This is a genomic window from Caulobacter sp. GW821-FHT09H08, from assembly GCF_059415885.1.
Map to the genome: position 1 here is coordinate 1 of NZ_JBWKOC010000003.1, position 57,671 is coordinate 57,671.

Consider the following 57,671-nt stretch of genomic DNA (forward strand, 5'->3'; position numbering starts at 1 on the left):
CCCGCGCCGATCCCCACCCGACCCGCTACGCGGGCCACCCTCCCCACGAGGGGGAGGGAGTTGTTCGGGAACGTCCGTAACGGGTCGTAAGCCGACCTCCCACGTCTCCGCACGAGCGTAAGCGCGCTGAACTCCAGCAAGATCAGCATCTTGCCCCCGCCACCCACGAGCCCATCCGAAATCGACGCATCACCCCCAAAACCGCCCCCATACTTCTCCTCGCCCCGTCGCGGGGGAGGGCGTTCAGCTGGCGACCGAATGCGCGGCGGGGGTGATCGAGCGGGAAGCGCTGGTCTTGGCCTTGTGGCCGCCTTCGCGACGGATCCGGACGGGCTCCCTGAAACATCGGGACGAAATCCGGGCGGCGAAGGGGATCGGCGTGGCAGGCGCGGGCTGAAATCGCCCGCGCGGTCCGGAGGGAACGCATCTTCCTCCGCCCGCCTGGGGCCTCTTTCGGAAGCGGGTTAAGACCCCGCGCGCCGAGGGCTCTTGATCAACGGTCGCGCGGAGCGCTCCGGCCTCGGCCGAAACGGTGTTCCTCTACCCTCTTATCCGGGCCCTGCCCGGACGCTCCGCCGCCTCCCCAAGCCCGCCGGTTCCAAGCCGGCGGAAGGGCGCCGTCGTGCGCTCGGCCTTCCGCGAGCCTACGGTTTGTCCGCCACCCTCGGCGCCTTCATGTCGCGGCCGCCCTGGTGCAGGGTCAGGGCCGTGGCCGGCGCATCCCCCGTCTGTTCGAAGCTGAGCTTGGCGTCCGGACCGACGGCGTAGAATTCGCCCGGGGCCGTGGCGACGATGGGGATCGGGCCCTGGCCGGTGGCCTGGGTGATCAGCTTGTCGCCTTCGCGATAGACCTTGAGGATGAAGGTCGGCGCCAGGGCGTAGGAGCCGACATAGCGGTCCAGCGTCGAGGCCGACAGGGCGACCGCCTTGGGCGCCTGGTAGGTCCCGAAGCACAGGCCGGCCAGGTTGTTGACCAGCGGCGTGGTCGGCGAGGCCTGGAAGTTCGACAGGGCCATCACGACCAGGCCGTCGCTGGGATAGCGGGCCTTGGCCGTGCTGAAGCCGTTGATGCCGCCGTTGTGCCAGATGCGCGGGTGGCCGTCCTGGGCGTCGATCACCCAGCCGAAGCCGTAGTGGTTCAGGTTCTCGGTCCAGGCGGCCTTTCGCGAGGCCTCGGTCAGGATCCTGCCGTCGCTCAGGGCGCGTTCCCAGGTCAGCAGGTCGTCGACCGTCGAATAGAGCGAGCCGGCCGCGTAGGGCAGGGTCATGTCCAGATAGTCGGCGTTGCGCCAGCCGCCGCCCTTTTCAGGCTGATAGCCCGAGGCGCGCTTGGCCAGGACCTTGGCGCTGACGTCGTAGCCGGAGTCCTTCATGCCCAGGGGCTGGAAGATCTTCTGGGCGACGTAGTCGGCATAGGTCTGGCCCGACACCTTCTCGATGACATAGCCCAGCAGGATGTAGCCGGTGTTGTCGTAGGCGAACTTGCTGCCCGGCTCGAACTCCAGCGGCTTGTCCTGGGTGAGCTTGACGATCTCCTCGGGCTTCAGCGGAACCTTGGACCCGCCCTTCTCGAAGAAGCCGGGAATGGCGGTGTAGCTGGGGATGCCCGAGGTGTGGCTCAGCAGGTGCTTGATGGTGATCTTCGACCAGGCCGCCGGCGCGTCGGCGTAATACTTCGAGATCGGGTCGTCGATCGACAACTTACCGGCCTCGGCCAGTTGCAGGATCGAGACGGCGGTAAACTGCTTGGTGATCGAGCCGAGGCGGAACTTGGTCTCGGGGGCGTTGGGGATGTCCCACTCGCGGTTGGCCTGGCCGAAGCCCTCGCGCAGCAGCACGACGCCGTCCTTGGCGACCAGCACCGAGCCGGTGAAGCGGCCGGCCTTGACCTGGTCCTCGACGAGGGCGCGGGCCTGCTTGGCGTAGTCGGCCGGGCAGCTGGCGCCGGCGGCCATGGCCGGACCGGCCAGCAGCAGGCCCGCCAGCGACAGGATCGATAGCTTCATGGAAAGGGTCCCCTTGATCGGTAGGCGACGATGGCGTGCGACCGCGCCGGTCGCAACATAAGGATGTGTAACGTGGAGGCGGCGATCCGAAGACGAAGCCCTATGTCGGGTGTCCGCTTGACGCGATACCCGGAAAGGGTCCAGCACCGGAGGACGGCGGGGAGGCTGGGATTTGGACTTGCGGAGGAAGATCCGGGGCAGCTTCGCGGCCCGCTACGGCCTGGCGATCGCCCTGACCGTGGCGGCGGTGCTGCTGCGCTTCGCCCTGGGCGCGGTATTTCCGCCGGGCTTTCCCTATGTGACCTTCTTTCCGGCCATCGTGGTCGCCGTCTATCTGGGCGGCCTCGGACCGGGCGTGCTGTGCGCGGTCCTGAGCGGTGTCGCGGCCTGGTACTTCTTCATCCCGCCGTTCATGGGCTTCAGCTTCGATTTCTCGGTGCTGGTCGCCCTGGCCTTCTACGCCTTCGTGGTCGCAGTCGACATCTTCTTCATCGACGGTATGCGCAAGGCGCTGGACCAGCTGGAGGGGGAGCGCGGGCGCTATCGCGACCTCGCCGAGAGCCGCGACCTGCTGTACCGTGAACTGCATCACCGGGTGAGCAACAACCTGCAGGTCGCGGGGGCGCTGCTGCGGCTACAGGGGCAGGGGATCGTCGACGCCGACGCCCGCCACGCCCTGGTCCAGGCTGGCGACCGTATCGAGGTGATCGCCAAGATCCAGCGCGAGCTGCACAATCGCGCCGGCGAGCCCGTGCCCTTCCGCGTCTTCGCTGAAGCGATCCTGACCGACGCGGTGGCGGTGGCCGGCGCGCGGGTGGTCCTGACGCTGGAAGGCGGCGAGCTGCCCCTGCACGCTGACCAGGCCACGCCGGTGACCCTGGTGATGCTGGAGAGCTTCAACAACGCCCTCGAGCACGGCTTTGGCGAGGCGGGTTCGGGCAGCGTGCGGGTGCATCTGGAGCAGTCGGGCGAGACTCACGTCCTGACCGTCCGCGACGATGGCGCGGGGCCGCCGGCCGACTTCGATCCGGCCAAGTCCAAGAGCCTGGGCCTGCGCATCGTCCGCGCCATGGCCCAGCAGCTGAGTGGCCGGTTCGAGGTGGCGCGGGAGGACGGCTGGACGGTGTGCCGGCTGAGCTACGCGCCGAAGGTGGATTGATCTGAAATCTGCTCCCCCTCTTGGGGGAGCTGTCACGGAGTGACTGAGGGGGCTAATGCGGCTTAGGCCGAGCTGCCCCCTCCGGCCCTCTGGGCCACCTCCCCCAAAGGGGGAGGAGACGATTTCGCCAGCCCAAGCCGATAGAACCGCGTATCCACCGCCATGCGCGGGAACGCCTCCGGCAAGTCGCCCGCCTCGACGACCTCGAACCCGTTCCTCTCGTAGAACCGGTGCGCGGCCCGGAACCGGTCCGTCGTGCCCAGCCAGACCGCCTGCACGCCGCGCTCACGGGCGTGGACCAGGGCGGTGTCCAGCAAGGCCTGGGCCGCGCCCACCACACCGCGCGCCACCGGCTTCACGAACATCTTGCGCAGGGCCACGGCCCCGTCGCCGATATCCTTCAGCGCGATCGTGCCGACGGTCTCGCCGTCCAGCTCGGCCAGCCAGAACTGGCCGGCGCCTGCTTGGTACCAGTTTGGGATGTCCGCCAGGTCCGGCTGGTCCTCGGCGGTGATCGAGAAGCCGAACTCCTCGCGCTGGATCGGCAGGATCACCCCGACGACGAGATCCTCGTCACCGGGGCGAAACGGCCGAATCCGGATCGTCACAGACGGTCCACGGGAACCGCGCGGCCGCCTTCCGACGCCTCGCGCGGGGTGGTCATGCGGGCCAGCTTCGGGGCCAGCCAGCGCTCGAAGTCGTCGACGATCTCATAGACCACCGGCACCAGCACCAGCGACAGCACGGTCGAGGTGATCAGGCCGCCGATCACGGCCACGGCCATGGGCTGACGGAACTCCGAACCGGTGCCGATGCCCAGGGCCGTCGGCAGCATGCCCGCCATCATGGCCAGGGTGGTCATGACGATGGGACGCGCCCGCTCGTGACAGGCGTCGACGATCGCGTCCCGCTGGCTCATTCCGGCGCGCTCCTGCTCGATGGCATACTCGACCAGCAGGATCGAGTTCTTGGCCGCCAGGCCCATCAGCATCAGGAAGCCGATCAGAGACGGCATCGACAGCGACTGGCCGGTGACCAGCAGGGCGAGGAACGCGCCGCCGATGGCCAGGGGCAGGGCCGACAGGATGGTGACCGGCTTGAAGAAGCTGCGGAACAGCAGGATCAGCACGCCGAACACCAGGCCCACCGCCGACAGCAGGGCGATGGCGAAGCCGGTGAAGAGCTCGACGAAGGCCTCCTGGTCGCCGGCCGAGGCCGGACCGACGCCCTCGGGCAGCTTCTTCATGGTCGGCAGGTTGCCGACGTCCGTCATGGCTTGGCCGAGTTGCGCGCCGTTGTTGAGGTCGGCCTCGATCGTCACCTGCCGCTTACGGGCGAAGCGGTCGATCTTGGCCGGGCCGGCCTGGAACGACAGGTCCGCCACGGTGTCGAGCCGGGTCGAGCCGCCGTTGGCGGTCGGAACGCGCAGAGCGCCCAGGGTCTCGAGGTCGCGACGGCTGTCGGCCGGCAGGCGCACGCGGATCGGGATCCGGCGCTCGCCCTGGGTCATCTTGGCGACGTTGGCGTCGATGTCGCCGACCGTGGCCACGCGGGCGATGGCGGCGATGTCGGCCGAGTTGACGCCGAGACGGGCGGCCTCGTCGGCCTTGGGCCGGATCAGGATTTCCGGACCGCTGGGCGGCGAGGACGGACGCGGGTCGGCCACGGTGGAGAGCTTCTGCATCTCCTTCTCGATCTGGGCCGCCGTGCGTTCCAGCAGTGGGCCGTCCTCGGCGATCAGGATGGTCTGGACCTCGGACGTGCCCCAGTCGCCCAGCAGGTTCACGCGGGCGTCGGGGATGCCGTGCAGGCTGTCGCGGACGTCCTGCTTGATCTCCGTGACGGTCTGATCGCGCTCGCCGTTCAGGACGATGGTGATGGTGGCGTCGCGGATGTCGGTCCCGCTCTGGCCGCCCCAGCCGCTGCCGATGTTGGAGCCGACCTGGGCGAAGACGTGGGCCACTTCCGAGCGCTTGCGGAACAGGGTGGTCACCGACTGAACGGTGCGCTCCATGTCGGCCACGGTCGCGCCGGGCGGGCCCTGGACCTTCAGATAGTAGTAGTTGTTGTTGGCCGCCGGCTGGAACGCCGTGGGCAGGAAGCCGGCCAGCATGATCGAGCCGACGAAGATCAGGCCGCCGATGATGCAGGCCAGGATCCGGTGGTCCAGCGACCAGTCCAGGACACGGCGATAGAAGCCTCGGAACTCCCGGCGCGGATGCGGATCCTTGGCGGGCTTGAGGAAATAGGCGGCCAGCAGCGGGGTCAGCAGGCGGGCGACCACCAGCGAGAACAGCACGGCCACCGCGACGGTCAGGCCGAATTCCTTGAAGAACTGGCCGGGCGTGCCGGGCATGTAGGACACCGGCACGAACACCGCGACGATGGTGAAGGTGGTGGCCACGACCGCGAGACCGATGGCGTCGGCGCCCTCGATGGCGGCCTGGTAGGGCCTCTGGCCTCGGGCGACGCGCTTCTCGATGTTCTCGATCTCGACCACGGCGTCGTCGACCAGGATGCCGATGACCAGGGTCAGGGCCAGCAGGGTCACGACGTTTAGCGAGAAGCCCATCATCGCCATGAAGGCGAAGGTCGGCACCAGCGACACCGGCATGGCGATGGCGGTGATCAGGGTGGCCCGCCACTCGCGCAGGAACAGGAACACCACCAGCGAGGCCAGCAGCATGCCTTCCAGCAGGGTGTGCTCGGTGGCAGCGAAGCTGGCGCGGGTCTCGTCGACAGTCGAGAAGATCTTCACGAACGACACGCCGGCCTGCTTGGCGGCGAGGTTGTCGATGGCCTTCTTGACGTTGTCCTCGACGGCGACGTCGCTGCTGTCGCGGGTCTTCATCACCTGGAAGGCGACGACCGGCTTGCCGTCGAGACGGGCGAAGCCACGCTGCTCCTCGGCGCCCTGGCCGACCTGAGCGACGTCGGTCAGCTTCACATAGCGGCCGCCGGCGATCGGGATGGTCAGCTCGCGCAGCTGTTCGACCGTGGTGGCCGCGCCCAGCACGCGCAGGGTCTGCTCGCGGCCTCCGATATTGGCGCGGCCGCCAGGGGCGTCGACGCTGAAGCCGGCCAGGGCCTGGTTCAGCTGCGGGGCCGTCACGCCGAACGAGGCCAGGCGGTCGGGGTCGATGATGACGTTGATCTCGCGATCCACCCCGCCGACGCGCGCCACCTGGGCTACGCCCTTCTCGCCCTGCAGGGCGCGGGTGACGGTGTCGTCGATGAACCACGACAGCTCGGTCGCGCTCATGTTCGGGGCCGAGACGGCGTAGGTGATGATCGGCGCGCTGGTGATCTCCAGCCGCTGGACGATCGGCTCGTCCACCTCCTTGGGCAGGACGGCGCGGGTCTGGTCGATCTTGGAGCGGACCTCGTCGGTGACCTTCTGCAGGTCCTCGCCGAGATTGAACTCGATCGTCGTGGTCGAGGCGCCCTGGACCACCGAAGACCGGATGGTCTTGACGTTGGAGATGCTGGCCACCGCGTCCTCGACGGGGCGGGTGACCTGGGTCTCCATCTCGCCGGGCGCGGCCCCGCTCTGGGTGACCGTCACGGTCACGGCGGGGAACTCGACGTTCGGGAACTGCTTGATCGGCAGGCCGAGATAGCAGCCGATGCCGGCGATCATCAGGGCGATGAACAGCACCGCCACCGGGATGGGGTTGCGGATCGCCCAGGCGGAGATCTTCAGCTCGCCGGACTTCTCGGCCTCGTGTTCGCCGGGTTTCTGTTCGCTAGCCATCAGCGGGCGGCCTGTTGGGCCGGCGCCGGGCGCACCACGTCGCCGTCGGTGACGAAGGACGCGCCGCCCAGGACGATGCGCGTGCCGGCGGGCGGGCCCTGAACCAGCTGAGCCCAGCCGCCGCCCTTCTGGCCGATCTTCACGGCGGTCTGGTGGGCGCGGTTGTTGCTGTCGACGGTCATGATGAACAGGCCGTCGGCCTCATAGCGGATGGCCGATTCCGGAATGGCGGTGACCGCCGCGCCCGAGGCGCCGAAATTGGCGCGGCCGAAGCCGCCGGGACGCAAATCCGGACGCACGGGCAGGCGGATACGCACCTTGCCCAGGCGGCTCGAGCTATCGACGCGCGGGCTGACCAGGCGCACGACGCCCGAGAGGGATTGGCCGGCGGGCAGGGAGACGTTCACCGACTGGCCGGCGCGGATGCCGCCCAGGTCGGCTTCGTTGACCTCGGCGTCCAGCTCGACCAGGCCGTCACGGGCGATGGTGAACCAGGGAGTCGTGCCGCCACCGGCGATCTGGCCGGGCTGTACGCCGCGCTGAAGCACGCGGCCGCCGACCGGGGCGGTGATGGTCATGCGCGAGGCGCGGGTGCGCAGTTCCTTCAACGCCGCTTCTTGAGCTTTCGCCTGGTAGCGGCGGGTCTCGATCTGCTCCTGGCTGAGCACGCCCTGGCCGTCGAGGCCGGAGACGCGCGCGGCCTCGGCCTGCGACTGGGCGGTGACGGCCGCCTGCTGCTCGATCTGGGCGCGCAGCAGGGTGTCGTCCAACTGGACCAGCGGCTGGCCGGCGCGGACCCAGTCGCCTTCGTCGGCATAGAGGCGCGCGACGCGGTAGCCGGTCAGCTCCGAGCCGACGGCGGCTTCTTCGCGGGAGACCAGCAGGCCGGAGGCCTCGACCCCGCCGCCGAGCGGACGGGTCTCGATGCTGCCGACGCTGACCGTGCGGGCCTGGGCGGCGGCGCTGGCGGCGGGCTTCTTGTCTTCGGTCTTCTTGCTTCCGCAGGCGGTCAGCCCAACGGCGCTGCAGACCAGGGCGGTGGCGATCAGGGAACGGGTCGTCATCGGAGCGGGTCTCATTGCGCGGAGGCTTTGGAGGGAACGGCCTGCGGCGACCAGCCGCCGCCGAGGGCCTTGTAGGTCTGGACGGCGCGTTGCAGCGCCTGGGTCTGGGCCCCGGTCAGGGCCGTGCGGGCCCCGCGCCAGGACTGCTCGGCCTGCAGGGCCGTGGTCAGGTCGGTGAGGCCGGCGGCATAGCCCTTGCGACTGGCCTCGTAGGCCACCGCGGCGCGGCGTTCGCCGGCGGCCAGCAGGGTGACGCGGCGCTCGTCGGCGTCTTGCTGCACGAGGGCGCTCTCGGTCTCGCCGAAGGCCTTCTGGACGGTCTGCTCGTAGGTGATGGCGGCCTGCTCGACGCGGGCGCCCTCGGCCTTGATGTCCGACATCAGCTTGGGAATGTTCAGCACCGGGACCGACAGGTTCGCGCCCAAGGTCCAGGCCGAGCTGGTGGTCGAGGCCGTCGAGCCGGCCGCCAGGAAGCTGGGGGAGATCGACTTCGAGATGCCCACGCCCGGCGTGATGGTCAGGGTCGGGAACAGGGCCAGCTCGCTGATGTTCAGATTGCCCGAGGCCGAGGCCAGGCGGGCGGCGGCTTCGCGCACGTCGGGGCGGCGAGCTAGGAGGTCAGCGGGCGCGGCGGCGGGAACGGCCGGCGCGCGGGCCAGGACCGGCTCGACCGGCAGGCTGGCCAGCGGATCGACGCCCTTGCCGACCAGGATCAGCAGGCTGCGGCGCGAGGCCTGCAGCTCGGCTTCCAGGGCGGCGACCTGGGCTTGGGCCTGGGCGAGGTCGGCGGCGGTGCGGTCGCCCTCGGAGGTGGCGGTCAGGCCGCGACGGCCCTTCTCGGCGGCGACCTCGTAGAGCGACTTGCCGATGCGGGCGTTCTCGCGGGCGTCGTCCAGCTGCACGGCCAGGCCACGCGCTTCGAAGTAGGACTGGGCGACGTTGGCCGCCAAGGCCGCGCGGGCGCCCTCATAGGCGAAGCGGGCGGCGGCCAGGTCGTTGTCGACCACCCGGCGGGCGGCCCCGCGACGGCCGATCAGGTCCAGCTCCCACGAGACGTCGAAATTGGCGGAGTAGGTCTTGCTGACACCGCCCTGGGTGAAGCCGCCCGTGCCGCTCTGGTCGATGATGTGGGTGTCGGTGCGCTTGGCCGAGCCGACCAGCGGGGTCTGCGGAATGTAGATCTGGCGGACCAGGCCCTGGCGCACGGCGCGGGCCTCTTCCAGGCGGGCGGCGGCCAGGCGGGCATCGGGGCTCTGGGCCAGGGCGGTCTCGACCAGATTGTTCAAGACCGGGTCGTTGAAGCTGGTCCACCACTGGTCCAGCGCCTGCGAGGGCAGGGCGCGGCCCGCCGGCGCCTCATAGGCGTTCGGCAGCTTCACATCGACCTGGCGCGCGGGCGTGGTGCACGCCGACAGTCCCGCGCTGGCGAGCACGACGGCGCCGAGCAACGCATAAGACGAGCCAGAAGGCCGGCCTGGACGCCAGGAGGCGCCGGTCTTGGCGAGACGCATGAAATTCAAACCCGGTTATTCCGCCCTGTGGGCGTTGTTAGTTATTCCGCCTAAAGGGCGTGGTTCTGGCGACCATTGTTTTCCCACTTAGGCATCCCGACGCCGATGGGAAGCCCCCAAACAACGGTTTAGCGAAGCTTATGTTGCGACGCACGCGACGTTGAGCCCTTACGGTCCCATACCTGTCAGCAGTGCGGCGCGATGACGCACGTCACAGCGCCAGATTCTTGCGGCGGTTGACGGCGCTGCAAAACATACCGCATCATCGAAACAGATGTTCGACTTCAATGATCGGCATCAGCCTCGGTTACGAAGCCGAGGGAGTATGCGTGGTTTTTCAAGCGTCCGGCTCTGGGGGAACCAAGCTTGTCGGCTCTCGAAGGCGCATCACCAAGTTTCGAAAACGAACGCTCCGTGCGGCCGGGCGGTACCCGCGTCCGCATGTCGGCGCGCGCCTGCCCGGAGAGACCGCCACCCCACTGAACGCCCAATGGCCCCGCGGAAAGACGAACGGCCAGTCAAAGAACAATCGAGGGAGGGAATAACCATGAAACGAACAAGCTTCCTGCGCGGAGGATCAAGCCTCGCGCTGGCCGTCGCCCTTTCGGGCGGCGTCGTGGGCGTCGCCCACGCCCAGGCCCAGGCGCAGCAGAGGAACGACGCTCCGGTCGAGGTCGAGGAGGTCGTCGTCACCGGCTCCTTCATCAAGGGCACGCCCGAGGACGCGGCCCTGCCGGTCGAGGTGATCGGGGCCGAGGAACTGCAGAAGCGCGGCTCGCCGTCGACGGTGGAGCTGCTGAAGGCCCTGTCCGTCTCGAACGGCGTGCTAGGCGACACCAACCAGTTCGACAGCCGCGCCCAGGGCTCGGAAGGCTCGGGCTCGGTTAACCTGCGCGGCCTCGGCTCGCAGCGCACCCTGGTGCTGCTGAACGGCCGCCGCCTGGCGATCAACCCGTTCGGCGCGGCCGGGGCGGGCATCGTCGACACCAACATCATCCCCGCCGCCGCCATCGGCCGCCTGGAAGTGCTGAAGGACGGCGCCGCGGCGACATATGGCTCGGACGCCATCGCCGGCGTCGTCAACTTCATCACCAAGCGGAACTTCGAGGGGCTGGAAGCGGCCGCCGACTACCGGATCATCGACGGGTCGGACGGCGACTACGGGTTCAGCGTCACGGGCGGCAAGGTCTGGGAGAACGGCAACGTCCTGGCCAGCATCGGCTTGCAGCACCGCTCCAAGCTCTCGGTCGCCGAGCGCGCGTGGGCCAACCGTCCCTATCTGGACAACCCCGAAGGCGGCTGGTCGGCCGCCGGCAATCCCTCGACCTTCATTCCCCTGGCCAGCACGACCAACGGCCTGCGCGACCCCGGTTGCACGGGACTGGGCGGCTATGCCGGCTTCAGCGGCCTGACACCGACCTGCCAGTGGCACTACACGCCGTTCGACAACCTCGTCGAGCGATCCAACGCCGTGCAGGCCTATGTCGAGGCCAATGCCGATCTGTCGGCCAAGACCAAGTTCCACGCCGAACTGCTGTACGCCCACACCGACGTGCCCGACTGGAACACTTCGCCGTCCTACGCCGCCCTGGCGGTGCCGACGGCCGAAGCCTCGGCGGTGGCGGGGCGCTACATCGTGCCGGCCACGAATCCCGGCCTGATCGCCTTCATGGCGGCCAATCCGACGGTGCAGCTGACCAACCTGGCCACCGGCGCGGTCACCACTTCGCCCAGCTCGATCCTCGGCTTCGGGCTCATCAACGCGGCTAACCGGCCGTTCGGCATCGGCGGCAATCCGAAGACGGGTTACGGCCCCGCCACCGGCGCGCGCGCCTTCGACGCCTTCCGCGTTTCGGCCGACCTGTCGGGCGAGTTCGAGAACGGCATCGGCTGGGACCTGGCCCTGACCTACTCGCAGGAAGTGGGCATCCGCACCGGCTACGACACTTTGGTCAATCGGTTCGCGCTGGCCCTGCAAGGGCTGGGCGGTCCGCTCTGCGACAGCAGCCCGAGCACCCCGGGCATCCAGGGCACGGCCGGCGTCGGCCAGTGCATGTATTACAACCCCTTCGCCAGCGCGATCCCGAGCAACGTGATCACCGGCGTGGCCAACCCGGCCTACAACTCGGCCCTGGCGAACAACAACAAGGATCTGATCGACTGGTTCTACAAGAAGCTGTCGACCAAGCAGTCCTCGCGCCTGTTCGTCGGCGAGGCGGTGCTGAACGGCAAGACCAACATCACGCTGTCGGGTGGCGACATCGCCTGGGCCGCCGGCGTCCAGTATCGCCGCAGCTACTTCAAGGCCGACTACAACGACATCAGCAACGCCGCGATCAATCCGTGCGTGAACACGCCCGACTTCGGGGTGACCAACTGCACGGGCTCGGCGCGCAACGGCCCCTTCATGTTCCTGGGCGTCGGCAACGAGGCCGATAACCAGAGCGACGTGATGGCCGCCTTCGGCGAACTGTCGGTGCCGATCACCGACGACTTCCAGGCCCAGCTGGCGGCCCGCTACGAGAAGTACGGCGGCGCGGTCGGCTCGACCTTCAATCCCAAGGCCTCGCTGCGCTGGCAGGCCACCGAGTGGGTCGCGTTCCGGGCCTCGGCCGGCTCGACCTTCCGCGGGCCGCCGGATCCGCAGACCACCACGACCTCGATCACCTCGCTGCAGGGCATCCTGGGCGTGTTCCGGGCCGTCGACATCTTCGGCAATCCGAACCTGAAGCCGGAAAAAGCCAAGACCTACAACTTCGGCACGCTGTTCAGCGCCGGCGAGTTCAAGGCCAGCATCGACTACTTCTACTTCGACTTCAAAAACCCGATCGTTGCCGAGCCGGTGGCGGGCATGGTCGCCGCGCTCTATCCGAACGGCGCGGCGGGCGCGAACAACTGCGCGGACCCTGCCTATGCGGGCCTCGTCGCGCGCTTCACCTTCAACGGCGCCTGCTCGACCCCGACCACCAGCATCGCGCGCCTGAAAACCAACTACGTCAACGGCGCCCCGGTGAAGAACGCCGGCTTCGACTTCTCGGCCGACTACCGCTTCAAGGACGTGGCCGGCGGCGACATCAGGATCGGCGGCAGCGCGACCTACATCCAGAAGTACAAGGTCGGCTCCACGGTGGTGGAGGGCATCACGGTCGAGAAGGCCTTCGACGCCGTGGGCCTGCTCAACTACCAGACCACCGTCGTGCCGATCCCCAAGTGGAAGGGTGATGTCTACGGCGAGTGGAACATGGGCCCGCATAACCTGCGCGTCTCGGTCCACTACATCCACGGCTACACCGATCAGCGCACCGCGCCTTTCGCCACGGGCACCTATCGCGACAGCGCCGGCGTGGCCCAGACGCTCAGCGGCGGCAAGAAGATCGAGAAGCAGATCCTGACGGACCTGGCCTATCGCGTCTTCCTGCCCTGGGACACGACGGCGACCCTGGCGATCACCAACCTGTTCGACAAGGATCCGTCGTTCGCCCGTCTCGACCTGAACTACGACCCGTTCACGGGTGACCCGCTGGGCCGGACCTACAAGTTCGGTCTCCGCAAGAAGTTCTAGTTCCTCGCAGCGTAAGAACTCACGGCGCGTCCTCCCCCAAGGGCGCGCCGCTTTCTTTTGCGGGTCTTAGCGCGGGTTGAAGTCGAGGCCGTCCAGGGCGTCGCCGACCAGGGCCAGGTTCATGATCGCCGCCAAGCCCCACTGCGCCGCGCCGTTGGTCGAGACGCCGCGCGCTTCCTGCACGGGGTTGAGCACGGCGGGGCCGACGATGGTCTTGGTGGCCGTCGACAGGTCGAGGTCCTCGATGATCCCCTTGCCGAAGAACTCCTTCCAGGCGCGGGCGGCCAACGCCTTGTCGCCCGTGCGGACGGCGGCATAGGCGGTCAGGCGCGAGTGGGCCTGGGTCAGGTTCGCGCCACGCAGCGGCTTACCGAACCGCGCGCTCTGATCGGCCGGCGAATTGTAGAGGCGGCAGTATTCCAGCCAGACCTTCTCGTAGGCCGGCGACTTGATCGCCGACAGCAGCTCGACATGGATCTCGGGCGCGCCGAACACGGCGTTGAGGTGCGAGATCGACGGCGCGTCGCCCTTGCCCGAGAAGCGGCCGCTCTTGAGGTCGTAGGTGGCGCCGTTGGCGAACCAGCCGGTGGCCAGGGTGGCGATAGTCGACATGCCGCCGGCGATCCGGTCGCGCCATTTGGTGTCGCCCGTCCGCTCCCACTCGGTGAACCAGGCGCCGGCCAGGGTGCTCCACACCGTGCCGAACGAGGCCCGGATTTCACCCGGCTTGGCGGCCTGGTCCTCGCCCAGCTTGCGGCCGATATCGACGGTCTGCAGCCCCTCGTCGCTGGTCACCAGGTCGCGCATCAGGTCGCCCACGCGCTCGTCGGCGGTCAGGTAGTAGTAGATGCGGCGATAGATGGCGTTGCTGACCCGCGGCTGCTTGGAGCTGTCGCCCCAGTGCTGCACGCCGTGGCGGGTGCCCAGGCCCTTGAACCGGCCCAGGTGATAGGTGTCGACCTCGCTGGTGTGGCGGGTCATGGCCTCGGCCATGCGGAACACGTCGGCCCGACCGCCGCGCACATAGCTCATCCAGAGCCACAGGTCGGTGGAGAGCTCGGAATTGTCCCAGGCGAAGCCGCCGATGTCGTAGCGCCACTCGTGCCGGTCGTCGTCATAGGTGTGCATGACGTCGCCGTAGTTCCAGAAACCGTACCAGCTGTGCTGGTCGATCTGGCCGGCGTAGTAGCTGAGCAACTGGTCGTTCTTGTCCTCGATCCGCGCCTTCAGCGGCGTGCTGCGGTCGGGCAGGGCCCAGGCCCCGAACACGCCGGCTGCGTGCAGGCGGTCGGGCGGGGTCATCAGGCGCGGGGCGGCGTCGACCAGCCGAGCCATCGGCGCGTAGCGGTCGCGAGCGGGCGTGGCGGCAAGAGCCCAGATGCGCAGCTCGGTCGTGCGGCCGATGCCCTGCGGCGTGCCCCAGCCGGACTCGAAGTCCTCGTAGGTGACGTCCAGCCCCTTGATCTCCTCGGGGTGCGTCTTCATGCCCAGGCCATCGTGGTAGAACCGCATGTCCATCGGCTGGGCCTCGGGCGACCACAGCCAGGCGGTCAGGCGCGCGGTGTCGGTGGCGGCGTCGCGGATCTCCAGCGCGGTCGGCGGAGCCTTCCAGAAATTCCCGAGACCGATGGCCGCGCCGCCGGTGGGGCCGCCGACATAGGCCAGGCCCGAGGCGCGCTTGCCCGTGGCGGCGTCGATCCAGCCGTGGCCGGCCTTGGTGCGCTTGCGGATCGTGAAGCCGTTGGCGTTCGGCTGCGACAGGGTCACGTCGCCCCACTCGGGGATGTACTGCAGCGAGTCCCGCACGGCGGGGGCCATGGTCGCGCGGTCGGGCGTGGCGCGGCCGGCGATCTGGGCCTCGCGAAAGGCCTTGCCCGGATCGCGGCGCAGGCCCGTCAGCGGCCGCACCGCCTCGGCCCACAGGCCCTCGCCCTCGCCGGAGAAGCGCAGGTGGCGGTCGTAGCTCTCGCCCGACATCGGCACGTCAGCGGTGACGCCCAGGCCGCAGATGAAGTCCTTAGCCTCATCGCCGTCGAACACGAAGGTGTGGGTCATCCGCAGGCTGTCGGCGCCGGCATGGGCGTAGAAGCGGACGGTGAACGGCGCCCAGGCGCGAGCGGTGTCACGGTGGCGGCCCTCGATGCGGATGACCGCGCGGAGGGGACCCTCCTGCTCGACGGTGACGCGCTCGACGGCGCTTTCGAAGGTCGTGCGCTTGGCCGCGCCGGCCTCGGCGTCGGGCTGGTCCTGGGTCTGCAGGACGAGGCGCAGGTTGCGCAGCACGACCTTGTCGCCGCGCGTGGCGGAGGAGACCAGGACGGCGCCGGTGCGCGGGAAACGCCAGGTCGCTTCGCCGGTCGAGACCTCGATCTCGGTGGGGTTTTGGCGGACGGTCACGGCCTTGGTGGGGGCCGGACCCGCGCCAGCCTCGATGCTCACGCCTTCGCCGGCCGCGCCGGCGGCCAGGGCGTGGGCGGTCCACTTCAGCGAGCCGTCCGGCCAATAGGCTAGGGGCCAGGTCTGCAGCGGCACCGGATTGCCGTCGGCGCCGATCGCGCGGAAGGCCTGCTTGGGCTTGTGGAGGCCCTGGGACCAGGGCGTTCCCCAGGTCTGGCCGGCGTCCAGGGCGGGCGCCTTGCCGTCCAGCCAGGCGGCCTTGGTCTTGAGGGGCGCCTTGTCGCGTCCCTGGGCGGCGGCCATCGACGGCAGGGCCGCCACGGCGCTGGCGGCCAGCAGAAAGGCCCGACGCGAAGGCGCGCCCATGACGGTCGAAGCGCGGTTAGAGGGTCCCATGGTCGTCCATCCCCACAAGCTCTGGCGGCTTGGGGCGGACCTTATGATTGGCCTGACCTCCTTGGCAACCGGAAACCCATATATGGGGATATCGTCTCAATATATGGAGATTGTTGCAATCCTCACGCAATCAGGGTCGGGGTCCTTGACCCGCTCGCGCGGAGCGATAGATGCAGCATCAAGCTTTGCCGGAGTACGGGCGCGATGATCAACTTTCCCGAGGACATCTTCAGCGAACCGGAAGACGTCGATCCCAACACCCTGGACAATCTGGGTCCGCTGCGCCGTCTGGCCGGCGTGTGGGAAGGCCGCAAGGGCGTCGACGTCAACCCGAAGGCCGAAGGGCCGGAGCGGCGCGAGTTCCTCGAGCGCATCGAGATCCACCCCATCGACCCGCAGGCCAACGGCCCGCAGCTGCTGTACGGCCTGCGCTATCACGTCCACATCGTCGCCTCGGACGAGGACACCACCTTCCACGATCAGGTCGGCTACTGGCTATGGGAGCCGGCGACGGGCCTGATCATGCAGACCCTGGCCATTCCGCGCGCCCAGGTGGCCCTGGCCAAGGGCCAGGCGAACGCGGACGGCTCGGGTTTGATCGTCCGGGCCGAGCGCGGGACGCCCGGCTACGGCATCTGCTCGACCGACTTCCTGGAGTGGGCGTTCCGGACGGACTCCTACGAGCTGGACGTGCGCTTCGAGGCCGACGGCGGTTGGTCCTACACCTCGACCACCATGCTGCAGGTCCGGGGCCGCGAGGAGCCGTTCCGCCATGTCGACCGCAACACCCTGACCAAGGTCGGCGAGCCGCGCCCCAATCCCTCGGCGCGGATCGAGGCCGGCGAGGCGACCCTGAAAGAGGCGCACGGCTTCCTGACCATCGGCGACTGAGGCCCCAAACAGGCCTCTTCGCCGCGCGACCTTCCGGCGCGTGGGACAACGCGCCGCAACCTGGGCGGTAATGGCGGTTAACCCCTCGCGCCTAGCCTTGGGGTCATGACATCGCTCATCGATTCAAAGGCGAGCGGCGCGGAGCGGCGAAGCCATCCGCGCTATCGCGACAACAGCCCAGTCTATGTCGGCGACGGCGCGGTGGCGCGGAAGTGCGCGCTGGTCGACGTGTCCGACGGCGGCGCGCGCATCTTCGTCGGCAAGGGCGTGGACCTGCCGGCCCAGGTCGTGCTGGTCGATCCCCGCACCGGCCTCAGCCGTCGCGCCCGCGTAGCCTGGCGGTCGGAGACCGAGGTCGGGGTCCGCTTCCTGGAGCAGGGTGTCCGCTATCGCGTCATGACCCGCGCGGACCTGGGCTGGGACGCTAACGCGCGTCGCCTGGCCTCGTAGGAGCTAGATGAAGTCCAGCAGGCTGGCCGGACCGGCCACCGAGCCGTCGGCGTTGAACATCTGGGCCAGCTTGTCGCGCGAGGCCTGCAGCTCGACCATCTTGGCGTAGACGTCCGACGTCCAGCCGGCCGCCTCGCGTTCCTCGGTGGTCATGCCGGCGTAGCGGGTGATCATCGCCTTGCCGAAGCCGCCCTCGTCCTCGCTGGTCGACTGATAGCTGGCCTTGATGGCGGCGCTGTCACGGGTGCGGATCTCGGCCTTGGCCTGGTTGATCTCATGAGCCGAGAACTGCTCGTCCTTGTTCAGGGCGATGGCCGACAGCGAGCGGTCGTCGAAACGGCGGAAGTCGATCTCGCCGCTCTCTGAATCCTTGGCCGCCTCGGGCGCGAAGGCCAGTTCGTACTGCTTGTCCAGCGCGGCGCGGACATCGGTCGCGACCTTGCCGAAGTCGCGGGTCTTGGCGCCCGCCACGGCGCTGCCGGTTTCCTTCATATAGGCCGCGACGCTGTCGTTTTGGATGCCCGCGGGCGCCAGGCCCGGGCGGGCGATGGCCTGCTTGCGGCCTTCGACCAAGGCGTCGCGCTCCTGGGTCCAGGCGCCGGCGGCCTTCTCCTCGGGACCGGCGGCGTCCAGTTGGTCGAGCGCGGACTGGTAGAGGCCGGCATAGTCGCCGGTCAGCCGCGCCTGGGCGGCGGGACCGGCCAGGGCCTGGTCGTGCTGGCTCTTCAGGGCCAGGGCCGCGACCACCTGCTGGTCCATCGGGAAGCCGCCACCCCGGTTGCTGGCCACGGCGAACAGAGTCCGACGGTCCAGGCTGGTCAGGTCGATGGCGGCATTGCCGTCCTTCAGCGCACTGGCGGTCCCGGCGGCTTTCAGGCGGGCGGTGATCTGGGTCTTGGCCTCGGCGACGACGGCCTCGATCGTGCGGGCGTCGGTCTGGGCCTTGAGCGCGGCCTGGGCGGCGGGCGACAGGGTGACGTTCACCGCCGGGGTGTTGATCGTCGGGCTCTGGTCGCGGGGCTGGCCGTAGCCGGTCGCCTGGTTGGCGCGCTGCGTCGCCGTCTGCCCAGCGGTCAGCCCGGGGGCGTAGGTCGGCGAGTACGGATTGATCGTCGTCATGACGCGGGACTTCAAGCGAATCAGTAGCTTGAAGGTAGCAGCCGCCCGCGGGCTTGGGCGCCCTATGGTTAATAGGTCGCAACCATTGGTCGGATCCTAGTTGAGCACGCCCGTCAGCAGCGGCTTGGCGAACAGGTCGGCGGCCTCGTCGCGCTCCAGGCCCGGGACCCAGGCTTCCAGGGACGCGGCGGCGTTCAGCATCGAGTTGATCATGTGGGCGGCGATGCTGGGGTCGATGGCGCGGACCGAGCCGTCGGCGATGCCGTCCGAGATGATCGAGGCGAAGCGCTGCCAGCCGCGCATGTAGCCGTCGGCCATGTCGCTGCGCAGAGGCTCGGGCAGGGCGCCCAGCGACGAGGCGCGCAGCAGCGGGCCGTGCTCCGACAGCTGGTAGCTGGTGAGGCCGGCCGCCGTGGAGACCAACTGGGTCCAGCTGTCGGTCGGCAAGGCGCGGGCGTCCAGCTGCGAGCGCCGGGTGACCGTGAAGGTGCGCTCGAAGCACTCGGACACCAGGGCGTCCTTGTCCTCGTGGTGGTGGTAGAACGAGCCCTTGGTCACGTTCAGCGCCGCCGAGATGTCCTCGACCGAGGCGCCGCGATAGCCGCGCTGGTTGATCAGGCGGGTGGCGGCCACGAGAAAGGTCTCGCGCCACTCCAGGCCTTCCGGCGCCGCGCCTTCGTAGGACTGGGGCGTGGGATCGGGCAGGGGCTGCGGCGCCCAGGTCCGGCCGCCGGCGGGCAGGCCGTTCAGCAGGATGTCGCCCATTCGGTCGCGCACCCGGCCATAGTCCTCGATGTCGTATCGGCGCAGCCAGCGGCCCGACCAGAACACCTGCTCCATCAGCAAGTGGGCGCGGGCGTTACGCTGGCGCTTGTCCAGGTGAGCCATGGACGGGTCGTCGAAGAAGCTGCGCACCCGACGGAAGAGGTCGTTGAACGCGGCGACGACCGAACCGCGCAGGGGCTCCTTCAGCGCCTTGATCTCGGCGAAGCTGGTCAGGGGCGTGGCCTCGCCCAGACGGACGCGGCGGTTCAGGTCGAGATAGAGATCGAGGAACTTCAGGATGCGGGCGGCCGGGGTCGCCTCGGCGGCGGCCTCCTCGACCATGGCCTCGAAGCGCTCCAGGCCGCGCATGAAGCAGGCGGCGGCCAGGTCGTCCTTCTTGCGATAGTAGTAGGTGACGCTGGTGGTGTTCAGCCCGACCTTGGCGGCGACGTCGGCCAGGGTCATGCCGCGCACGCCCTGGCGGTTCAGGATCGCCGTGGCGGCCGCCAGGATCGTCTCCTTCTTGCGGGCGTAGCGTGCTGTCGCCGCCCCCGCGATCCGACCGTCATCCATCGAAGCAAACCCCAGATACGCCCGTCGCGGCGGCCTGCGCCGCTCACTGGACTATCGGGTCCAATTTAGGCGCCCGGAGGGCCGCCTTAAAGGGCAGGGCCTTCCGCAACGGAACAATTAGCGCCCCCTAGCGCCAGCATTTGTCAGGATTGTTTCAGCGCGGCCCGTTTTCGGGGCGGGATGCTGTCGGAAAACGGTGTTTCGACCTTCGCGCGAACCATGCGTACATAGCCGGGTCGGGGCGGGCGCTATCCTAACAGAGTGGGAGCGGTCGCGGATGTCGGTAGTGGATGATGGATCGGCGGGGGCCGGTCTGGTGGCGCGGGTGAAGGGCATTCTGCTCTCGCCCTCGACCGAATGGGAAAAGATCGAGCGGGAGCCCGCCACGATCGGCGGGCTGTTCACGGGCTATGTCTGCATCCTGGCGGCCATCCCCGCGGTGGCGGGGCTGATCGGCGGACAGCTGTTCGGCCACGGGGCCCTGGGGATCTCCTACAAGCCCAGCCTTGTGACCGGCCTGACCGTGGCGGTGCTGGGCTATGTCGGCTCGCTGATCATGACCTTCGTGCTGGGCACGGTGATCGACGCCCTGGCGCCCAGCTTCGGGGCCGAGAAGAACCGCGTGCAGGCGTTCAAGGTCGCCGCCTATTCCGGCACCGCCGGCTGGGTCGCGGGCGCGTTCCAGATCCTGCCGATGCTGGGCATTCTTGCGATCTTGGGCGGTCTTTACGGCTGCTGGCTGCTGTTCCTGGGCTTGCCTAGGGTGATGAAGGCCCCGGCCGACAAGGCGCCGGGCTACGCCATCGTCACCATCGTCGTGGCCATCCTGGTCTCCATCGTCATCGGCATGGTCACGGCCGCGATCAGCGCCACGACCGGCATGGGCGCCTTCGGGCGGCACGCCGACAAGGTCGGCGGCACGGTCGAGATCAACGGCCAGAAGGTCGATGTCGGCCGCCTGGAAGCCGCCAGCAAGCGCGCCGAGGAGCTGTCGAAGAACCCCGGCAAGGCCGCTTCGCCCGAAGCCCTGAAGGCGCTGCTGCCCGAGTCCGTGGCCGGCTACACCCGCGCCAGCGTCGAGACCAACGCCAGCGGCTCGGAGGGTGTCTCGATCGTCGTGGCCACCGGCGAGTACCAGAAGGACGGGTCCTCGTTCCAACTGGCCGTGACCGACCTGGGTCCCGTCGGCGCCATGGCGGCCCTGGCCTCGAGCATGGGCGCGCACCAGAGCAAGGAGACCGCCGACGGCTACGAGAAGGTCTCCACCCAAGGCGGGCGACTGATCTCCGAGGAATGGAACCGGGAGTCGAAGTCGGGGAAGTATTCGATCGTCGTGGCCGATCGCTTCTCGATCTCGGCCGACGGCACGGCCGGCAGCGTCGACGACCTCAAGCAGGCGGTGCAGTCGATCGACGCGGGCCGCCTGGAGGCGATGGCCAAGTAGGCCCCCGCTCCCCCTAAGACGCCTTCCGCTCGCCGGTGGGCTCGGCGACCAGGGCCTGGGCGATGGCCTGGGTCAGGGCAGCCGGCGACAAGGGTTTGGCGATGGCTCCGTCCATGCCGGCGGCGATGTAGCCGGCCTGCTGGTGGGCGAGGGCGTTGGCGGTCATGGCCAGGATCGGCACCTGGCCGGTCGGACCCTTGAAGGCGCGGATGCGGTGGGTGGCCTCGACGCCGTCCATGCCGGGCATCTGGATGTCCATCAGGATCAGGTCGAAGACCTCGCGGGCCGCCGCCACGCCCTGGATGCCGTCGTCGGCGGTGGTGACGCGGGCGCCCAGCGCCTCGAGCATGCGCGTGGCGATCAGGCGGTTGGTGGCGTTGTCCTCGACCAGCAGCACGCGCAGGCCGGCGAACAGCGGGCCCTCGGCCTCGTGGTCCAGGTGGACCGGCTCGGCGCAGGCCTCGGCCTCGACCTCCAGCCAGAAGGTCGAGCCCTTGCCCAGCTCGCTCTCGAAGCCGACCTCGCCGCCCATCATGTCGGCGAGACGCCGGCAGATGGCCAGGCCCAGGCCCGAGCCGCCGAACCGGCGGGTGGTCGAGCCGTCGCCCTGGCGGAAGCGCTCGAACAGCTGCGCGCCGGCCTCCTCGCCGATGCCGACGCCGGTGTCGTCGATCTCGAAGCGCAGGCGCACCTTGTCATCCGTCCGCTTGCCCGAGAGCCGCGCGACGACGCCGCCCTCCAGGGTGAACTTCACGGCGTTGCCCAGCAGGTTGAACAGGGCCTGGCGCAGGCGCAGCGGATCGGTGGCCGCCCAGCCCAGATCGCCCTCGCCCTTGGCCGGCGCCTCGACGCGCAGGTAGAGACCCTTGGCCTCGGCCTGCGGGCGCAGCATGTCGACCACGCCGCGCATCAGTTCGGCCGGATCGACGGGCTCGGCCGACAGCTCCAGCTTGCCGGCCTCGATCTTCGAGAAGTCGATGATGTCGTTCAGCAGCTCCGACAGCATCTCGCCGCAGCCCAGGGCCTCGGTCAGCAGGCGGCGGCCGTCGTCGGACAGCTTCTCGTTCTTCAGAAGGTGCAGCACGCCCAGCACGCCGTTCATCGGGGTGCGGATCTCGTGGCTCATATTGGCCAGGAACTGGCTCTTGGCCTCGGCGGCGCTGAGCGCCGCGTCGCGGGCCTCGACCAGTTCGGTGACGTTCTGGCTGATGCCGATCACGTCATAGGCCTCGGGGCTGGTCCCGCGCACGCCGCGCCAGGCGCAGTGCATGTGGGCCCACTCGTCATTGGCCGGGTCGAGATAGCGGTAGTCGATCTCGACGTGCTCGCCGGTGCGCAGGGTGTGTGAGAACGCCTCCCAGACCCGTCCGCGATCCTCGGCGTGGATCGACATGGTCATTTCCGAAATCGTCATCACCCGCACCCCGCCCATCGGCGAGCTTGGGGTGGGGATGTCCTGGTCGAAGACGTATACGCCCTTGCGGGGATTGAAGCGCCAGACATAGACGCCGGCGGCGCTGCGCAGCAGTTCGTTGGAGCGCTCGGCCTGCTGGCGGGCGATGTCGCGGGCGCGCTCCTCGCTGTGATCCTGGAAGACGATCAGCAAGCCGCCGTCGCCCAGCACCTTCGACTGCGAGCGCACCCACAGCCAGCCGCCGCCCTTGCGGGCCAGGCGGTGCTCGGAGCGGGCGTGACCGACGGCGCGCAGCGTGTCAGCGATCGCGTAGATCACCTCGGTGTCGTGCAGGTGGAAGAAGTCGCGGACCGGACGGCCCAGGGTGTCCTCCGGCTGCCAGCCGGTCAGGCTGGTCCAGGCGGGATTGACGCGAATGATCGCGTCGTTCTGCACGACGACGAACATGTCGAGGCTGCTCTGGAAGAACCAGTCGGCCGCCGCGGCTTCAATTCTGGAGGCAGCCTCGGTGTCCAAGTGCTTGCCCATCCCGTTTTCCTCGTTTTCAATCGATATGCGCAGGATCGGGTAAAGTTTACGTTGCGGCATAACGTCTCGGACGCGTGTCCTGATCCCCGCCAACGAAAGTCGTGAACAAGGGGAGTGCAGCACGTTGAGTACGCCGGAAGCCGTGGGACTGTCGTCTGATCGACTGAAACGCATCGAGACCTTCATCAAGGGCAAGTATATCGACAGCGGGAAGCTGCCCTGCGCTTTGACTCAGGTCTGGCGGCGCGGGCAGCTCGCCTACACCTCTGTGCTGGGCAGCGCCGACGTTGAGCGGAACAAGCCGCTGAAGGCCGATAGTCTGTTCCGCATCTATTCGATGACCAAGCCGGTCACGAGCGTCGCCTTCATGATGCTGGTCGAGGACGGGCTGGTGGCGCTGGACGATCCGGTGCACCGCTTCATCCCGGCCTGGCGCGACCTGGGCGTCTTCGCGGCCGGTGTTGCGGGGGCCTTCCAGTCGACGCGCACCAGCGAGCCGATGCGGATGATCGATCTTCTCCGCCACACCTCGGGTCTTACGTACGGCTTCCAGCAGCGGACCAATGTCGATGCGGCCTATCGCAAGCTGAAGCTGGACGGCGTCGACAGCGAGGGCGGGCTGCAGGGCTATGTCGATGCGCTGGGCACGGTGCCGCTGGAGTTCTCGCCGGGCGAGGCCTGGAACTATTCGGTCTCGACCGACGTGCTGGGCTATCTGATCGAGAAGATCTCGGGCATGCCGTTCGACGCCTTCCTGAAGAGCAAGATCTTCGATCCGCTTAAGATGGTCGACACCGGCTTCTTCGTGCCGGAAGGCCAGCGCGATCGCTTTACCGCCTGCTACGCCCTGACGCCGTCGGGCAAGGTGGTGCTGCAGGACGATCCCGAGAAGAGCCGCTTCCTTACCGACCCGTCGGTGAAGTCGGGCGGCGGCGGCCTGGTCTCGACCGCCGACGACTACATGCGCTTCTGCCGGATGCTGCTGAACGGCGGCGAGCTGGACGGCGTGCGGCTGCTCAGCCCCAAGACCATCAAGCTGATGACCATCAACCACCTGCCCGGCGGCCAGGAACTGGTCCAGGCCTCGCGCTCGCTGTTCAGCGAGGCGGTGTTCGAGGGCCTGGGCTTCGGCCTCGGCTTCGCCATGACGATCGATCAGGCCCGGACCAAGAACCTGGGCTCGCACGGTGAATACTTCTGGGGCGGCATGGCCTCGACGGCGTTCTGGATCGATCCGGTCGAGGAACTGGCGGTGGTGTTCATGACCCAGCTGATGCCGTCGACGTCGTATCCGATCCGGCGGGAGTTGCGGACGCTGGTGTATTCGAGCTTCACCGAGGCGGCGGGGTGATCTGAGTCCCTTCCCCCCTTGCGGGAGAAGGTGTCAGCGAAGCTGACGGATGAGGGGTTGAAAGGCCTGTCCGGATAACGGAGCGCGACCCCTCACCCGACCCACTTCGTGGCCCACCCTCTCCCGCAAGGGGAGAGGGCTCGGAACAAAAGAAAACGGCGCGGGAGTCGCTCCCGCGCCGAGTTGCGCTTTACCAAAGTCCGACGCATTGCGAGCAATACGTCACGCTCGCGAAACCCATCGACTTCGAAACGTCAGGACGCATGCAAGTTGCGTCCAAAGCCCATGACTTGTCGCGAACGCCCTCCCAGGCTCGGACCATTCTCTCTGGATTTCAGGCGGATGTGGCGCCGGTCAGCCCCCCGACGCCGCACCCGCCCCCACGGATGATCTCAGCCGAACTACTGTTTTCGAATTTGTAGTATGCATCCGAGGTCGTCAACGGGCCTTGCCGCCTTATTGGGCGCCGTCACGGAGGTCTGGACATCCGCGCCGGGCCATGCAGGCTATCTTCAAACAATTGTTCAAACGCCAGATTGGCAAACGAAGAATAGGGGTGGAAGCGACATGGCCGCGATCAATGCCGTCACCGATCTTTCCGTCGAAGGCGACATCGGCGTCGTCACGCTGAACTCGCCGCCGGTCAACGCGCTGTCGGCCGCTGTCCGCGAGGGCCTCTCGGGCGCGTTCGACGCCGCCATCGCCGATCCGGCCGTGAAGGCCATCGTGCTGATCTGCGAGGGCAAGACCTTCATCGCCGGCGCCGACATCACCGAGTTCGGCAAGGCCATGACCGGCCCCAGCTTGCAGGACGTCCAGAACACCATCGAGAACTCGCCCAAGCCGGTGGTCGCGGCGATCCACGGCACGGTGCTGGGCGGCGGTCTGGAGGTGGCGCTGGTCGCGCACTACCGCGTCGCCGTGCCCTCGGCCAAGGGCGGTCTGCCCGAAGTGAACATCGGCCTGCTGCCCGGCGCCGGCGGCACCCAGCGCCTGCCGCGCATCGTCGGCGTCGAGAAGGCGCTGGAGATGGTCACCAGCGGCCAGCACGTGCCGGCGAAAGCCGCTCTTGCGATGGGCCTGTTCGACGAGCTGGTCGAGGAGGGCAATCTGCGCGCCGGGGCCATCGACTTCGCCAAGAAGGTGCTGGCCGAGAACCGCCCGCTGAACAAGGTCCGCGAGCTCAATGACAAGGTCGAGGCCGCGCGCGGCAAGCCCGAGATCTTCGAGGCCTTCCGCGCCGCCAACGCCAAGAAGTTCCGCGGCTTCATGGCCCCGGAGAACAACATCAAGTGCATCGAGGCGGCGGTGAACCTGCCCTTCGACGAGGGCCTGAAGGCCGAGCGCAAGCTGTTCATGGAGCTGATGACCGGCACCCAGTCGGCCGCCCAGCGCTACGTGTTCTTCGCCGAACGCCAGGCCGCCAAGATCCCGGACGTGCCGGACGACACCCCGACCATCCCCGTCAAGAAGGTCGGCGTCATCGGCGCGGGCACCATGGGCGGCGGCATCTCGATGAACTTCCTCAACGCCGGCATCCCGGTGACGATCATCGAGGCCAAGCAGGAGAACCTGGAGCGCGGCGTCGGCGTCATCCGCAAGAACTACGAGAACACCGCCAAGAAGGGTCGCCTGACCCAGGACGATGTCGAAAAGCGCATGGGCCTGCTGACGCCCTCGATGAACCTCGAGGACCTGGCCGACTGCGACCTGATCATCGAGGCCGTGTTCGAGCTGATGGAGATCAAGAAGGAGGTGTTCGGCAAGCTGGACGCCATCGCCAAGCCCGGCGCGATCCTGGCGTCCAACACTTCGTATCTCGACATCGATGTGATCGCCGCCAGCACCAGCCGGCCGGAAAGCGTGATCGGCCTGCACTTCTTCTCGCCGGCCAATGTCATGCGCCTGCTCGAGATCGTGCGTGGGGCCAAGACCGACAAGTCGGTGATCGCCACCTCGATGCAGATCGGCAAGAAGATCGGCAAGGTCGCGGTGCTGGTCGGCAACTGCCACGGCTTCGTCGGCAATCGCATGCTGGCCCAGCGCCAGCGCGAGGCCCAGAAGCTGATCCTGGAAGGCGCCATGCCCTGGGACGTCGACCGGGTGCTCTATGACTTCGGCCTGCCGATGGGCCCGTTCGCGATGAGCGATCTGGCTGGTCTCGACATCGGCTGGGACCCGGCCAAGACCTCGTCCTCGACCGTGCGCGAAGTGCTCTGCGAGATGGACCGTCGCGGCCAGAAGAACGGCAAGGGCTTCTACGACTACGACGAGAACCGCAACGCCAACCCCTCGCCGATCGTCGAGGAGGTGATCCGCGACTTCGCCGAGAAGCGCCAGATCCAGCGCCGCGAGATCACCGACCAGGAGATCCTGGAGCGCTGCCTGTATCCGATGGTCAACGAGGGCGCGAAGATCCTGGAAGAGGGCAAGGCCATCCGGGCGTCGGACATCGATATCGTCTGGATCAACGGCTACGGCTGGCCGGTCTATCGCGGCGGCCCGATGTTCTGGGGCGAGCTCGTCGGCTTGGACAAGATCCTGGCCAAGATGAAGGAGTTCCAGGCGGCCTACGGCGACGACTTCAAGCCGTCGGCGCTGCTGGAGCGGCTGGTGGCCGAGGGCAAGGGGTTCAAGGACGCTTAGGCGCCTAGCGCCCCGCTGCCCCCTCCGGCTCTCCGGGCCACCTCCCCCAGAGGGGGAGGAGAGATAACGCCTCTGCTCCCCTTCTGGGGGAGCTGTCGCGGAGCGACTGAGGGGGCACCGCCGACTGTTCAGTAGGAGTCTCCCATGACCATCGCCGCCATGATGTCCGCCGACTACGGCGTGATGGGCGACATCCTTCGCGAGCGGGCGAAGGAACGCCCCGCCCACCTGGCCGTGGTCATGGAGACCGGCGAGAGCCTCACCTACGAAGCCTTCGACGCCCTGGTCGACCGCGTCGCCGCCGCCCTGCAGCGGGACGGCGTCCAGCCCGGCGAGGCCGTCGCCGTCTGCGCCCTGTCGTCGATCCCCTATGCGGCGGTGTTCTTAGGGGGGCTGCGCGCCGGCGTCGCCGTGGCCCCGATCGCGCCGTCCTCCACGCCCGAGGCGATCGCCGGCATGGTGGCCGACTGCAACGCGCGGCTGTTCTTCCTCGACGCCGGCGTGGCCGAGCCCCAGAAGCCCGCGCCGATCCCGGTCCGCCAGATCGCGCTCGACGGTTCTTCGGCTGGCGAAGCCTTCGACGCCTGGCTCGCTCCGGTGGGCGCCAAACCGACGCCCGTGGCGATCGGCCCGGAGCATCCGTTCAACATCATCTATTCCAGTGGCACGACCGGCACGCCCAAGGGCATCGTCCAGTCGCACGGCATGCGCTGGAAGCACGTCTTCCGGGGCGACGCGGTCGGCTACGGACCGGACGCGGTCACCGTGCTGTCGACCCCGCTCTATTCCAACACCACCCTGGTCTGCTTCTTCCCGACCCTGGCGGGCGGCGGCACCGTGGTGCTGATGAAGAAGTTCGACGCCGGCCGGTACCTGGACCTGGCCGAGCAGCACCGCATGACCCACACCATGCTGGTGCCGGTGCAATACCGCCGCCTGATGGAGCGGCCCGACTTCGACCGTTATGACCTGTCGACCACCCACCTGAAGTTCTGCACCAGCGCCCCGTTCTCGGCCGAGCTGAAGGCCCAGGTGCTGAAGCGCTGGCCCGGCGGCCTGGTCGAGTATTTCGGCATGACCGAGGGCGGCGGCACCTGCATTCTGATGGCCCACCTGCATCCGGACAAGCTGCACACGGTCGGCCAGCCGGCGCCCGGCCACGACATCCGCCTGATCGACGAGGACGGCGTCCAGGTCGGTCCCGGCGTGGTCGGCGAGATCGTCGGCCGCTCGGGCGGCATGATGAACGGCTATCACGGCCGCCCGGACAAGACCGCCGAGGCGACCTGGACCTCGCCCGAGGGCTGGAGCTTCATTCGAACGGGGGATGTCGGCCGCTTCGACGAGGAGGGCTTCCTCACCCTGATGGATCGCAAGAAGGACATGATCATCAGCGGCGGGTTCAACATCTATCCGTCCGACCTGGAGGCGGTGCTGGCCGCGCATCCGGCGGTGCTGGAAGCGGCGGTGGTGGGCGTGCCCTCCGACGCCTGGGGCGAGACGCCGGTGGCCTTCATCGCCCTGAAGCCCGGGACCGACGCCGATCCGCAGGCGATCCGCGCGTTCGTCAACGGCCAGGTCGGCAAGACCCAGCGCCTGGCGGACGTTCGTGTCGTCGACAGCCTGCCGCGCAGCCACATCGGCAAGGTGCTGAAACGCGAGCTGCGGGACGCCTGGCAAGGTTCGCCTGCTGCCTAGGGCGGGCTGGCTGGGAGTTTTTTGCCGCGACGGCGCGCCACATTAGGCCAGACGGAATCGCTGAATACGGTTGCTTAACCATGTGGTGCGGCCTGCGAGTCGCCCCGGTTACCGTGGATAGCGTTTTAGAAGCATGCGCCCGAAGCCAGTTGCCGCTCCGATTATCGTCCCCGCCAAGCCGGAGGTCCGCCTCCGTTCCAAAGCCAGCGACGTCCCGATCGACTTCGACGCCGTCGCCAAGGCCTTGGGCGTCGCCGGCCGCGCGTCCGACCTGGAACAGCGCCTGGCCGCCCGCTTCGCCCGTCCCGTCACCGCCCGCGCCTTCGCCGATCGCGTCGAGGCCACGGCCGCCGCCCTGATCGCCCTGGGTGTCCGCGAAGGCGGCGTCTGCGTCGTCTCGGCCCTTGCCGATCCCGAGACCCTGGCCGGCGTCGCCGCCGCGGGCCTGAAGGCCTGGCTGGTCGATGTCGACCCGTTCAGCGCCATGTTCGACACCGACCACCTGCGCGCGCGCCTGCCCGAGGCTCCCGGTCCGCTCGAAGCCATCGTCCCGGCCGCCGCCCACGGCCGCGCGCCCGACATGCGCGCCTGGGCCGCCTTCCGCGCCGAGACTGGCCTGCCGATCCTGGTCGACGCCGCGGGCGCCTTCGACGTGGTGATCGAGGCGCCTGTTCCTGTTTTGGTGGGTCTGCCCGCTGGGCAGGGCGTCTTCGTCGCCTGCGAGGACGCAGCGACGGTCAACGCCATCGATGCCGCGCCGTTCGCGGGCGAGGACGGCCTGGCCGCCTGGCCCGGCCTGCGCCAGCGCTTGTGCGGCACCGCCCAGCAACTGCGCGTCCTGCTGCTGGACAGCGGCGTCGGCTTCCAGCCCGGCTGGGGCATGAGCTGGATCTCCTCGACCTGCGCCCTCAGCCTGCCGACCGACGACGCCGGCGCGGTGACCTGGAAGCTCCAGGCCGCCGGCGTGCAGGCCAGCTGCGCGGTCCGCGACCACAGCCTGACCGCTGACGAGACCCCGGTCGCAGACCGCCTGGCGGCCTCGACCGTGGTGCTGGTCCTGGATCCCAGCTTGGATATCGAGGCCCTGGATCGCCTGTGCGACGCCCTGCGCGACGCGGTGGCCTAGTCCAGCCACTTGGCCTAATCATCGGCGCGTCTACTCACGCCCGAAGGTTTCGATGGCCGACCAAGAATCACTGTCCCGGGACTGGGGCTTCAGCCTGCCCGACGAGGTCTGGGCGATCCCCGAGGAAGAGCGCGACGGCCAGGTTGGCTACGACGACGACCTCTGCGAATGGGGCGACCGCTTCTTCATCCGCTGCATCCTGCCTATCCCGCTAAAGGGGATGGACGACTATTTCGGCTGGGGCGCCTGGGCAGAGGTCGATGCGGAAGTCTTCGCGCGTTATCTCGAACTCTATGAAGAGGACGGCCGCGACGAGCCTCCGCATCCGGCGAAGCTGGCCAACCGGTTGCCGCCCTATCCGGGGACCACGCTGGGTAGCCGCATGCAGATCCAGTTCCAGGAGCCCGACGAGCGGCCGATTCTGACCCTGCTGGAAGGCGACAAGAGCCGATTGGCCCAGGAGCAGCGCGATGGCATCGACGCCGCGCGGCATCACGAGATCATCGAGGTTTCCGAGGCCTAGAGCCAGCCAACCCTCTTGAACCGCCGATACAGCATCCCGCAGATCACCGCGATTCCCGCCAGCACGCCGTAGTAGCCGTAGGCCCACTTCAGCTCCGGCATGTGCTCGAAGTTCATGCCGTAGATGCCGGCAACCGCCGTCGGCACGGCCAGGATGGCGGCCCAGGCGGCCAGCTGTCGGGTGATGACGCCCTGGCGTTGCTGCTCCAGCAGGCTGCTGATCTCGAAGACCGAGGTCAGCACTTCGCGCAGGCCGTCGACCAGGATCTCGGTCCGCTGGATGTGGTCGCGCACGTCGCGGAAATAGGCCCGCACCTCGGTGTCGATGCAGGGGAGGTCGTGGTGCTCCAGCGCGCTGGCGACCTGGGTCATGGGCCCGAGCAGCTTCTTGAACTTCATCAGGCTGCGGCGGAGGTTGAAGATGCGAGCGATCTCGGCGCGTGACAGGAAGGCGTCCAGGGTCCGGCGCTCGAAGGCCTGAAGCTCGTCCTCGATGGTGTCGACGATGGGCATGTAGCCGTCGACGATGAAGTCCAGCACCGCGTGCAGCACATAGTCGACGCCGTGGGCCAGCAGGCCCGGCGCGGCTTCCAGCTGGGCGCGCAGCTCGGTGTGGGCGCGGGCCGAACCGTGGCGCACCGTGATCAGGTGTTTTCGGCCGACGAAGAAGTCGGTCTCGCCGTAGCCGATATGGTCGCCGTCCAGGTGGGCGGTCTTGGCGACGACGAACAGCTGCTCGCCATAGACGTCGACCTTGGGCGTCTGGCGGGCGTTCAGCGCGTCCTCGATCGCCAGCGGGTGCAGGTGGAAGGCCTCCTGCAGCACTCGCAGTTCGGCCTCGTCGGGGTCGGCGAGGCCGATCCAGACGAACTCGCCGTCGCGCGGCGTCAGGCTCGCCGGATCGTCCAGGCTGAGCGCGCGGACGGCCTCGCCGTCCACATAGGCGCTGGCGGCGATGACGGTCATGCGATCAGTGGGCGGCCGCGTAGGCTTCGACCTGGGCCACCCGCTCGGCTTTCTCGGCCTCGCCCAGGAACGAGCCGGTGAAGCTGTTCTTGGCCAGGGTCACGATGTCCTCGCGCGTCAGGCCGATGGCGTCGGCGGTGGCCAGGTAGTTCTCCAGCAGGTAGCCGCCGAAATAGGCCGGGTCGTCGGAGTTCACGGTCGCCTTCAGACCCAAGTTCAGCATTTTCTTCAGCGGGTGGACATCCAGGCTGGGCACGCCACACAGCTTCAGGTTCGACAGCGGGCAGACCGTCAGGGTCGTGCCGTCGGCGATCAGCCTCGCGGTGAGGGCCTCGTCCTCAAGGGCGCGGTTGCCGTGATCGATGCGGTCGACCTTCACCAGGTCGATGGCCTCCCAGACATAGGCCGGCGGGCCTTCCTCGCCGGCGTGGGCCACGACCTTGAGGCCGAGGTCGCGCGAAGCCTGCAGCACGCGGGCGAACTTGGCCGGCGGATGGCCGACCTCGGAGCTGTCCAGGCCCACGCCCGCCAGCTTGTTCAGCCACGGCTTGGCCAGTTCCAGGGTCTCGAACGCGGCCTCTTCCGACAGGTGGCGCAGGAAGCAGAGAATCAGCTTGGAGGTGACGCCCAGCGTCTTTTCGGCCTCGTCCATGCCGGCCAGCAGGCCTTCCATGACCACGCCGAAGGCGATCCCGCGATCGGTATGGGTCTGCGGATCGAAGAAGATCTCGGCGTGCGTGCCGCCGTCGGCCGCCAGGCGCTTGAAATAGGCCAGGGCCAGGTCCTTGAAGTCCTCGGCCGTCTGGAGGACGCCCGCGCCCTGGTAATAAATGTCCAGGAAGTCCTGCAGGTTCGAGAAGGCGTAGGCCGCGCGGATCTCCTCGACCGAGGCGAAGGGCAGGGTGACGCCATTGCGCTGGGCCAGCTCGAACATCAGTTCGGGCTCGAGGCTGCCCTCGATGTGCATGTGCAGCTCGGCCTTGGGCAGGCCGCGGACGAATTGGGCGAAAGCGGTGTCGTTCATGGAGGAGTGATCGGACCGGCCAGCACGCAGGTCAAGGGTTCTCCGCCCGGAACCGCCTATCGGGCGTCGACCATGCTCGCCGTCTTGGCGAACGGGCTGAGGCCCAGCCAGACCTGCATGTCCGAGGCCAGTTGGCGGTCGCCGGTCAGCAGCATGCGCTGCTCGCCCAGGGCCTGGCGCACGGTGTCGTGGCCCATCCAGATGGCGGTCATGGTCCGCAGGTCGGTCGAGACATAGAGGTCGACGTCGAAGCCAGGGTCGACCGAGCAAAGATCGACCTTGTCCACCGGCTCGACCACCAGCCACCAGGACCGATCGACGGGCGATTGTTCGGGATAGCTGAAGTGGATCACGCTCTTGGCTTGCGGCATCGGGCGCGGGTCCAGGCCGCGGCGCATGTCCCACATCAGCAGGGAGGCGTCCAACTGCTGCAGCGACAGGTCCGTACTGACCCAGCGCTGGCCCCACTGGCCGAAAGCATCGACCAGGCTTTCCAGGTCGCGCCCAGCCTTGGTCAGGCGATATTCGAAGACGTTCGGATCGCCGGGCAGGGCGTCGCGCCGCACGATGCCGGACGCTTCCAGGTCCTTCAGGCGCTGGGACAACAGGGCTGGCGACATGCGCGGCACGCCCCGCCGCAGGTCGTTGAACCGGGTCGAGCCGGCGACCAGCTCACGCAGCAGCACCACCGTCCATCGCGTGCACAGAACCTCGGCCGCCATCGCGACCGGACAGAACTGCCTGTAGCTGCCTTGCGCCACGTCCCCTCCTTGCCGACACTGGTGGCCCTGTAGGCCAAGGTTCGACCGTCCGGCTAGTTCAGTTCCTGTACCGGGTCGGTTCAGTTGTTGAACTAGTCAGGCAGAGCGTGTTCGCGAGAGGGTTCCGATAACGCGGATCTCTCGATTGTCCGCCCCGGAAGGACCCTACGACATGTTGCTCACAGCGGAAAATACCACGACCTCGGCACGCATCGATTGGTTGGCCCGCGCCGACCGCATCGCCGCCGAGATCGCCCAGCACGCGGCTGAACACGACGCCGAGGACAGCTTCGTCGTCGAGGCCTACGCCCTGCTGAAGGCCGAGGGCCTGTTCAAGGCGCTGGTCCCCGTCGAGTTCGGCGGTGGCGGGGCATCGGTCACCGACATCTGCCAGGTGATCCGCCGGCTGGGCGCCTCGTGCGGTTCCACGGCCCTGGCCTTCGCCATGCACAGCCACCTGGTCGCCGTCGCCGCCTGGCGCCTGCGCCACCAGGGCGCGCCGACCGAGGGCCTGCTGAAGCGCGTCGCGGGCGAGGATCTCGTCCTGGTCTCCAGCGGCGGCTCGGACTGGCTGGCCAGCGGCGGGACGGCGGTCAAGGTCGAGGGCGGCTTCAAGATCACCGCTCGCAAGGCGTTCTCCAGCGGCAGCCCGGTCGGCGACCTGCTGATGACCAGCGCCGTCTATGACGATCCGGAGGCGGGCCCGACCGTGCTGCACTTCGGCGTGTCGCTAAAGGCGCCGGGCGTGGCGATCCGCGACACCTGGCGTGTGCTGGGCATGCGCGGGACCGGCTCGAACGACATCGAACTGACCGAGGTCTTCGTGCCCGACGCGGCGATCTCCGGCCGCCGACCGGCGGGGCCGTGGCACATGCTGTTCCATATCATCAGCATGATCGCCTTCGCCCTGATCTACTCGGCCTATGCCGGGGTGGCCGACGGCGCGCGGGCGCGGACCCTGGCCATGGTCCGGCGCAAGGCTCCCGACGTCCTGACCGCCAGCCTGGTCGGCGAGATGGAGAACAGCCACGCCGCCGCCGACATGGCCATGGCGCGGATGATCGCCCTGGCCGAGACTGGAACGCCGGGACCCGAGAGCACTAGCCAGGCCATGACCTGCCGCACCCTGTTCGGCCGCGCGGCCATCGAGACGGTCGAGCGGGCCATGGAAGCGGCGGGCGGCCAGGCCTTCTATCGCGCCGCTGGCCTGGAGCGGGCTTTCCGCGACATCCAGGGCGCGCGTTATCACCCGCTGCAGGAAAAGCCGCAGACCGTGCTCACCGGGCGCGTGGCGCTGGGCTGGGATATCGACGGCTGAAGGAAAACCTCGCCCTTCGACAAGCTCAGGGTGAGGTTTTCCGGCGAACGGCCCCTGGCAATAGTCCTCACCCTGAGCTTGTCGAAGGGCGAGGACGGGTCCGCTAGGTGTTAGTGCGCGGCGTCCTTGGCCTTCTCGCCGGCCTTCTCGGCCTTGTCGCCAGCCTTTTCGGCGGCTTCGCCAGCAGCGGCGGCCGCATCGCCGGCGGCCTTCTGGGCGTCGGCGGTCGGCGCCGTGGCCGCATCGGCCGAGGCGTTGGCGGCGTCGGTTGCGGCTGCCGAGGCGGCGGCGGCTTGGTTGGCGGCCTCGGCGCTTTGAGTGGTCGCTTCCTGGGCCTTCTCGGCCTTGTTCTCGCAGGCCATCAGCGTCAGGCCCAGGGCGGCCACGGCCGCGATCGTCACGATACGCATGAGTCTTCTCCCTCACCCGGCCTTGGCGCCGGTGTGAGGAGATAATCCCAAGGCGGAGTTTCGGTTGCCTCGCTTACGACATCGGCGGGGCCGGCGGCGGCGGGCCTTCCGGCAGGGGGATGAACTCGTCATGGTCGAGGTCGGGCAGCTTCATGCGGCCGGCCTTCCAGTCGGCCTTGGCCTGTTCGATACGGTCCTTGGACGAGGAGACGAAGTTCCACTCGATGAAGCGCGGGCCGATCGGCTCGCCGCCCATCAGCATGACGGTCGAGCGCTCCAGGGCCTTGAAGACGATGGTTTCGCCGGGCGCGAAGACGGCCATCTGCGCCTCGGCCAGTTCGCGGCCCCCGACCTCGACGCGACCGGCGGCGATATAGGCGGCGCGCTCGGGATATTCGGCGGGCAGGGCGGCGGTGGTCCCTGGCTCGAGCTCCCAGTGCACATAGAAGAGCGGCGAATAGACGGGCACGTTCGACTTGGCCCCGAACGCCTCGCCGGCGATCAGTCGCGCCTTCAGCCCGCCGTGCTCGTAATTGGGCAGGTCGGCCGGGCCCTCGTGGTGCGTGAAGCTGGGGTCGATCTCCTCATACTCTTTCGGCAGGGCTACCCAGGCCTGCATGCCGTCCATGCGGCCGCCATGCTCGCGCAGGCCCTCGAAGCGTTCGGAGTGGGTGATGCCGCTGCCGGCCGTCATCCAGTTGACCTCATGCGGCTTGATCACCGCCAGCGAACCGACGCTGTCGCGGTGGGTGATCTCGCCCTCGAACAGATAGGTCAGGGTCGACAGGCCGATGTGCGGGTGCGGGCGCACGTCGGCGCTCTTGGCGAAGCCGGGCTGGAAGGTGTTCGGCCCCATGTGGTCGAGGAAAGTGAACGGCCCGACCATCCGATGGGCGTGGAACGGCAGCACGCGGCCGACTTCGAAATTGCCGAGATCCTTGCGGCGGGCGTCGAAGACGAGGTCGATCATGGAAGGCTCCGGCAGGCGTCGGGGTCGAGCTTAGCCGGGAGTTGAATCGCGCGCTTGTCGAAATCGCGCGCGCGGCGTTTGCTGGCCTGGCTTTGCTGGGGATAGCGCCATGAGCACGCCGGAAGCGCAGTTGGCCGAGATGGCCGCCCGCTACGATCCCGTCATCGCCGCGCGGGGCATGGACGCCATCGACCGCCTGCGGGCGCGGATGCCTGGCGCGCACCGGCTGGTCTATGACAACTACAATGCCCTGGCGGTCGGCTTCGGCAATGGCGACCGAGCCAAGGACGCGTTCGTCTCGATCGCCTTCTATCCGCGCTGGGTCACGCTCTTCTTCCTGTACGGCAAGGGGCTGGACGATCCGGACGGCCTGCTGAAGGGCGAGGGCGCGCGGGTCCGGCACGTGGTGCTGGACGACGTCGAGGACCTGGAGCGGCCGGAGGTCGTCGCCCTGCTGGACCAGGTGCTGGACCACCACGGGCTCGTGGTGGGTCAGGACGGGCCGCTGATCATCAAGTCGATCTCGGATAGGCAGCGGGCGAGGCGGCCCACGCTCAAGGCCTGATCGGCAGGGCCACGATCCGGGCGGGGGCGAGGCCGTCGCGCGGTTTGCCGTCGTCGCCGAAGTCGCTCCACTGGCTGCGGGCGATGAAAACGAGGTCGCGCCCGCGCATGACGCCGCCGCTCGGTTCGTCGAGCTCGGGCAGGTTAGCGGCCAGGGTCTCGGCGCGCTCGATCTGGCGGCCGTCCGCCGAGGGCCACAGGCGCAGCACGCGTTGAGGCGAGACGCCGTTCTGGATGACGATCAGCGATTTGCCGTCGGCCAGGACGCTGTCGGTTCCGATCAGGGAGAGGTCGGCCGAAGTCTCGACGGCCGTGACGTCGCGGGTGGCGAGGTCGATGCGGTGCAGGCCGCTGGGATAGTCGGCGACCAGCAGGGCCTTGCCGTCGGGCGACAAGGCGAGGCCTTGGGCCGAGCCCATTTCCTCGGAGCGGACGAGCAGGTCGAGCGCCGTCGCGCCGGGCTTCAGCCGCCAGACCTCGCCGCCCAGGCTGTTTGAGGCATAGACCGTTCCGTCCGGCCCGACGGTCAGGTCGCCCAGCTGCCGCTTGCCGCCATCGGCGGGCGGGGCGTGGCGGGCGAGGACCTTGCCGGTGTCGAGGTCGATCTTCAGCAGGGCGGTGGGACCCTTGGCTTCCGGCGCGAGACCCTTGGCCTGGTCGGTCGCCGAGCTCAGCGCCCACAGCGTCCGGCGCGGAACGTCGGCGGCGATGCCGAACACCGACCACAGGTCGTCGGCGGGCGGGGTGAAATCCGAGACCGTCCCGTCGGCGGCGATGGCGACGATCTTGCGGTCATGGACCTCGCTGACCAGCAGCCGCTTGCGCTTGGGATCATAGGCCACGCCCTCGGCCAGCGGCGCGCCGGGCAGGGTGGCGACGGGCTGCAGCGCCCCGACCGGCTTGCGGTTGGCGGCTAGGCGCTCGGCGACGGACGCGAAGTCGGGGCGGGCGACCAGTGGGCCCAGCACCTTGTCGGCGGCGATGTCGTGGAAGAAGCCGAAGCGCGCGTAGCGGTCGACCAGCGCCACGGCGGCGGCCGGATCCTGCGGCGTTGTCAGGCGAGCAAGGTTCAGCAGCACGCCGGGATGGGCGGGCATCAGGGCGGCGGCTTCGGAGAGGCGGGTGCGGGCGAGGGCGGCGTCGCCGGCGCGGACCGCGGCGGCCGATTCCCTGCGCAGGCGGTAGAAAGCCGGAAGCCGCCCCTCCGCGAAGGATGGGGCGGCGATCAGGAGGGCCAGGCCCCCCAGAGCGAGTCGGCTAGCCCAGCGGGCTGACATAGGGGCTGATCAGGCCCAGCGGCACGGCGGTCGAGTTCTTGACGCCGCGGATGACGATGCGGCTCTCGATGTTGCTCACCAGGCCCAGCGACAGCAGCTTGTCGCGCAGGAATTCGTCGAAGGCGCGCATGTCGCGCGTGACGATACGCATCTCGTAGTCGGCGGCGCCGGTCACGGTGGCGCACTGCACGACCTCGGCCCACTTGCCGACCGCCTGTTCGAACGTGTCCAGATTTTCCTTGGTCGGAAGGGACAGCTTCACGGTGCAGTAGACTTCGAAGCCCAGGCCCAGCTTTTCACGGTCGAGAATGGTCACGCGACGCTGGATGACGCCGGCGTCCTCCAGGCGCTTGATCCGGCGCCAGCACGGGCTGGACGACAGACCGACCCGCTCGGCGATCTCGGCGACGGACAGTCCGGCGTCGTGTTGGATGAGATCCAGGATCTTGGCATCCACGGCGTCGAGTTGTTCGGACAAGAAATTCCTCCCCCAAGTGGGCGTTGACGCTCCAATTTTGCGCAAAACGGCCACGAGTCGGGCACGCCTTGGGCAAACAATTTCCGCGCCTCTATAAGATATTGCGTAGCGGGCGGGAAGACCCAGGAGGAAAATTTTTGCCATGCGGCACTCAGAAGTCACGCTAGACGACAAATATGTGCTCGAAGATGGTCGTGCTTTCATCACTGGGGTGCAGGCGCTGCTTCGAGTCCTGCTCGATCGAAAGCGTCTCGACCGCAAGGCTGGGCTGAACACCGGCGGCTACCTTTCGGGGTACCGCGGCTCGCCGTTGGGCGGCCTCGACCAGCAGGCCGCGCGCATCAAGAAGCTGCTGACCGCGCACGACGTGGTCTTCCAGGAAGGCCTCAACGAGGACCTCGCCGCCACCGCCGTGTGGGGCAGCCAGCAGGCCAACCTGTTCCCGAACGCGCTTTATGATGGCGTCTTCGGCATGTGGTACGGCAAGGCCCCCGGCGTGGATCGCACGGGCGACGTCTTCAAGCACGCCAATTTCGCCGGTGTCTTCCCCACCGGCGGCGTCCTGGCGGTGGCCGGCGACGACCACGGCTGCAAGAGCTCGACCCTGCCGTCGCAATCGGAATTCGCCTTCCAGGACTTCGAGATGCCGGTGCTGTCGCCGGCCGACGTCCAGGAAGTGCTCGACTACGGCATCCTTGGCATCGCCATGTCGCGCTTCACCGGCCTGTGGACGGGCATGATCGCCCTGGCCGACACGATGGATAGCGGCGTGACGATCGACGTCTCGCTGGACCGCCACAAGCTGACCCTGCCCGACTTCCCGTTTCCGCCCGGCGGCCTCGGCATTCGCCTGAAGGACCAGCCGATGGAGAAGGAGCGGCGCATGCGGCTCCACAAGATCCCGGCGGCCCTGGCCTTCGCCCGCGCCAACGGCATCGACCGCGTGGTGCTGGGCGCCTCGCACGTGAAGGTCGGCAAGGCGCGCCTGGGCATCGTCTGCCAGGGCCAGGCCTTCAAGGACGTGCTGGAAGCCTTCACGGCCATGGGCATCACCTTGCAGGAAGCCGCCGACCTGGGTGTCTCGGTCTACAAGGTCGGCATGCCGTGGCCGCTGGAGCCGCTGGGCCTGCGCGCCTTCGCCGCCGGCCTCGAGACCCTGATGGTCATCGAGCACAAGCGCGCCCTGATCGAGCCCCAGGCCCGGGCCGCCCTCTATGATCTTCCCGCCCAGGCGCGCCCGCGCGTGATCGGCAAGATCGACGAGAAGGGCGGACCGCTGCTGTCGGAGCTGGGCTCGCTGTCGGTGGCCGAAATCGCGCTCGCGATCTACGACCGCCTGCCGGACGGCCCGCACATGGAGCGGGCCCGCGCCTATCTGAACCGCGTCTCGGCCGCCGGTGTCGCCGCCGTCAGCCTGGCCGCCGACCAGGCCCGCAAGCCGTTCTTCTGCTCGGGCTGCCCGCACAACACCTCGACCAAGCTGCCCGAGGGCTCGCGGGCTCTCGCCGGCATCGGCTGTCACTACATGGCCGGCTTCAACGACCCGTCGACCGACCTCAACACCCACATGGGCGGCGAGGGCCTGACCTGGGTCGGCGCGGCGCCGTTCACGGCCGAGAAGCACGTCTTCCAGAACCTGGGCGACGGCACCTACAACCACTCCGGCTCGCTGGCCATCCGGGGCGCGATCGCGGCCAAGGCCAACATCACCTACAAGCTGCTCTATAACGACGCCGTCGCCATGACCGGTGGCCAGCGCGCCGAGAGCGGCTTCACCCCCGCCCAGATCACCCGCCAGCTGGCGGCCGAGGGCGTGACCAAGACGGTCATCGTCGTCGATGAGCTTGAACGCTATCAGGGCGTCACCGACCTGGCGCCGGGTGTCGAGATCTTCCCGCGCTCGGACCTGATGCGCGTGCAGGAGATGCTGCGCGAGACGTCCGGCGTGACGGTGCTGCTCTACGATCAGACCTGCGCCACCGAAAAGCGTCGTCGCCGCAAGCGCGGCTCGATGGCCAAGGCGACGAAGCGCGTCTTCATCAACCCGCTGGTCTGCGAAGGCTGCGGCGACTGCTCGGTGAAGTCCAACTGCGTCTCGGTCGAGCCGCTGGCCACGGAGTTTGGCCGCAAGCGCAAGATCAACCAGTCGTCCTGTAACCAGGACTACTCGTGCGTCGAGGGCTACTGCCCCTCGTTCATCACCCTGGAAGGGGCCGAGAGCGCCCAGTCCAAGAAGACGCCCGCGCCGCTGACCGCCGAGTCGACGCCGCTGCCCGAGTTCGAGCCGCTGGTTGGCGTGCGCAAGATCCTGTTCACGGGCGTGGGCGGCACGGGCGTGACGACCGTGGCCTCGATCCTGGCCATGGCCGCCCACATCGACGGCCGCGCCGGCAGCGTGGTCGACATGACGGGCCTGGCCCAAAAGGGCGGCTCGGTGTTCAGCCACGTGAAGATCGGCGAGACCGAGGACAGCATCGTCGGCGGCCGCGTCGCCGCCGCCAGCACCGACGTGCTGATCGCCTGCGACCTGCTGGTGGCTGCTTCGCCGGAAGGCCTGTCGCTGTACGCCAAGGACCGCACGCGGGCCTTCGGCAACAATGACTTCGCGCCGACCGCCGAGTTCGTCACCAGCCGTGACGTGCGCTTTGACAGCGGCGCCATGGCCCGCCGGGTGAAGGGCGCGACCAAGACCTTCGACGCGTGCCCGGCTCAGCGCCTGGCCGAGACGGCCTTCGGCGACGCCATCTACGCCAACATGATCATGGTCGGCTTCGCCTGGCAGCGCGGCGTGATCCCGCTGTCCAGCCGCGCCGTCTATCGCGCCATCAAGCTGAACGGCGTCGACGCCGAGGCCAATCTGCAGGCCTTCGAACTGGGCCGTCGTGTCGCCCACGATCCGGCTTCGGTCGAGGTCAAGGAAGACAAGGTCGCCACGCCCGAGACCATGCCGCTGGACGAGCTGATCGCGAACCGCATCCGCGAGCTGACCGGCTACCAGAACGCCGCCTATGCCCAGCGCTATGCCGGCAAGGTGGCCAAGGTGCGTAGCGCTGAAGAGGTCGTCAGCGGCGCGGACTCAGCCCTGCCGCTGACCCGCGCGGCGGCGACCAACCTCTACAAGCTGATGGCCTACAAGGACGAGTACGAGGTCGCCCGTCTCTATACCGACGGCCGGTTCGCGGCCGAGCTGGCCGGAACCTTCAAGGGCGGCAAGGCCAAGGTCTGGCTCTCCCCGCCGCTGCTGGCCCCCAAGGGGCCGGACGGCAAGCCCAAGAAGATCGCCTTCGGCGGCTGGATGCTCGACGCGGCCTTCCCGATGCTGGCCAAGATGAAGGGCCTGCGCGGCGGCGCGCTGGACATCTTCGGTCACACCGAGGAGCGCAAGATGGAGCGCGGCCTGATGACCTCGTACGAGGTCACCCTCGACCGCCTGGCCGCCGGCCTCTCCAAGGAGAGCCTGCCGCTCGCCGTGAAGATCGCCGAGATCCCGCAACAGATTCGCGGCTACGGCCACGTCAAAGACGCCTCGGTGGTCACCGCCAAGGCGGCCGAGGCCAAGCTGTGGGCGCAGTGGTGCGGGAGCTGATCTCCACACCTTTCTCCGCCTCCCTAGGCCTTGTGCCTAGGGCCCATGGCGCGGCTTGGTTCTGACATATCGAAGAGCGCGCGGCCGATTTGGACGCGCGCTCTTCTTCATTCTTGCAGCGGAAGGATGGGTCCTAGGCACAAGGCCTAGGAGGGCGGAGATGAGGGCGCGGGCGCCCGCACGAACGGCACCTTCGTCGTTCCGTAGGTCGCCGCGCGCCACAGCCATTCCAGCGGGCCGTAGTGGAAGCGCTTGAACCACAGGGTGGCGATCACGGCGAGCAGCGCCAGGAAGCCGGCCGCCAGCAGTAGCGCGGTCCCCTGCGGCAGCGTCGCCCAGGCGCCGAGGCCGAAGCCGTAGAAGATCGGCACCCAGACCAGCGACTGCGCCACATAGAAGGTCAGGGTCATGCGGCCCATCGGGGCCAGGCGCTCCAGCAGCTTGCGCATCGGACCTTGGTACAGCTCGACTACGACCAGCACATAGACGCCCATCAGGGAGACATCGAACCAGTTGCCGATCGCCGCGCTGGCCAGCTTCCGGGCCATCGCCGCGTGGTCAGCGTCGGGGAGCAGGTTCGTCAGGGGCTCAGCGCCGAAGCGGGCGGCCAGGGCGACGATGATCAGGATGGCCAGGGCGCCTCGGCGCTGCGGCGCGAACCGCTCAGGCGCTTCGAAGAAGCCGCTGCGGCCAAGCATCATGCCGACCAGGAACAGGCCCAGGATCGTGAAGATCCGGCCGGTCTCGATGAAGAACCACCACTTGAAAGTCTGCCCCGCGCCGACATTCCAGGCCAGGTCTCGGCCAGGCCGCTGGCGCGGTAGAAGGCAGGCCCGGTGTCGGCCCAGTGATGGAACGGCTGGTTGGCCCAGGCCGCGCCCGAGGCGGCGGTGAAGGTCTCAAACCACAGCCACGGCTGGGCCAGCAGGATAGCGGCCAGGGTCAGCACGGCCTTGCCGCTCACGCGATAGAACGGGATCAGCAGCAGGCCCAGCGGCGCCAGCACCATCAGGATGTCGCCGCGATAGATGAGGCTGTGGGCCAGGCCGATCAGGGCCAGCACTGCCATCCGCCAGGCGAAGCGCCCCGAGAAGTTCGTCCCCCGCCGCGCCGCGCGATCCATCAGGATGAAGAAGGAAAGGCCGAAGCACAGGGTCAGCAGGCTGAACGCCTTGCCCATGGCGAAGGTGGTGAAGAGCGTGTGGGTCAGATTCTCTTTCGGCGCGGCCCAGTAGATCTCGAACTGCTCGAACATGTGGACCATGAACACGCCGATCAGGGCGAAAGCCCGCAGCGTGTCGATCAAGGCGTTGCGATCGGGCAGCGCGTTGCGCGCGGCCGGCGTCGTGTCCGTCATGGTTCCTCCCCCGAGGGCGCGGGCTGGTCGGATGTGCCCGTCGCGAGGTCTGACCATGGCGTATTTGTTAGCGCTGTCAATTCGACGCGACCCTTGGCGTCTGGCGTGGTGGGACGTTCGTGCTAGGCTTCCGGCATGAACAAGCCGGTCAACGCCAGCCAGGTCACGGTACATCTCAGCGCCGACGATGCCGCCGATCTCCAGGCGCGCGTCGAGCGCGGCGAGTTCGCATCGCTCGACGAGGGCGTGGCGGCTGAGCTGGCGGAGCTGAACTACCGGCGGGCGGCCGAGATTGTTGGCGGGGCCGAGAAGCTTGAAGCCTTGCTGGACGAGCTTGAGGCTGAGGCGATCGATCCGGCCGAACTCGTTGACGGCAAGCAGTTCCTGTCCGAAATGCTGGCGGACTTCAAGGCGCGCGCTGAGGCCACTGGGGAGTGAGCCTGCCTTATCCACTGACGCTACGGGCTCGGCGCGATCTGGCGCGCATAGGTGACTACATTGCTCAGGACAGCCCTCGGGCGGGCGTGCGGTTTGTCGAGGCGCTGATGGCGAAATTCGACCAAATCGCCTTTTCGCCGTTCATGGCTCAGGCGGTGGCGAGCAATCCCCGCTTTCGGCGACTGCCACACGGCCCCTATGTGATCTTCTATGAAGTGACGGACGAGATGGTGATCATCCGTTCCGTCGAGCATTCGGTGACGTTCAAATGACCCAGGACTTCGATTTCGACGCCGTCGTGGTCGGCGCGGGCGCCGTGGGCCTGGCCTGCGGCTATGCGCTGGCCAGGCGCGGCCTGGTCGTCGCCGTGCTGGAGGAGCAGGCCCACATCGGCCAGGGCGTCTCGTCGCGCAATTCCGAGGTGATCCACGGCGGGCTCTACTATCCGACCGGGTCTCTGAAGGCGAAGCTGTGCGTCCTGGGCCGGCGCAAGCTCTACGAATTCCTCGATACCCACGGCGTCGCCTACAAGAAGTGCGGCAAGCTGGTGGTGGCGACCTCGGACGACGAGATCGAGCGCCTCGACGCCATCTGGGACCAGGCCCTGGCCAACGATGTCGAGGGCATGGAGCGGATGAGCGGCGCCCAAGCGATCGCGCTGGAGCCCGGCCTCAACGCCCACGCGGCCCTGCTGTCGCCCGAGAGCGGCGTCTTCGCCAGCCACGACTACATGCTGGCCCTGCAGGGCGAGATCGAGGCGGCCGGCGGGGCGGTGGTGCTCTCCACGCCGTTCGAGGGGGCGGAGGTCTTCGCCGGCGGCGGCTTCAAGGTGCGGGCGGGCGGCGCCGATCCGACCAGCCTGACCTGCCGCCTGTTGGTCACCGCGCCGGGGCTGTCCTCGCAGGACGTCGCGGGGCGGATCGAGGGCTATCCCGCCGATCGCATCCCCAAGGCCCATTACGGCAAGGGCGTCTATTTCCGTCTGGCCGGTAAGGCGCCGTTCCAGCGCCTGATCTATCCGCCGCCGATCCACGGGGCGCTGGGCACCCACTACCGCAACGACCTGGGCGGCCAGGCGGTGTTCGGGCCGGACCTGGACTATGTGCCGGCCCCCGACTACGCGGTCGATCCCAGCCGGGCCGAGGCCTTCGCCGCCTATATCCGCAAGTTCTGGCCGGGCCTGCCGGAGGACAAGTTGGTCCCGGACTATGCTGGGGTGCGGCCCAAGCTGCACGGCCCCGACGAACCCCAGCCCGACTTCCAGTTGCGCGGCGTCGAGGATCACGGCTTTACCGGTCTCATGGCCCTGTTCGGCATCGAGAGCCCGGGCCTGACCAGCTCGCTGGCGATCGGCGAGGAGGTCGCTGAGCGGCTGGTGGGTTAGGACGCGGCGGCCCTGAAAAAATGGGCCAGCATGACAGTTTGTTCACGTTCGGCCCCGTCGAAGCCCATGTTAGCAATTCCGTCTTCGGAGTTTCCGGGACGAGGGGCGTTCATGGGCTGGGGTATTAAGAAGGCGCTGTGCGCCGTGTCCGCGGTTGCGCTCAGCGCCGCGATCTCTTCCACCGCGATGGCCGCCGAGGCGCTGCCGTCCTTCGCCGAGCCGGCCCTGTCGCCGGACGGGAGCGAGATCGCCTTCGCCTCGGGCGGCGACCTCTGGACCGTGCCCGCCGCCGGCGGCCAGGCGCGGCTGCTGGTCACCGACGAGGCCACGGAGTCGCGGCCGCTCTATTCGCCCGACGGCAAGTCGCTGGCCTTCGTCTCGACCCGCTCGGGCGTGGCCAATATCTACATCCTGACCCTGGCCACCGGCGAGGTTCGCCGCCTGACCTTTGGCGACAGCGCCGAGGCCCTGGACGGCTGGTCGCGCGACGGCAAGTGGATCTACTTCACCTCGGGCGTGAATGACGTGGCCCGGGTCGGCGACGTCTTCCGCGTGGCCGCCAGTGGCGGCACGCCCCTGGAAGTTAGCCGCGAGCGGTTCCTGAACGAGTACGAGGGCGCGCCGACGCCGGACGGCAAGTCGATCGCCGTCGTGGCGCGCGGGCTCTCCAATAACCAGTGGTGGCGCAACGGCCACTCGCACATCGACGAGAGCGAGGTGTGGCTCAAACCGATCGACGGCGCCGGCTATCAAAAGCTGGTCCCTGGCGGCGCCAAGCGCGCCTGGCCGATGTGGAGCCCGGACGGCAAGGCGCTCTGGTACATGAGCGACCAGGGCGGGACCGAGAACCTGTGGCGTCTGCCCATCGGTGGCCAGCCCCAGCAAGTGACCCGCTTCACCGACGGTCGCGTGCTGTGGCCGACCATCGGCTATGACGGCAAGACCATCGTGTTCGAGCGCGACTTCGCCGTCTGGTCGCTGGACGCGGCCTCCGGCAAGGCGACCAAGGTGCCGATCACCCTGCGCGGCGCGCCCGCCGCCGCCGGCGAGACGCACAAGAACGAGACCAGCTTCGACAGCCTGGCCCTGTCGCCCGATGGCAAGAAGGCCGCGATCATCGCCCACGGCGAACTGTTCGCGGTCTCGACCAAGGACGGCGGCGCGGCCCAGCGCGTGACCCGCACCCCGATCCTGGAAAGCGACCCCGTCTGGTCGGCCGACAGCAAGAAGCTGATCTACGTCTCCGAGCGCGACCGGGCGGCCAATCTCTACGCCTACGATTTCGCGACCGCCCAGGAGACGGCCCTGACCACCGGCGCGGCGCGCAGCACCGCCCCATCATGGTCGCCGGACGGCAAGGTCCTGGCCTATGTCCGCGACGGCAAGGAAGTCCGGGTGATGACCTTCGACGCGGCCGGCAAGGTGGCCGCCGACAGGGTGCTGTACCAGGGCCCGCTGGGCGGCTTCGACCAGGCGCCGCTGACCTGGTCGCCGGACAGCAAGTGGCTGGCCTTCACGGTCACTGACCGCAAGGCCTTCGACAACGTCAACGTCGTGTCGCTGGAGGGCGGCGCGGCTCGGCCGATCACGTTCCTGGCCAACGGCAATGTCGGCAAGGTCGCCTGGTCGCCCGACGGCAAGTACATCCTGGTCGACATGGGCCAGCGCAGCGAGGACGCCAAAATCCTGCGCGTCGACCTGCTGCCCAATGTGCCCAAGTACAAGGAGGACGCCTTCCGCGACCTCTTCAAGCCGGCCGATGCGCCGGACAAGCCGACGCCGGGGCCGGACTCAAAGGCGCCCGAGCCCGCCAAGACCGACGCTCCGGCCAAGCCAGCAGCGACCGCCGACGCCAAGCCGGCCGCGCCCAAAAAGCGCGTCGAGCCGACCCGCATCGTGTTCGAAGGCATCCGCGAGCGCGCCACCTTCCTGCCGCTGGGCATGGATGTCGGCGACCCGCTGATCAGCCCCGACGGCAAGACCCTGGTCTTCCGCGCCCGCCAGGCCGGCCAGACCAACTTCTATACCTACAATCTGGACGAACTGGCCCGCGAGCCGGCCGTGCCGGTGCAGCTGACCTCGACCCGCAAGCCCAAGGGCGACATCGCCTTCACGCCCGACAGCAAGGAAGTCTTCTTCCTGGAAGGCGGCTCGATCGTCGCCACTCCGGTCGACACCCCCAAGCCTCGCGGCCTGGCGGCCAGCGCCGAACTCGATGTCGACTTCGACGTCGAGAAGAGCGTGGTGTTCGAACAGGCCTGGGGCGTGCTGGATCGCGGCTTCTACGATCCCAAGTTCCACGGCGCGAACTGGGAGGCGCTGCGCCAGCGCTGGGCTCCCTACATCGCCGGTTCGCGGACGGGCGACGAGCTGCGCCGCAACATCAACCTGCTGATCGGCGAGCTGAACGCCTCGCACTCGGGGATCAGCAAGCAGCCCGATCCGGCGGTCCAGATCGTCCGCGCCGCCAATCTCGGCCTGCGCTTCGACCGCGACGCCTACGAGGCCGGCAAGGGCCTGGTGATCCGCGAGGTCGTGGCCCTGGGGCCGGCGGCGCTGGAAGGCTCGATCAAGCCGGGCGAGACCCTGGCCGCCGTCAATGGCGAGCAGCTGTCGCCGGGCGTGAACCTGGACAAGCTGCTACGCGGCGCGACAGGCAAGCGCACGGTGCTGACCGTGGTCGACGCGGCGGGCAAGAGCCGCGACGCGGTGGTGCGCCCCGTGGCGACCACCACGGCGACGGGTCTGCTGTATCGCCAGTGGGTCAACGACCGCCGCGCCTATGTCGACAAGGTCTCGGGCGGCAAGCTGGGCTATGTCCACATCGCCGACATGTCGGACGGCTCGCTGGCCCAGCTCTATATCGACCTCGACGCCCAGAACCAGGGTAAGCAGGGCGTGGTCATCGATGTGCGCAACAACAACGGCGGCTATGTGAACGGCCACGTGATCGATGTCTTTGCGCGCCACAACTACCTGATGATGACCGCTCGCGACCGCTTCCCGGTGCCAAGCCGCCAGAACCTGGGCCAGCGCGCCCTGGGCCTGCCGACCGTGCTGGTCACCAACGAGTCGTCGCTGTCGGACGCCGAGGACTTCACCGAGGGCTACCGCTCGCTGGGCCTGGGCAAGGTGGTCGGCAAGCCGACGGCCGGCTGGATCATCTTCACCAGCGGCCGTCAGCTGATCGATGGCTCGAACGTGCGCCTGCCGTTCATCCGCATCGAGGACCTGCGCGGCCAGAACATGGAGCTGAACCCGCGTCCGGTGGATGTCGATGTCGAGCGCCCGCTGGGCGAGACGCTGGCGGGGACGGATGCGCAGCTGGATGCGGCGGTGAAGGTGCTGCTGGGGAAGTGAGGACATGGATGCTCCCCCGCATTGCGGGGGAGCATCTATCTGCCCAGCTCCCGCGTTGACAGCGTGACCGCGCCCCACGATGGTCGCCGCCCGTAACGCCTCCCCCGGAGCCCGCCTTGACCAACATCCTGCACGCCATGCTGGGCAAGGGCTTGGGCGGTCTGGAGCAGGTGTTCCTCGACTATCAGCCGATCCTGGAAGCGTGGGTGCGGAAGCACGGCGGCCGCTGCGTCGGGGTGGTGCGCAAGGGCGGCAAGATGGCCGCGCGCGAGGCCGGCCGGACGCCGCCGCTCGTGGCCATGCCGGCTTTCACCGACTGGGATCCGATCACCGTTGGCGCGGCGCGCGCGGTGGTGCGGAGCAGCAAGCCGGACCTGATCCTCAGCCACGGCCAGCGCCCCGCGCGGGTGTTCGGCAAGGCCGCGTCCAAGGGCGTGGTCCAGGCCGTCTGCCTGCACAAGCCGTCGTTCGAGGTCGCGCCGGGCGTCCACTATCTGTGCGTCGGCCAGCACCTGGCCAAGCTGGCCATCGGTCGCGGCGCGCCCGCCGACCACGTCCACTTCATCCCCAACGCCGTGAAGCCGCCGACCGCGCGCGCCAATCCTTTAGCCGGCGGCGAGGGTGAGCCGGTGAAGATCGTCGCCGCCGGTCGCCTGCACACCAAGAAGGGCTTCGATGTTCTGATCCGTGCGATCGGCAAGCTGCGCGCCTGGGACTACGACGTCACCTGCGAGATCGCCGGCGAAGGCGGCGAGCGCGGCGACCTGGAGGCCCTGATCAAGGAGCTGGACCTCGAGGGCTGCGTGACGCTGGTCGGCTGGACCGAGGACGTCGCCGGCTTCCTGGCCACGGGCGACCTCTTCGCCTTCCCCTCGCACCAGGAGGGTTTTCCGCTGACCCTGCTGGAGGCCATGGCCGTGGGCCTGCCCGTGGTCGCCTCCGAGATCGACGGGCCGGTCGAGATCCTCAAGGACGGCGTCAATGGCCGCCTCGTGCCCGACGACGACCCTGATCGCCTGGGCGAGGCGCTGGGCGAACTGATCAGCGATCCCGACACGGCCAAGCGCCTGGGCGCGGCGGCGCGCGAGCAGGTGCTGACGGAATACAGCCCAGCTGAACTGGCGCGGCGCTTGGAAGCAGCTTTGGACGGAATGATATCCAAGGCTTGATGCGGGACGCGCTCGGAGGTATGACCCGCGTCCGTCCTGGCGATGGCTGGGTAGCTCAGATGGTTAGAGCGGTGGATTCATAACCCACAGGTCGGCGGTTCGATCCCGCCCCCCGCCACCAGGACGGACTGTTTTCTCCTTACAATTCAACGCTTCGGAACGCCCTCGCGGCGTCGCCCGTTGTCGCGTCATGGCCCGCGCGCCCAAGGTCTTCACATGGTCGGACGGCTTTCACCGCTACACCGTGGCGGCGACGTCGCGCGCCAAGGCGCTGGCGGCCTGGGAGACCGATCGCGATCTTTTCAAGGAAGGCGTGGCCCAGGAGAGCCCGGACGCGCCTGACGCCAAGGCGGCCCTGGCCGCGCCGGGCGCGGTGATCCGCCGGGCCGAAGGCGGGCTGAAGTCGGCGATCGAGAAGCTGCCGAAGCCCAAGGTGAAGAAGGTCAATGACGCCGCCGAGGCCAGGCGGAAGGCGGCGCTCGCCGAAGCCGAGATCGCGCTCGAAACAGCGGAGGCCGAGCAGCGCGACGCCGAAGCCCGGCTGGAGCAGCGCCGGCGCGACCTCGACGCCGAGGCCGCCGCCCTCAGCGGCTCCTGGACGACGCGGCGAGCACGGCTGCTGAAGGCGATCGAGCGTCTGCGACGGTGATGGTCACGCGGCCGCGCAGGCCCTGTTCGCCCAGATAGTCCAGCAGGGCGGCCGGGTGGTCGGTCTGGACGATGCTGACGCCGTCGGCGATCAGGCCGCCCCAGGCCTTGCCGGGATCGGTGAGGGCGCTCTTGTCGCCGGCGTCGTCGTCCCGACCCTTCAGGCCCTTGCCGACCAGGGTGTTGGTCCAGACGCGGATACGGGCGAGGCGCGCGGCGTCGCGTACGGCCATGAAGCCGTCCTGCTTCAGGGCGTCCAGCTCGACGGCGGGAATGGCGCGGGTCCCGGAGGCCTGCAGGGTGGTGATCTGGCCCAGTTGCTCGGCGCGCCGGGCGGCTTCGCTGGCGACGATCGGCATGAAGGCCAGGTCCTGATACGGCGCCTGGTCGGCCAGGGCCGGCGCGCCGAGGTCCGCGCGCGCCTTGATCAGCACGCCGTCGGAGGCGTCGGCCTGGCGCACGGCCTGGGCGACCTCGGCGACGATCGGTCCCTTGATGTCGAGATTGACCAGGATGCGCCCGCGCGCGGCGGCCAGCAGTTGGTCAAGGGTCGGCGGGGCCTCGTTGGAGCCTTCCAGGCGCAGGGCCTGGATCTCGGCCAAGGTCAGGTCGGCGACGGCGCCCTTGCCGTTGGTGGTCCGGTCGACCTTGGCGTCGTGCATGATGACCAGCCGGCCGTCACGGGTGCGGCGCACGTCGATCTCGACCAGGTCGACGCCCAGGGCGATACAGCGCTCCACGGCCTGCAGGGAGTTTTCGGGGACGGCCGTCGTCAGGCCACGCGACGGGGCCGGGGCATGGCAGGCGCGGTGGGCGACCACCAGCACGCCGTCGGCCGGATCGTACAGCCGGGCGCGCAGGTCGCCGGCGTCGGCGGTTCCCGCCAGGGCCGCCAGGGCCAGCGCGATCGAGAACGCGGGAAGTCGCATCGTCTAGTCCCCCCGAGCCTTCCCCGCTGCATGGCCGATTCACGCGACAGGCGTGCGGCAGTTTGGGCTCATAGGGATGACGGCGCCGGTTAACCCTCGCCGCAGGTGGTGGGGTGCGACATTGTGTCTTGGTCCACAGGTTTGAGCGCTAGTCGCCACCCAAAGTCCGACTTCCCCGGCGAATGCCGGGGCCCAGATCGAACCCACGTGTCTCAACGCAGGCGGCGCGACGCGTAGGCGCGCCAACCCCAAACTGTCCGGATGAATCTGGACCCCGGCCTTCGCCGGGGAGGTCGGGGGGGGGGAGGGCCTTTCGGTGAGGGTGTAACCACTCACCCTCCCACCGCTTCGCGGCGGGCCCCTCCCTCTCTCTCAGAGAGAGGGGTTTCTAGACCTTCCTGAACCCCCGCAGCACGTTGGCCTCGGTGCTGAGCTGCAGCTTGCCGTAGTCGATGCGCGGCGTGTCGGCGAACAACAGGTAGTAGTATTTCATCTGCTCGGACCACCAGTAGCCGGGGCAGTTGTCGCCCTGGGTCATCGGCTTGGTCGTGATGTCCTTCAGCGCCGTGTAGCCGTAGGCCGCGCGGCTGGTGGCCTTCATCTCGCGATAGTGGATCGCCGCCAGCGTCCGATAGCGCTCGTCGCGGTCGATCAGCCACAGGTTCAGGCAGGCGTCGGGATATTCGGGGCGCAGGCCGGTGTGCTTGCGGCGCGGCTGGCGGGTCGTGACCTCGATCGATTCCGGGATGACGCCGAACGTCGCCTGCATCTCGGTGAAGGACGCCAGGTAGTCGTCGCCTTCCTTCTTGTAGCCGACCTGACCCAGCAGGCCGGCATAGTAGCCGGCCAGTTCGCTCTGGGCGGTCGAGATCACCTCGCCGGTCTCGAAGTCGACCATCGGGAACCACAGGCGGCCGTCATAGCGCTTGGCCTGGTGGGTCAGCTGGGCCTGCGTGCACTCCTGCGCCCAGCGCTTGCAGTCCTCGTCGCCGAACAGCTCCCAGGCGTCCCAGAGATATTCGTAGAAGCTGTCGGCATAGACATCGATGCTGGCCCGGCGGCTGCTCCACTCGCCGGTGCGGGCGTCGATATTGGCGGCCATCAGGCCGATCTTCGAGCGGCGATCCAGGGCGTGCTTCATGGCCCGCTTGGCGATGTCGAAGTAGCGCTTGTCGCCGGTCAGCTGGCTCAGCACCCCGAACTCGGTGATGTAGGTGCCGATCTCGGCCAGGTTGGTGTCGGGATCGCGGACCGCGCCGGTCTTCAGGTTCACATAGCGCCAGGGCAGGCCGTAGGGCGAGGCCTCGAAGGCCTTCAGCAGGCGGTCGGCCAAGTCCTTGGCCTTGGCCAGCAGCACGGGATCCCCGCAGGCCAGGTGGGCCGAGATCAGGCCGCCGACCAGGCGGATATTGGTCTCGAAGACCTGCGCCTCGCCGTTGACGTCGAAGTTCAGGTTCGCCTTCACCCAGTCGACCCCAGCCTGGAACTCGGCGTCCAGGCCCATGATCCACAGGGTGTCCAGCGCCTCGACCAGCGACAGGCCCAGGTCCTGGCCTTCGATGAAGAACGACTGGGCCGTGCCGCTGACGGGATTGATCTCGTCCTTGCCCCAGGCCTTGGCGACATAGCCCCGCCAGGCCCACTGGAACTCGTTGCGGACATCGGCGCCGAGGGCCTTCCAGTCCTCCTTGGGCGGGGCCTTCTTCTTCGGGGCGGCGGCGGTCGCCAGCCCCGGCGCGAGGCCGGTGGAGGCAAGGGCGACCAGGGCGGAGCGGCGCGTGAGTCGAGCGAGCATCATGGCCCGAGCCTATCGGCGGTCGAGTGTTCGCACGAGAGGGGGAAAGCTGCCGGCCGGGGATTAAGGGACCCCCGACCGGCGAAAGTCGACCGACGTGTGGGACGCGTCGGAGAGTCGTTACCAAGTTAGGACGTCGCGCGAGGGGGCAACCCGCCATGTCGCGCGGAAGATCAGGCCTCGGCCAGCGGCGCATCCTTCGGCGCGTCCGGCAGCCTGGCGCTGAGCGCACAGCGCAGGCCCTCCGGATGGTAGGCCATGGCGGCCTCTCCGCGCAGTTCGCCGCGCAGGCTGCGTTCGATCAGGCGCGAGCCGAAGCCCTTGCGGCTGGGCTCGGTCACCGGCGGGCCATCGCGCTCCACCCAGTCGCTGTTGAGGGCGCGGGTCTCCGAATCGTAGGTCCAGGTCAGGCTCACGCGACCCTCGACATTGGACAGGGCGCCGTACTTCAGGGCGTTGGTGGCCAGCTCGTGCAGGATCAGCGCCATGGTCAGCGCCCCGCCGGGCTGCAGGCGCACCGGCGGGCCGTCGATATGGAAGCGGGTCCCGGCCTCGTCGAACGGCCGCAGGGCGCGCTCGGCCACATCGTGCAGCTCGGCGCCGTGCCAGCTCTCGCGGGTCAGGATGTCGTGCACGCGCGACAGGCCCAGCAGGCGCGCCTCGAACTTCTCGAAGGCGATCAGCGGATCGGGCTCGTTGCGCAGGGTCTGGGCGGCCATCGACTGGACGGTGGCCAGGGTGTTCTTCACCCGGTGGTTCAGCTCGTTGACCAGCAGGCGCAGCTGGCTCTGGTGGCGCTGCTGGGCGCTCTCGGCCTGTTTGCGCAGGCTGACGTCGGACAGGATGATGACCATGTACGGCTGGTCGTCGCGGGGCTGCACGCGCGAGACGGTCAGGTGCAGCCACAGGGTCTCGTCCGGCGACAGGCCCATGAAGCGGCGGTCGGCGGCGTAGGTGGGAACCTGGCCCGACCACAGGGCTTCGCCGTCAGCGATGGCCTGGGGCAGGTCCAGCGGGTGCACCATGTCGACCATGCGCAGGGTCAGCAGGGTCTCGCGGTCACGCTGCAGGATGGCGCAGAAGCTGTCATTGGCCTCAAGGATCGCGCCGTTGCGGGCCAGGCGGGCCACGCCCATGGCGGTCTGGTTGAAGACGGCGCGATAGCGGGCCTCGGCGGCCCCCAGCGCGCGGCGGGCCTCGATGTCGGCGGTGACGACCTCGGTGTAGAGCACCAGCCCGCCGATCTCGCCGCTGTCGTGCCGCCAGGGCGCCATGGACCAGCGGATCCACTCGGTGCGCCCGTCGCGATCGACGAACGGATCGCCTTCGTGGCGCAGCTCGACCCCGAGAGCGATGACCTGGGCGTGCAGGTCGCGCCACTTCTGGGGGATTTCCGGGAAGACCTCGTAGTGCCGGCGGCCGATCAGCGGCAGGTCGGCGGGCAGGCGCTGGTCGGTCAGATACTGCCGCGAGGCGGCGAGGTAGCGCATCTGGCTGTCGAAGATGGCGATGCCCAGCGGCGCGTGCTTCAGCGCCGTATCGACGCTGGGCGACACGGCCATGGGAAAGCCTGACAGGGGCGGCGCTTCATCGATCATCGCCTCGCCATCGTAGCGCCAAGGCCAGGCTTCGAAAGCCGTGTTCTCTGACTTTCCCGTGAGACGGCCCATGAGAGGGTTCGTGAGAGGCCTCAGTTGGCGACCGGGAACACCCGTGTGTGCTTGACCACGCCATAGGCGAAGCTGGTGTCGATCGAGGCGATGCCGGGGATGGCGTGCAGCTTGCGGCGCATGAAGTCCTCATAGGCCTCCAGGCTGTCGACGATCACCCGCAGCAGATAGTCGTCGCCGCCGGCCAGCAGGAAGCAGTCCAGGATCTGGTCGATCCGCCCCACCTGCTCCTCGAAGCCCTTGATCAGGTCCTGGCCGTGGCGGTCCAGGCGCACCCGAACGAAGACGGTGATCGGCAGGCCATAGGCCTTCTGGTCCACGAGGGCCGTGTAGCCGGTGATCACGCCCTCGGCCTCCAGATTGCGCACCCGGCGCAGGCAGGGGGAGGGCGACAGGTTCACCCGCTCGGCCAGCTCCTGGTTGGTCAGGCGGCCGTCCTTCTGCAGCTCTCGGATGATCTGGCGGTCCTTAGCGTCCATTGGGGGCGTCCATGTGCTGCCTCTTGAGCAGAATCTGCCAAAACAGAAGCGTATCGTGGCAGACTTCGCAATCCATGCCATCTGACTCCACGCCACAGTCACCCCAACACGGAGTGACTCATGCGTAGCGACAACGGCGGCTTTTCCACCCGGGCGATCCATGCGGGCTATGATCCCGCCGACGAGCATGGGGCGCTGACGCCGCCGGTGCACCTGACCTCGACCTTCGCCTTCGAGAGCGCCGAGGCCGGCGGCGAGATGTTCGCCGGGACGCGCGAGGGTCACTTCTACTCGCGCATCTCCAACCCGACGACCGACCTGCTGGAGCGTCGCCTGGCCAGCCTGGAAGGCGCGGAGGCCGCCGTCGCCACCGCCTCGGGCATGGGCGCGATCACGGCGGTGCTGTGGAGCTTCCTGCGGTCCGGCGACGAGGTCATCACCGACCAGACCCTCTACGGCTGCACCTTCGCCTTCCTGCGCGACGGCCTGACCCGGTTCGGCGTCACGGTGCGGCAGGTCGATATGACCAAGCCCGAAGACCTGGCGGCGGCGATCTCGGATAAGACCCGGATCGTCTACTTCGAGACTCCCGCCAATCCGAACATGCGCCTCGTCGACATCGCCGCGATCAGCCGCATCGCGCGCGGGGCGGGAGCCAAGGTGGTGGTCGACAACACCTATGCGACGCCGCTGCTGACCCGGCCGCTGGCGCTGGGCGCGGACATCGTCGTCCATTCGGCGACCAAGTATCTGGGCGGCCACGGCGATCTAGTCGGCGGCATCGCCGCCGGCGGCGTCGAGGACATGGCCCGCGTGCGCCTCGTCGGCGTCAAGGACATGACCGGCGCGGTGATGTCGCCGTTCACGGCCTTCCTGGTGCTGCGAGGCCTGAAGACCCTGTCGCTGCGGATGGCCCGCCACAGCCAGAGCGCCCAGGCCGTGGCGCGTTGGCTGGAGGCCCACCCGGCCGTCAGCCAAGTGTCCTATCCGGGCCTGCAGAGCTTCCCGCAGCGCGATCTCGCCGCCCGCCAGATGGCCAGCGGCGGCGGCATGATGGCCTTCGAGCTGAAGGGCGGCCACGGGGCGGGGGTGTCGATGATGAACCGCCTGACGATGATCCGCCGGGCCGTGTCGCTGGGCGACGCCGAGACCCTGATCCAGCACCCGGCCAGCATGACCCACTCGACCTACACGCCCGAAGAACGCGCGGCAGCGGGGATCGGCGAGGGGATGGTGCGGCTGTCGGTGGGGCTGGAGGACGTCGCCGACATCCTGGGCGACCTGGAGATGGCGCTGGAGGCGGAGAAGGTGGCGGCGCTGGCGTGAAAATCTGCCCCTCTTTGGGGGAGCTGTCGCGGAGCGACTGAGGGGGCATCTGGGCCTAGGCCGCGCTGCCCCCTCCGGCCCTCTGGGCCACCTCCCCCAGAGGGGGAGGAGAGATCAGCAATCCAAGAACTTCACCTCGTCCGCCGCGTACTTCATGTCGCTGGCGCTGAAGAGGCCCGACAGGCCCAGCAGGGTGCAGCGGCCGATGGTCAGGTAGACCGGGATGTCCGCGAGATAGGCGCTCATCCGGCCCTTGTCGGCGAAGCGGCGGACGAAGGCGGCGTGGTCCAGCAGGCCGTCGATGCGCTCCATCAGCGGGCTGTTGATGTAGACGCCGCCCCGGGCGGCGAACATCAGGGCGGCGTCGCCGGCGAAGGCGCCGAGCAGGGCGCTGAAGATCGACAGGGCTTCGCGCGCCCGGGGATCGTCGTCGCGCACGCGGCTGAGGATCAGGTCGTCGCTGTCGTTCTCGCCGCCGCCGAGCGCGGCGTGGATGTCGATCAGGCCGGCTTGCGACAGGAAGTGCTCCGCCGAGACGCGGCCGTACTTGCCCTGCAGGGCCATGAAGACCTGGACCTCGCGCGGCTCGCCGGGCGTGAAGTCGATATGGCCGCCTTCGCTGACCACCGGCACCCAGCCGTCGTTGCGATGCGGCGACAGGCCCGCGACGCCCAGGCCGAGATTGGGGCCGATCACCGCGATCGGCGCGCTCTTGGCCGGCTTGCCGTCGTGGATCAGGGTCATGGCCGTCGGGGCCAGGCGCGGCGCGCCCAGGGCGCAGGCGGCGAAGTCGTTCAGCAGGGCCACGCGCGGGGTCTTCAGCACCGCCCGCAGCCACGACTGGGTCAGGGTGAAGTCGCCGGCCGTCATGGCGATGGCACCGTCGATCTCGGGGCCGGCTCCGCACACGGCCGCGCCGACCAGTTCGCCGTGACCCGCCAAGGCCTCGTTGAGGTGCAGCTCCAGCTCGCGCAGCGAGGCGCAGGGCAGCTCCCGATGGTCGCGCGGCGGATCACCGGGTCGCACGACGGCGATCGCCAGGTCGCGCCCGTTCACATCGGCCAACAGGACCGATCCCTTCGCCATGACGTTTCCTCTCGAGCCGGCTTATTGCTCCGGCTTCAGATGATCTTTTGTACCGGTAACAGCGTTATCGGTCGCCAAGCTATTACCCGTCATCGAGATTCTGACAAGGTTGTCAAAGTCGCACCGTGATCCGGGGCGCGTACGAATTCTGTTAAGCTTCACTACAAAATTCTTACGTCTGCACGGCCGATTAACCGCGCCGTGCGTTTATCCTCCCATGGCGAAATTCACGTCAGGCGCGGAAAGTGATCGGCGGTCGGCCGTCCGTATCCAGACACAGAGGTCCGGCAAGGTCCTGTG

43 protein-coding genes, 1 tRNA gene and 2 pseudogenes (1 of these 46 running past the window's edge) are annotated in these 57,671 nt (G+C 68.5%); 22 read left to right on the top strand and 24 right to left on the bottom strand.

The genetic code is table 11. The annotated features are described in order from the left end of the window. Positions 1 to 644: 644 nt before the first annotated feature. Positions 645 to 2,006 (bottom strand): serine hydrolase, encoded by a 1,362-nt coding sequence (locus AC07NN_RS09810; RefSeq protein ID WP_494640092.1) that lies wholly within the window; start codon positions 2,004 to 2,006, stop codon positions 645 to 647. Between the two features lie 178 nt (positions 2,007 to 2,184). On the opposite strand from AC07NN_RS09810, the gene AC07NN_RS09815 reads away from it, so the two are divergent. Further along, a complete protein-coding gene (locus AC07NN_RS09815) occupies positions 2,185 to 3,165 on the top strand; it encodes a sensor histidine kinase (RefSeq protein ID WP_494640094.1) in 981 nt (326 codons plus the stop codon). Between the two features lie 62 nt (positions 3,166 to 3,227). On the opposite strand, the gene AC07NN_RS09820 is transcribed toward AC07NN_RS09815, so the two are convergent. From AC07NN_RS09820 to AC07NN_RS09835, 4 genes are read right to left on the bottom strand one after another with little or no spacing between them, the layout of a single operon-like run. Beyond that, positions 3,228 to 3,773: a GNAT family N-acetyltransferase gene (locus tag AC07NN_RS09820; RefSeq protein ID WP_494640096.1), complete on the bottom strand. Its 546-nt coding sequence runs from the start codon at positions 3,771 to 3,773 to the stop codon at positions 3,228 to 3,230. After that, the gene (locus tag AC07NN_RS09825) at positions 3,770 to 6,919 is read right to left on the bottom strand and encodes an efflux RND transporter permease subunit (RefSeq protein WP_494640098.1); all 3,150 of its coding nucleotides are present in this window, start codon (positions 6,917 to 6,919) and stop codon (positions 3,770 to 3,772) included. Before AC07NN_RS09825 ends, AC07NN_RS09820 begins: the two co-directional genes overlap by 4 nt. Further along, complete coding sequence (locus AC07NN_RS09830; protein WP_494641823.1) at positions 6,919 to 8,037, bottom strand: efflux RND transporter periplasmic adaptor subunit; 1,119 nt, start codon at positions 8,035 to 8,037, stop codon at positions 6,919 to 6,921. Before AC07NN_RS09830 ends, AC07NN_RS09825 begins: the two co-directional genes overlap by 1 nt. Continuing rightward, on the bottom strand, positions 7,995 to 9,503 hold the full coding sequence (locus AC07NN_RS09835) for an efflux transporter outer membrane subunit (protein WP_494640100.1): 1,509 nt from the start codon (positions 9,501 to 9,503) through the stop codon (positions 7,995 to 7,997). The genes AC07NN_RS09830 and AC07NN_RS09835 overlap by 43 nt, the downstream gene beginning before the upstream one ends. Positions 9,504 to 9,781: 278 nt before the next feature. Here AC07NN_RS09835 and AC07NN_RS09840 point away from each other — a divergent pair. Further along, a pseudogene (locus tag AC07NN_RS09840) lies at positions 9,782 to 13,056 on the top strand (TonB-dependent receptor). Positions 13,057 to 13,122: 66 nt separating this feature from the next. Here AC07NN_RS09840 and AC07NN_RS09845 read toward each other — a convergent pair. Then, a complete protein-coding gene (locus tag AC07NN_RS09845) occupies positions 13,123 to 15,849 on the bottom strand; it encodes an exo-rhamnogalacturonan lyase family protein (protein ID WP_494640102.1) in 2,727 nt (908 codons plus the stop codon). 204 nt (positions 15,850 to 16,053) lie between these two features. On the opposite strand from AC07NN_RS09845, the gene AC07NN_RS09850 reads away from it, so the two are divergent. Then, the gene (locus tag AC07NN_RS09850) at positions 16,054 to 16,740 is read left to right on the top strand and encodes an FABP family protein (protein WP_494640104.1); all 687 of its coding nucleotides are present in this window, start codon (positions 16,054 to 16,056) and stop codon (positions 16,738 to 16,740) included. A gap of 105 nt (positions 16,741 to 16,845) precedes the next feature. Further along, entirely contained in the window at positions 16,846 to 17,190 is a 345-nt protein-coding gene (locus AC07NN_RS09855) for a PilZ domain-containing protein (protein WP_494640106.1), read from the top strand. A 3-nt stretch (positions 17,191 to 17,193) separates the two neighbouring features. Here AC07NN_RS09855 and AC07NN_RS09860 read toward each other — a convergent pair whose 3' ends face one another. Both AC07NN_RS09860 and AC07NN_RS09865 read right to left on the bottom strand, forming a co-directional pair. Continuing rightward, positions 17,194 to 18,309, bottom strand: coding sequence for a hypothetical protein (locus AC07NN_RS09860; RefSeq protein ID WP_494640108.1), 1,116 nt, complete (start codon positions 18,307 to 18,309; stop codon positions 17,194 to 17,196). 96 nt (positions 18,310 to 18,405) lie between these two features. Continuing rightward, the gene (locus tag AC07NN_RS09865; protein WP_494640109.1) at positions 18,406 to 19,647 is read right to left on the bottom strand and encodes a TetR/AcrR family transcriptional regulator; all 1,242 of its coding nucleotides are present in this window, start codon (positions 19,645 to 19,647) and stop codon (positions 18,406 to 18,408) included. A 277-nt stretch (positions 19,648 to 19,924) separates the two neighbouring features. Between AC07NN_RS09865 and AC07NN_RS09870 the strand changes: the two genes are divergently transcribed. Continuing rightward, the gene (locus tag AC07NN_RS09870) at positions 19,925 to 21,091 is read left to right on the top strand and encodes a Yip1 family protein (RefSeq protein ID WP_494640111.1); all 1,167 of its coding nucleotides are present in this window, start codon (positions 19,925 to 19,927) and stop codon (positions 21,089 to 21,091) included. 13 nt (positions 21,092 to 21,104) lie between these two features. On the opposite strand, the gene AC07NN_RS09875 is transcribed toward AC07NN_RS09870, so the two are convergent. Beyond that, complete coding sequence (locus AC07NN_RS09875) at positions 21,105 to 23,033, bottom strand: ATP-binding protein (protein ID WP_494640113.1); 1,929 nt, start codon at positions 23,031 to 23,033, stop codon at positions 21,105 to 21,107. 124 nt (positions 23,034 to 23,157) lie between these two features. On the opposite strand from AC07NN_RS09875, the gene AC07NN_RS09880 reads away from it, so the two are divergent. From AC07NN_RS09880 to AC07NN_RS09900, 5 genes are all read left to right on the top strand, one after another. Further along, complete coding sequence (locus AC07NN_RS09880; RefSeq protein WP_494640115.1) at positions 23,158 to 24,384, top strand: serine hydrolase domain-containing protein; 1,227 nt, start codon at positions 23,158 to 23,160, stop codon at positions 24,382 to 24,384. 567 nt (positions 24,385 to 24,951) lie between these two features. Next, complete coding sequence (locus AC07NN_RS09885) at positions 24,952 to 27,030, top strand: 3-hydroxyacyl-CoA dehydrogenase NAD-binding domain-containing protein (RefSeq protein ID WP_494640117.1); 2,079 nt, start codon at positions 24,952 to 24,954, stop codon at positions 27,028 to 27,030. Between the two features lie 144 nt (positions 27,031 to 27,174). Further along, positions 27,175 to 28,728: a class I adenylate-forming enzyme family protein gene (locus tag AC07NN_RS09890; RefSeq protein WP_494640119.1), complete on the top strand. Its 1,554-nt coding sequence runs from the start codon at positions 27,175 to 27,177 to the stop codon at positions 28,726 to 28,728. A gap of 133 nt (positions 28,729 to 28,861) precedes the next feature. After that, complete coding sequence (locus AC07NN_RS09895) at positions 28,862 to 29,854, top strand: DegT/DnrJ/EryC1/StrS family aminotransferase (protein WP_494640121.1); 993 nt, start codon at positions 28,862 to 28,864, stop codon at positions 29,852 to 29,854. A gap of 52 nt (positions 29,855 to 29,906) precedes the next feature. Further along, the gene (locus tag AC07NN_RS09900) at positions 29,907 to 30,377 is read left to right on the top strand and encodes a DUF2199 domain-containing protein (RefSeq protein ID WP_494640123.1); all 471 of its coding nucleotides are present in this window, start codon (positions 29,907 to 29,909) and stop codon (positions 30,375 to 30,377) included. Here the strand turns inward: AC07NN_RS09900 and corA are convergent. From corA to AC07NN_RS09915, 3 genes are read right to left on the bottom strand one after another with little or no spacing between them, the layout of a single operon-like run. Continuing rightward, positions 30,374 to 31,342, bottom strand: a complete 969-nt coding sequence (corA, locus tag AC07NN_RS09905) for a magnesium/cobalt transporter CorA (protein ID WP_494640125.1) — start codon at positions 31,340 to 31,342, stop codon at positions 30,374 to 30,376. The two genes, AC07NN_RS09900 and corA, sit on opposite strands and share 4 nt — an antisense overlap. 4 nt (positions 31,343 to 31,346) lie before the next feature. Then, positions 31,347 to 32,366, bottom strand: coding sequence for an adenosine deaminase (locus tag AC07NN_RS09910; protein WP_494640127.1), 1,020 nt, complete (start codon positions 32,364 to 32,366; stop codon positions 31,347 to 31,349). Between the two features lie 56 nt (positions 32,367 to 32,422). Next, positions 32,423 to 33,127: a winged helix-turn-helix transcriptional regulator gene (locus AC07NN_RS09915; RefSeq protein ID WP_494640129.1), complete on the bottom strand. Its 705-nt coding sequence runs from the start codon at positions 33,125 to 33,127 to the stop codon at positions 32,423 to 32,425. Between the two features lie 172 nt (positions 33,128 to 33,299). On the opposite strand from AC07NN_RS09915, the gene AC07NN_RS09920 reads away from it, so the two are divergent. Continuing rightward, positions 33,300 to 34,445: an acyl-CoA dehydrogenase family protein gene (locus tag AC07NN_RS09920; protein ID WP_494640131.1), complete on the top strand. Its 1,146-nt coding sequence runs from the start codon at positions 33,300 to 33,302 to the stop codon at positions 34,443 to 34,445. Here the strand turns inward: AC07NN_RS09920 and AC07NN_RS09925 are convergent. From AC07NN_RS09925 to AC07NN_RS09935, 3 genes and pseudogenes are all read right to left on the bottom strand, one after another. Next, positions 34,443 to 34,550, bottom strand: a pseudogene (locus AC07NN_RS09925) (hypothetical protein); the annotation flags it as partial. The gene AC07NN_RS09920 and the pseudogene AC07NN_RS09925 sit on opposite strands and share 3 nt — an antisense overlap. Positions 34,551 to 34,555: 5 nt before the next feature. Beyond that, the gene (locus tag AC07NN_RS09930) at positions 34,556 to 34,855 is read right to left on the bottom strand and encodes a hypothetical protein (protein ID WP_494640133.1); all 300 of its coding nucleotides are present in this window, start codon (positions 34,853 to 34,855) and stop codon (positions 34,556 to 34,558) included. Between the two features lie 73 nt (positions 34,856 to 34,928). After that, positions 34,929 to 35,825: a pirin family protein gene (locus AC07NN_RS09935; protein WP_494640135.1), complete on the bottom strand. Its 897-nt coding sequence runs from the start codon at positions 35,823 to 35,825 to the stop codon at positions 34,929 to 34,931. A gap of 109 nt (positions 35,826 to 35,934) precedes the next feature. Here AC07NN_RS09935 and AC07NN_RS09940 point away from each other — a divergent pair, with 109 nt between their 5' ends. Then, positions 35,935 to 36,390, top strand: a complete 456-nt coding sequence (locus AC07NN_RS09940) for a hypothetical protein (RefSeq protein ID WP_494640137.1) — start codon at positions 35,935 to 35,937, stop codon at positions 36,388 to 36,390. On the opposite strand, the gene AC07NN_RS09945 is transcribed toward AC07NN_RS09940, so the two are convergent. Both AC07NN_RS09945 and AC07NN_RS09950 read right to left on the bottom strand, forming a co-directional pair. Further along, entirely contained in the window at positions 36,380 to 37,666 is a 1,287-nt protein-coding gene (locus AC07NN_RS09945; protein WP_494640139.1) for an SMP-30/gluconolactonase/LRE family protein, read from the bottom strand. The genes AC07NN_RS09940 and AC07NN_RS09945 overlap by 11 nt on opposite strands. Then, positions 37,647 to 38,144, bottom strand: coding sequence for an Lrp/AsnC family transcriptional regulator (locus AC07NN_RS09950; RefSeq protein WP_047409974.1), 498 nt, complete (start codon positions 38,142 to 38,144; stop codon positions 37,647 to 37,649). Before AC07NN_RS09950 ends, AC07NN_RS09945 begins: the two co-directional genes overlap by 20 nt. Positions 38,145 to 38,286: 142 nt before the next feature. On the opposite strand from AC07NN_RS09950, the gene AC07NN_RS09955 reads away from it, so the two are divergent. Continuing rightward, the gene (locus tag AC07NN_RS09955) at positions 38,287 to 41,730 is read left to right on the top strand and encodes an indolepyruvate ferredoxin oxidoreductase family protein (RefSeq protein WP_494640141.1); all 3,444 of its coding nucleotides are present in this window, start codon (positions 38,287 to 38,289) and stop codon (positions 41,728 to 41,730) included. Positions 41,731 to 41,876: 146 nt separating this feature from the next. On the opposite strand, the gene AC07NN_RS09960 is transcribed toward AC07NN_RS09955, so the two are convergent. Both AC07NN_RS09960 and AC07NN_RS09965 read right to left on the bottom strand, forming a co-directional pair. Then, positions 41,877 to 42,431, bottom strand: coding sequence for a DUF418 domain-containing protein (locus AC07NN_RS09960; RefSeq protein WP_494640143.1), 555 nt, complete (start codon positions 42,429 to 42,431; stop codon positions 41,877 to 41,879). Beyond that, positions 42,428 to 43,087 carry a DUF418 domain-containing protein gene (locus AC07NN_RS09965; protein ID WP_494640145.1) on the bottom strand — a complete coding sequence of 220 codons (660 nt, stop codon included), beginning with the start codon at positions 43,085 to 43,087 and terminating at the stop codon, positions 42,428 to 42,430. Before AC07NN_RS09965 ends, AC07NN_RS09960 begins: the two co-directional genes overlap by 4 nt. A gap of 135 nt (positions 43,088 to 43,222) precedes the next feature. On the opposite strand from AC07NN_RS09965, the gene AC07NN_RS09970 reads away from it, so the two are divergent. From AC07NN_RS09970 to AC07NN_RS10000, 7 genes are all read left to right on the top strand, one after another. Further along, positions 43,223 to 43,525, top strand: coding sequence for a hypothetical protein (locus AC07NN_RS09970; protein ID WP_494640146.1), 303 nt, complete (start codon positions 43,223 to 43,225; stop codon positions 43,523 to 43,525). Beyond that, positions 43,522 to 43,797 carry a type II toxin-antitoxin system RelE/ParE family toxin gene (locus AC07NN_RS09975; protein WP_494640148.1) on the top strand — a complete coding sequence of 92 codons (276 nt, stop codon included), beginning with the start codon at positions 43,522 to 43,524 and terminating at the stop codon, positions 43,795 to 43,797. The genes AC07NN_RS09970 and AC07NN_RS09975 overlap by 4 nt, the downstream gene beginning before the upstream one ends. Beyond that, positions 43,794 to 44,909 carry an NAD(P)/FAD-dependent oxidoreductase gene (locus AC07NN_RS09980; RefSeq protein WP_494640150.1) on the top strand — a complete coding sequence of 372 codons (1,116 nt, stop codon included), beginning with the start codon at positions 43,794 to 43,796 and terminating at the stop codon, positions 44,907 to 44,909. Before AC07NN_RS09975 ends, AC07NN_RS09980 begins: the two co-directional genes overlap by 4 nt. A 111-nt stretch (positions 44,910 to 45,020) precedes the next feature. Continuing rightward, a complete protein-coding gene (locus tag AC07NN_RS09985) occupies positions 45,021 to 48,269 on the top strand; it encodes a S41 family peptidase (RefSeq protein ID WP_494640152.1) in 3,249 nt (1,082 codons plus the stop codon). A gap of 116 nt (positions 48,270 to 48,385) precedes the next feature. After that, the gene (locus tag AC07NN_RS09990) at positions 48,386 to 49,438 is read left to right on the top strand and encodes a glycosyltransferase (RefSeq protein ID WP_494640154.1); all 1,053 of its coding nucleotides are present in this window, start codon (positions 48,386 to 48,388) and stop codon (positions 49,436 to 49,438) included. Positions 49,439 to 49,482: 44 nt separating this feature from the next. Then, positions 49,483 to 49,559, top strand: a tRNA-Met gene (locus AC07NN_RS09995). Positions 49,560 to 49,628: 69 nt separating this feature from the next. After that, the gene (locus tag AC07NN_RS10000) at positions 49,629 to 50,087 is read left to right on the top strand and encodes a hypothetical protein (RefSeq protein ID WP_494640155.1); all 459 of its coding nucleotides are present in this window, start codon (positions 49,629 to 49,631) and stop codon (positions 50,085 to 50,087) included. On the opposite strand, the gene AC07NN_RS10005 is transcribed toward AC07NN_RS10000, so the two are convergent. From AC07NN_RS10005 to AC07NN_RS10020, 4 genes are all read right to left on the bottom strand, one after another. After that, positions 50,023 to 51,015, bottom strand: coding sequence for a glycerophosphodiester phosphodiesterase family protein (locus tag AC07NN_RS10005; protein WP_494640157.1), 993 nt, complete (start codon positions 51,013 to 51,015; stop codon positions 50,023 to 50,025). The genes AC07NN_RS10000 and AC07NN_RS10005 overlap by 65 nt on opposite strands. A 388-nt stretch (positions 51,016 to 51,403) precedes the next feature. Next, positions 51,404 to 52,813 (bottom strand): glycoside hydrolase family 47 protein, encoded by a 1,410-nt coding sequence (locus AC07NN_RS10010; protein WP_494640159.1) that lies wholly within the window; start codon positions 52,811 to 52,813, stop codon positions 51,404 to 51,406. Positions 52,814 to 52,983: 170 nt separating this feature from the next. Continuing rightward, the gene (locus AC07NN_RS10015) at positions 52,984 to 54,408 is read right to left on the bottom strand and encodes a sensor histidine kinase (protein WP_494641828.1); all 1,425 of its coding nucleotides are present in this window, start codon (positions 54,406 to 54,408) and stop codon (positions 52,984 to 52,986) included. Between the two features lie 92 nt (positions 54,409 to 54,500). Further along, a complete protein-coding gene (locus AC07NN_RS10020) occupies positions 54,501 to 54,959 on the bottom strand; it encodes an Lrp/AsnC family transcriptional regulator (RefSeq protein WP_494640161.1) in 459 nt (152 codons plus the stop codon). Between the two features lie 120 nt (positions 54,960 to 55,079). On the opposite strand from AC07NN_RS10020, the gene AC07NN_RS10025 reads away from it, so the two are divergent. Continuing rightward, positions 55,080 to 56,285 (top strand): methionine gamma-lyase, encoded by a 1,206-nt coding sequence (locus tag AC07NN_RS10025; protein WP_494640163.1) that lies wholly within the window; start codon positions 55,080 to 55,082, stop codon positions 56,283 to 56,285. A 114-nt stretch (positions 56,286 to 56,399) separates the two neighbouring features. On the opposite strand, the gene AC07NN_RS10030 is transcribed toward AC07NN_RS10025, so the two are convergent. Continuing rightward, positions 56,400 to 57,371, bottom strand: coding sequence for a glucokinase (locus AC07NN_RS10030; protein ID WP_494640165.1), 972 nt, complete (start codon positions 57,369 to 57,371; stop codon positions 56,400 to 56,402). Positions 57,372 to 57,588: 217 nt separating this feature from the next. Here AC07NN_RS10030 and AC07NN_RS10035 point away from each other — a divergent pair, with 217 nt between their 5' ends. Further along, on the top strand, positions 57,589 to 57,671 hold the 5' portion of the coding sequence (locus AC07NN_RS10035) for a PilZ domain-containing protein (RefSeq protein ID WP_494640167.1). The gene runs 271 nt beyond the window's last position; the window shows 83 of its 354 coding nt (coding positions 1-83); it begins with the start codon at positions 57,589 to 57,591; its stop codon lies beyond the right edge, outside the window.

Coding starts and splice junctions, on each gene's coding strand:
- AC07NN_RS09810 (WP_494640092.1), bottom strand. CDS start 2,006: ATGAAGCTATCGATCCTGTCGCTGGCGGGCCTGCTGCTGGCCGGTCCG.
- AC07NN_RS09825 (WP_494640098.1), bottom strand. CDS start 6,919: ATGGCTAGCGAACAGAAACCCGGCGAACACGAGGCCGAGAAGTCCGGC.
- AC07NN_RS09845 (WP_494640102.1), bottom strand. CDS start 15,849: ATGGGACCCTCTAACCGCGCTTCGACCGTCATGGGCGCGCCTTCGCGT.
- AC07NN_RS09850 (WP_494640104.1), top strand. CDS start 16,054: ATGATCAACTTTCCCGAGGACATCTTCAGCGAACCGGAAGACGTCGAT.
- AC07NN_RS09855 (WP_494640106.1), top strand. CDS start 16,846: ATGACATCGCTCATCGATTCAAAGGCGAGCGGCGCGGAGCGGCGAAGC.
- AC07NN_RS09860 (WP_494640108.1), bottom strand. CDS start 18,309: ATGACGACGATCAATCCGTACTCGCCGACCTACGCCCCCGGGCTGACC.
- AC07NN_RS09865 (WP_494640109.1), bottom strand. CDS start 19,647: ATGGATGACGGTCGGATCGCGGGGGCGGCGACAGCACGCTACGCCCGC.
- AC07NN_RS09870 (WP_494640111.1), top strand. CDS start 19,925: ATGTCGGTAGTGGATGATGGATCGGCGGGGGCCGGTCTGGTGGCGCGG.
- AC07NN_RS09875 (WP_494640113.1), bottom strand. CDS start 23,033: ATGGGCAAGCACTTGGACACCGAGGCTGCCTCCAGAATTGAAGCCGCG.
- AC07NN_RS09885 (WP_494640117.1), top strand. CDS start 24,952: ATGGCCGCGATCAATGCCGTCACCGATCTTTCCGTCGAAGGCGACATC.
- AC07NN_RS09890 (WP_494640119.1), top strand. CDS start 27,175: ATGACCATCGCCGCCATGATGTCCGCCGACTACGGCGTGATGGGCGAC.
- AC07NN_RS09895 (WP_494640121.1), top strand. CDS start 28,862: ATGCGCCCGAAGCCAGTTGCCGCTCCGATTATCGTCCCCGCCAAGCCG.
- AC07NN_RS09900 (WP_494640123.1), top strand. CDS start 29,907: ATGGCCGACCAAGAATCACTGTCCCGGGACTGGGGCTTCAGCCTGCCC.
- corA (WP_494640125.1), bottom strand. CDS start 31,342: ATGACCGTCATCGCCGCCAGCGCCTATGTGGACGGCGAGGCCGTCCGC.
- AC07NN_RS09910 (WP_494640127.1), bottom strand. CDS start 32,366: ATGAACGACACCGCTTTCGCCCAATTCGTCCGCGGCCTGCCCAAGGCC.
- AC07NN_RS09920 (WP_494640131.1), top strand. CDS start 33,300: ATGTTGCTCACAGCGGAAAATACCACGACCTCGGCACGCATCGATTGG.
- AC07NN_RS09930 (WP_494640133.1), bottom strand. CDS start 34,855: ATGCGTATCGTGACGATCGCGGCCGTGGCCGCCCTGGGCCTGACGCTG.
- AC07NN_RS09935 (WP_494640135.1), bottom strand. CDS start 35,825: ATGATCGACCTCGTCTTCGACGCCCGCCGCAAGGATCTCGGCAATTTC.
- AC07NN_RS09940 (WP_494640137.1), top strand. CDS start 35,935: ATGAGCACGCCGGAAGCGCAGTTGGCCGAGATGGCCGCCCGCTACGAT.
- AC07NN_RS09945 (WP_494640139.1), bottom strand. CDS start 37,666: ATGTCAGCCCGCTGGGCTAGCCGACTCGCTCTGGGGGGCCTGGCCCTC.
- AC07NN_RS09955 (WP_494640141.1), top strand. CDS start 38,287: ATGCGGCACTCAGAAGTCACGCTAGACGACAAATATGTGCTCGAAGAT.
- AC07NN_RS09960 (WP_494640143.1), bottom strand. CDS start 42,431: ATGATGCTTGGCCGCAGCGGCTTCTTCGAAGCGCCTGAGCGGTTCGCG.
- AC07NN_RS09965 (WP_494640145.1), bottom strand. CDS start 43,087: ATGACGGACACGACGCCGGCCGCGCGCAACGCGCTGCCCGATCGCAAC.
- AC07NN_RS09970 (WP_494640146.1), top strand. CDS start 43,223: ATGAACAAGCCGGTCAACGCCAGCCAGGTCACGGTACATCTCAGCGCC.
- AC07NN_RS09980 (WP_494640150.1), top strand. CDS start 43,794: ATGACCCAGGACTTCGATTTCGACGCCGTCGTGGTCGGCGCGGGCGCC.
- AC07NN_RS09985 (WP_494640152.1), top strand. CDS start 45,021: ATGGGCTGGGGTATTAAGAAGGCGCTGTGCGCCGTGTCCGCGGTTGCG.
- AC07NN_RS10000 (WP_494640155.1), top strand. CDS start 49,629: ATGGCCCGCGCGCCCAAGGTCTTCACATGGTCGGACGGCTTTCACCGC.
- AC07NN_RS10005 (WP_494640157.1), bottom strand. CDS start 51,015: ATGCGACTTCCCGCGTTCTCGATCGCGCTGGCCCTGGCGGCCCTGGCG.
- AC07NN_RS10010 (WP_494640159.1), bottom strand. CDS start 52,813: ATGATGCTCGCTCGACTCACGCGCCGCTCCGCCCTGGTCGCCCTTGCC.
- AC07NN_RS10015 (WP_494641828.1), bottom strand. CDS start 54,408: ATGATCGATGAAGCGCCGCCCCTGTCAGGCTTTCCCATGGCCGTGTCG.
- AC07NN_RS10020 (WP_494640161.1), bottom strand. CDS start 54,959: ATGGACGCTAAGGACCGCCAGATCATCCGAGAGCTGCAGAAGGACGGC.
- AC07NN_RS10025 (WP_494640163.1), top strand. CDS start 55,080: ATGCGTAGCGACAACGGCGGCTTTTCCACCCGGGCGATCCATGCGGGC.
- AC07NN_RS10030 (WP_494640165.1), bottom strand. CDS start 57,371: ATGGCGAAGGGATCGGTCCTGTTGGCCGATGTGAACGGGCGCGACCTG.